Origin of the sequence: Paenibacillus sp. PCH8 (assembly GCF_002968835.1) — a bacterium.
Classification (GTDB): Bacteria; Bacillota; Bacilli; order Paenibacillales; family Paenibacillaceae; genus Paenibacillus.
The window spans coordinates 519044-566566 of sequence record NZ_PKQK01000004.1; the positions used below are offsets into that span (position 1 = coordinate 519044).

At 46.0% G+C, this 47523-nt stretch carries 37 protein-coding genes and 2 pseudogenes (1 of these 39 running past the window's edge); 30 read left to right on the forward strand and 9 right to left on the reverse strand.

From position 1 onward, the window contains the following. The 3 genes from C0Q44_RS23860 to C0Q44_RS23870 form a co-directional block, all read left to right on the forward strand. On the forward strand, nt 1–1211 hold the 3' portion of the coding sequence (locus C0Q44_RS23860) for an amino acid ABC transporter substrate-binding protein/permease (RefSeq protein WP_105409696.1). 238 nt of this gene lie to the left of the window's left edge; only the last 1211 of its 1449 coding nucleotides appear in the window; the start codon falls outside the window, past its left edge; it ends in the stop codon at nt 1209–1211. Then, complete coding sequence (locus C0Q44_RS23865) at nt 1204–1932, forward strand: amino acid ABC transporter ATP-binding protein (RefSeq protein WP_105409697.1); 729 nt, start codon at nt 1204–1206, stop codon at nt 1930–1932. Before C0Q44_RS23860 ends, C0Q44_RS23865 begins: the two co-directional genes overlap by 8 nt. A gap of 170 nt (nt 1933–2102) precedes the next feature. Continuing rightward, nucleotides 2103–2309 carry a hypothetical protein gene (locus C0Q44_RS23870; RefSeq protein ID WP_374955141.1) on the forward strand — a complete coding sequence of 69 codons (207 nt, stop codon included), beginning with the start codon at nt 2103–2105 and terminating at the stop codon, nt 2307–2309. A gap of 19 nt (nt 2310–2328) precedes the next feature. On the opposite strand, the gene C0Q44_RS23875 is transcribed toward C0Q44_RS23870, so the two are convergent. The 7 genes from C0Q44_RS23875 to C0Q44_RS23905 form a co-directional block, all read right to left on the reverse strand. Beyond that, nucleotides 2329–2907 (reverse strand): class I SAM-dependent methyltransferase, encoded by a 579-nt coding sequence (locus tag C0Q44_RS23875; RefSeq protein WP_105409699.1) that lies wholly within the window; start codon nt 2905–2907, stop codon nt 2329–2331. Nucleotides 2908–2929: 22 nt separating this feature from the next. Further along, nucleotides 2930–3982, reverse strand: coding sequence for a sensor histidine kinase (locus tag C0Q44_RS23880; RefSeq protein WP_374955144.1), 1053 nt, complete (start codon nt 3980–3982; stop codon nt 2930–2932). Between the two features lie 55 nt (nt 3983–4037). After that, nucleotides 4038–4718, reverse strand: coding sequence for a response regulator transcription factor (locus C0Q44_RS23885; protein ID WP_105409701.1), 681 nt, complete (start codon nt 4716–4718; stop codon nt 4038–4040). Nucleotides 4719–4771: 53 nt separating this feature from the next. Further along, on the reverse strand, nt 4772–5359 hold the full coding sequence (locus C0Q44_RS23890) for a class I SAM-dependent methyltransferase (RefSeq protein ID WP_181151151.1): 588 nt from the start codon (nt 5357–5359) through the stop codon (nt 4772–4774). Further along, nucleotides 5341–5850: a DedA family protein gene (locus tag C0Q44_RS23895; RefSeq protein ID WP_105409703.1), complete on the reverse strand. Its 510-nt coding sequence runs from the start codon at nt 5848–5850 to the stop codon at nt 5341–5343. The genes C0Q44_RS23890 and C0Q44_RS23895 overlap by 19 nt, the downstream gene beginning before the upstream one ends. A 417-nt stretch (nt 5851–6267) precedes the next feature. Then, nucleotides 6268–7548 carry a glycoside hydrolase family 27 protein gene (locus C0Q44_RS23900; RefSeq protein WP_105409704.1) on the reverse strand — a complete coding sequence of 427 codons (1281 nt, stop codon included), beginning with the start codon at nt 7546–7548 and terminating at the stop codon, nt 6268–6270. A 110-nt stretch (nt 7549–7658) separates the two neighbouring features. Further along, on the reverse strand, nt 7659–8540 hold the full coding sequence (locus tag C0Q44_RS23905) for an AraC family transcriptional regulator (protein WP_105409705.1): 882 nt from the start codon (nt 8538–8540) through the stop codon (nt 7659–7661). Nucleotides 8541–8749: 209 nt separating this feature from the next. On the opposite strand from C0Q44_RS23905, the gene C0Q44_RS23910 reads away from it, so the two are divergent. From C0Q44_RS23910 to C0Q44_RS23955, 10 genes are all read left to right on the forward strand, one after another. Further along, on the forward strand, nt 8750–9514 hold the full coding sequence (locus C0Q44_RS23910; RefSeq protein ID WP_105409706.1) for an alpha/beta fold hydrolase: 765 nt from the start codon (nt 8750–8752) through the stop codon (nt 9512–9514). Nucleotides 9515–9943: 429 nt separating this feature from the next. Further along, nucleotides 9944–11512 (forward strand): response regulator transcription factor, encoded by a 1569-nt coding sequence (locus C0Q44_RS23915; RefSeq protein WP_105409707.1) that lies wholly within the window; start codon nt 9944–9946, stop codon nt 11510–11512. Continuing rightward, a complete protein-coding gene (locus tag C0Q44_RS23920; protein ID WP_105409708.1) occupies nt 11509–13248 on the forward strand; it encodes a sensor histidine kinase in 1740 nt (579 codons plus the stop codon). Before C0Q44_RS23915 ends, C0Q44_RS23920 begins: the two co-directional genes overlap by 4 nt. 119 nt (nt 13249–13367) lie before the next feature. Next, nucleotides 13368–15044: an ABC transporter substrate-binding protein gene (locus C0Q44_RS23925; RefSeq protein WP_105409709.1), complete on the forward strand. Its 1677-nt coding sequence runs from the start codon at nt 13368–13370 to the stop codon at nt 15042–15044. 15 nt (nt 15045–15059) lie between these two features. Then, entirely contained in the window at nt 15060–16031 is a 972-nt protein-coding gene (locus tag C0Q44_RS23930) for an ABC transporter permease (RefSeq protein ID WP_105409710.1), read from the forward strand. Between the two features lie 15 nt (nt 16032–16046). After that, a complete protein-coding gene (locus C0Q44_RS23935) occupies nt 16047–16967 on the forward strand; it encodes a carbohydrate ABC transporter permease (RefSeq protein WP_105409711.1) in 921 nt (306 codons plus the stop codon). A gap of 438 nt (nt 16968–17405) precedes the next feature. Next, complete coding sequence (locus C0Q44_RS31590) at nt 17406–18689, forward strand: carbohydrate-binding protein (RefSeq protein WP_374955145.1); 1284 nt, start codon at nt 17406–17408, stop codon at nt 18687–18689. Between the two features lie 179 nt (nt 18690–18868). Then, entirely contained in the window at nt 18869–19303 is a 435-nt protein-coding gene (locus tag C0Q44_RS23945) for a ribonuclease domain-containing protein (protein ID WP_105409712.1), read from the forward strand. A 13-nt stretch (nt 19304–19316) separates the two neighbouring features. Further along, complete coding sequence (locus tag C0Q44_RS23950) at nt 19317–19592, forward strand: barstar family protein (protein ID WP_105409713.1); 276 nt, start codon at nt 19317–19319, stop codon at nt 19590–19592. Between the two features lie 291 nt (nt 19593–19883). Continuing rightward, entirely contained in the window at nt 19884–21581 is a 1698-nt protein-coding gene (locus tag C0Q44_RS23955) for an ABC transporter substrate-binding protein (protein ID WP_105409714.1), read from the forward strand. Between the two features lie 82 nt (nt 21582–21663). Here C0Q44_RS23955 and C0Q44_RS23960 read toward each other — a convergent pair whose 3' ends face one another. Further along, nucleotides 21664–22524, reverse strand: coding sequence for an AraC family transcriptional regulator (locus tag C0Q44_RS23960; protein WP_105409715.1), 861 nt, complete (start codon nt 22522–22524; stop codon nt 21664–21666). Nucleotides 22525–22719: 195 nt separating this feature from the next. Between C0Q44_RS23960 and C0Q44_RS23965 the strand changes: the two genes are divergently transcribed. From C0Q44_RS23965 to C0Q44_RS23985, 5 genes are all read left to right on the forward strand, one after another. Continuing rightward, entirely contained in the window at nt 22720–24228 is a 1509-nt protein-coding gene (locus C0Q44_RS23965; protein WP_105409716.1) for a glycoside hydrolase family 43 protein, read from the forward strand. 20 nt (nt 24229–24248) lie between these two features. After that, entirely contained in the window at nt 24249–25799 is a 1551-nt protein-coding gene (locus tag C0Q44_RS23970; RefSeq protein WP_105409717.1) for a glycoside hydrolase family 43 protein, read from the forward strand. Nucleotides 25800–25927: 128 nt separating this feature from the next. Next, a complete protein-coding gene (locus C0Q44_RS23975; RefSeq protein WP_181151152.1) occupies nt 25928–27607 on the forward strand; it encodes an extracellular solute-binding protein in 1680 nt (559 codons plus the stop codon). A 54-nt stretch (nt 27608–27661) separates the two neighbouring features. Further along, entirely contained in the window at nt 27662–29431 is a 1770-nt protein-coding gene (locus C0Q44_RS23980) for a sensor histidine kinase (protein ID WP_308737461.1), read from the forward strand. Next, nucleotides 29416–31041, forward strand: coding sequence for a response regulator (locus C0Q44_RS23985; protein WP_105409719.1), 1626 nt, complete (start codon nt 29416–29418; stop codon nt 31039–31041). The genes C0Q44_RS23980 and C0Q44_RS23985 overlap by 16 nt, the downstream gene beginning before the upstream one ends. A gap of 121 nt (nt 31042–31162) precedes the next feature. On the opposite strand, the gene C0Q44_RS23990 is transcribed toward C0Q44_RS23985, so the two are convergent. After that, nucleotides 31163–31930: a response regulator transcription factor gene (locus C0Q44_RS23990; protein WP_105409720.1), complete on the reverse strand. Its 768-nt coding sequence runs from the start codon at nt 31928–31930 to the stop codon at nt 31163–31165. Between the two features lie 273 nt (nt 31931–32203). Here C0Q44_RS23990 and C0Q44_RS23995 point away from each other — a divergent pair, with 273 nt between their 5' ends. From C0Q44_RS23995 to C0Q44_RS24045, 12 genes and pseudogenes are all read left to right on the forward strand, one after another. Continuing rightward, the gene (locus tag C0Q44_RS23995; RefSeq protein WP_105409721.1) at nt 32204–33559 is read left to right on the forward strand and encodes an extracellular solute-binding protein; all 1356 of its coding nucleotides are present in this window, start codon (nt 32204–32206) and stop codon (nt 33557–33559) included. Nucleotides 33560–33674: 115 nt separating this feature from the next. After that, entirely contained in the window at nt 33675–36566 is a 2892-nt protein-coding gene (locus C0Q44_RS24000; protein WP_105409722.1) for an extracellular solute-binding protein, read from the forward strand. 58 nt (nt 36567–36624) lie between these two features. Beyond that, complete coding sequence (locus tag C0Q44_RS24005; protein WP_374955146.1) at nt 36625–37542, forward strand: carbohydrate ABC transporter permease; 918 nt, start codon at nt 36625–36627, stop codon at nt 37540–37542. Between the two features lie 2 nt (nt 37543–37544). After that, nucleotides 37545–38420, forward strand: coding sequence for a carbohydrate ABC transporter permease (locus C0Q44_RS24010; RefSeq protein ID WP_105409724.1), 876 nt, complete (start codon nt 37545–37547; stop codon nt 38418–38420). Between the two features lie 15 nt (nt 38421–38435). Then, entirely contained in the window at nt 38436–39326 is an 891-nt protein-coding gene (locus C0Q44_RS31595) for an NHL repeat-containing protein (RefSeq protein WP_308737462.1), read from the forward strand. After that, nucleotides 39293–39898, forward strand: a complete 606-nt coding sequence (locus C0Q44_RS31600; protein ID WP_308737463.1) for a hypothetical protein — start codon at nt 39293–39295, stop codon at nt 39896–39898. The genes C0Q44_RS31595 and C0Q44_RS31600 overlap by 34 nt, the downstream gene beginning before the upstream one ends. After that, nucleotides 39882–40517 carry a Yip1 family protein gene (locus C0Q44_RS24020; protein WP_105409725.1) on the forward strand — a complete coding sequence of 212 codons (636 nt, stop codon included), beginning with the start codon at nt 39882–39884 and terminating at the stop codon, nt 40515–40517. The genes C0Q44_RS31600 and C0Q44_RS24020 overlap by 17 nt, the downstream gene beginning before the upstream one ends. A gap of 17 nt (nt 40518–40534) precedes the next feature. Then, nucleotides 40535–43102 carry a DUF5696 domain-containing protein gene (locus C0Q44_RS24025; protein WP_105409726.1) on the forward strand — a complete coding sequence of 856 codons (2568 nt, stop codon included), beginning with the start codon at nt 40535–40537 and terminating at the stop codon, nt 43100–43102. Nucleotides 43103–43155: 53 nt separating this feature from the next. After that, nucleotides 43156–44000 (forward strand): annotated as a pseudogene (locus C0Q44_RS24030) (carbohydrate ABC transporter permease). Nucleotides 44001–44017: 17 nt separating this feature from the next. Continuing rightward, a complete protein-coding gene (locus C0Q44_RS24035; protein WP_105409727.1) occupies nt 44018–44962 on the forward strand; it encodes a carbohydrate ABC transporter permease in 945 nt (314 codons plus the stop codon). Nucleotides 44963–45142: 180 nt separating this feature from the next. Further along, nucleotides 45143–46831 (forward strand): RICIN domain-containing protein, encoded by a 1689-nt coding sequence (locus tag C0Q44_RS24040; RefSeq protein WP_258166529.1) that lies wholly within the window; start codon nt 45143–45145, stop codon nt 46829–46831. A 249-nt stretch (nt 46832–47080) separates the two neighbouring features. After that, nucleotides 47081–47523 (forward strand): annotated as a pseudogene (locus C0Q44_RS24045) (helix-turn-helix domain-containing protein); the annotation flags it as partial.

The following is a 47523-nucleotide window of genomic DNA, read 5'->3' on the forward strand; positions in this document are numbered from 1 at the left end:
AAGCGCTGGGATTCAATGCAGCTGTTCAGGCACTGGAGGCCAATCAGGTCGATGGTGTAATCGCAGGGATGAGTATCACAGATGAAAGAAAAGCAAAATTTGATTTTTCAGATACTTATTTTGAGTCGGGCGTTGTTATGGGTGTTAGTGCCAACAATGACACGATCAAAAGTTACGAAGATCTCCGAGGCAAAAAAGTCGCGGTGAAAACAGGAACAGAAGGGTTCAGCTTTGCAGAGTCCGTAGCTTCGAAGTATGGCTTCACAATCGTTCCGTTTGATGATTCTTCCCAAATGTATGACGATGTGAAAACCGGTAATTCCGTAGCCTGTTTCGAAGATTATCCTGTGCTGGCTTATGGAGTTAAACAAAATAACGGTTTGAAAATTGTTACTGCTAAAGAAGACGGGGCTCCCTACGGATTTGCAGTAAGCAAGGGTAAAAATCAAGAGCTTCTGGAAATGTTTAATACCGGTCTGGCGAATATCAAGGCTAATGGTGAATACAAACGCATTACTGAGGTATATCTTGGGGAGAATGCTCCAACTGCGGCCAACATGGGTCGCTGGGAGTTAATACAGAACTCTCTTCCTGCACTGTTCAAAGGTCTGGGAAACACGCTCTTATACACGATTGTTTCTCTATTCTTCGCGTTTATCATTGGTTTGATATTCGGCTTCATGAAGGTAGGACATAACCGATTCCTGCGTGGTGTTGCCACCGTATTTGTGGACATATTCCGCGGAATTCCTTTGATTGTTCTGGCATTCTTTATCTATTTCGGGATACCGCAGGCTATGGGCTTCACGATGCCGCTGTTCCTGGCAGCCATTCTGACATTAAGTCTGAATGCAGGTGCATATGTCACTGAAATTATTCGTGGTGGGATTCAATCCATTGATCGTGGTCAGATGGAAGCTGCTCGTTCACTGGGTCTTCCTTATCGGAAAGCGATGATGAAGATTGTCATCCCACAGGCTATACGGATTATGATCCCTTCCTTTATTAATCAGATGGTTATCACACTGAAAGATACGTCGATCTTGTCCGTCATTGGCCTTGTGGAGTTGACGCAATCGGGTAAAATTGTCATCGCGAGAACGTTCTCCTCTTTTGACATTTGGTTGACCGTTGCTGTCATGTACCTTATTGTCATTATCACATTGACCAAAATTGCTGACTATCTGGAGGTGAAGGTTCGTCGTGGCTAAAATTAAAGTTGAAGGATTGAAGAAAAGTTTCGGCACGAATCAGGTGTTAAAGGGAATTGATGTGGCCGTCAATGAAGGAGAAGTTGTCTGTGTCATTGGACCTTCCGGTTCAGGCAAAAGTACGTTCCTGCGTTGCATCAACCAATTAGAGGAGCTTACCGCTGGTCGAGTTATCGTGGATGACCAAGATTTGAATAACAGCGCAACCAATATTAACAAAGCGCGTGAAAATATTGGCATGGTGTTCCAACATTTTAACTTATTCCCCCATTTTAATGTGCTAAAAAACATCATGTTTGCACCTAGAGAGCTTGGGATATTAAATGCCCAACAGGCACGTGATACAGCACTCCAGTTACTTGAGCGCGTGGGTCTGTCAGACAAAGCCGATAGCTTCCCGGCACAACTCTCAGGTGGACAGAAGCAGCGGGTAGCTATCGCTCGTGCACTTGCCATGAATCCGGACGTTATGTTATTCGATGAACCTACTTCGGCGCTTGACCCTGAGATGGTCGGAGAAGTGCTTGGTGTCATGAAAGACCTCGCGGCCGAAGGCATGACGATGATGATCGTTACCCATGAAATGGGCTTTGCCCGTGAAGTAGCTGATCGTGTGATCTTCATGGATGGTGGTTATATCGTCGAGGAAGGTACTCCCGCAGAGATCTTTGGAAATCCGAAGAATGAGCGGACGATTAGTTTCTTGGAAAAGGTACTTTAGAAGGTACCCTGGTATTGATCTGCAAAAGTCTTGTCTGTAGGCGAATACGTTGTACCTATTGAAAGCCGCTATTCCGCGGCTTTTTTTGTTACAAAAAAAGACTCGCGTCAAGTTATAATGAAATTCCCTGGAATACTTGCAAAAGAGAGGTTGGTGGTCTAGTGGAAGCCGTGTCACTTGAAGAACAACGGGAATGTATCAAAGCCTTTCAATCAAGCATTCGCAAATCGGAAAATGCCTTAGCTAATATGATATTTCCTTCCCTTGAGAGCATGTATGTTAAGTCCGCAGCAGGTAGCCCTCAACGTACGCTTTTAGCAAGAAGGATTAAGGCATTCCAACTGGCTATTCAAGCCATGGAAGATCATTCGATTTAACGATCTCACCTTTCAGCCTTCAGCTTCCTGCATCTGTATCTTCTTTTTTGCGACAATGGTACACAAAGACCGGAGGCATATTGAAGGGTATAAACTCAATGTTCTCGATAATCAATTGCTCAGCCAGTTTTTTCTTCATATGAAGAGAGTGCTGGTATAAGATCAACAAGCCTTCAGGTTTGAGAGCCTTCGTCATCTGAGAAAGGATATGACCTCGCATTTCTCTTGAAAAATTGAAAAAGGGTAAACCACAAATAATGCAATCCAGTTGATCGATGTGTTCTTGATTCATTTTTTTCAACAAAGAGGAAGCGTTGGAATGGAAGTTGAAGTCAGGAAAGTCCTGCTTCAGATGATATCGCATCTTTGGGTCTCGTTCGAACAAAAGCACAGTTGCAGAAGCAGGTAAGTTTTGTTTAATGAGGCGTGTGATGGAACCGGTGCCTGGCCCAAGCTCTGCCATGGCTCCGACGTCATTCCAACGAACAGACTGAACAATTTTACTTGCCAGATATTTAGAACTGGGCAGGATACTTCCTACTCGTTTGGGGTTTTTAAGAAATCCTCGCAGGAACAGAAGAGGTTCAGATATTTTCATGGATGATTCCTCCAGCATCGTACTAATGTTTACTGTTGATATGTGCAGGTAAGCTTAACTGAAACGTAAATACATTATCGGTATGATGAAGTGTTAACGTTCCTTGATGTAACTCCGCAATATTCCTTGCAATGGACAGCCCCAAACCGGAACCGGATTGAATACCTTCGCTACTCCTTGAATAATCCACTTTATAGAATCGATCAAACAGTTTGTCCTTTTGCTCAAGGGTGAGCGGTGTTCCTATATTTTCGACTTCAACCCTAATCTGTTCATGACGAATATTCATTCGAATGTAGATCGTTCCCGGTTTGAGGGAATACTTCAGGGCATTCATGAGAAGGTTATCGATGGCCCGAGCAATCTTATCACTGTCCACACAGGCCATGATTGGAGCATCGCCGATCTCTTTCTCGATATGAATACCATTCTCCTGAGCTAAAGGTTCAAATTCGAACAGCAACTGATCCAACAGTTGATATAGGTTAACCTTATTCAGATTCAATTGGGTATCCACAGAGGTTAGACGTGTGTATTCAAACAGATCATCGAGCAACTTTTTCAGATGTGTTGCTTTGTTATAGGTGTTCTGAACGAATCGGTCATACTCCGCTTTGTCTTGAAAGGAGTCTGTTCTTAGAAGCTCAATATAACCGATTATACTGGTGAGCGGTGTGCGCAAGTCATGGGAGATGCCCGTAATCATATCCATCTTGGATTTCTCCATTTCACGTTCCTTCACAATCAGTTGTTGTAATTGTTCGGTCATATGATTGATATTGGAGGCGACTCGCCCCAATTCATCTTGACGATTAACAGATACCCGATAATCCAGATTGCCTTCGGATATGAGTTGAAGTCCTTGCTCCAATGAAACGGGATCTCTACCAATCTTTCGTGTAGAAACCAAAAAGGTAAACGTAAAGATCAAGATAAATATCGGGGTCAGAATATAAGGGAAAATGTTGAGAAGCCCGTTCCATTCCAGCCCATCGCTGATTTTTGCAACAATCGTAATCAGGATATTATTAATCATTACAGATGCAACAATGGAAATGACAAAACTGATCACCATTCGATTGAGGATATGAATCTGAATTTTTTTGGTTTGCTTGAATTGCGGTAACGGATTATTCAATTTTATAACCCACTCCCCATACCGTTTTGATATACTGAGGTTCCCTTGGATTCAATTCCAGCTTTTCTCGTAAATTACGAATATGGACCATTACCGTATTGTCGGAATACCCATAAGGTTCTTTCCATACGGTTTCATATATTTTCTCTGAACTGAACACTTGTCCCGGATAACTGGAAAGGAGTACCAAAATAGAGAATTCCAGAGGCGTTAAGGCAATATCATTGTCTTTTAGCTTTACGGAATGTTTATTTGTATCGATAAGCAGATCCTTAATAAGGATAAGCGAATTGAATTCCGCTTTTCCTATCAAGGATTGACGTCGTAATTGAGCTTTCACGCGAGCAAGTAATTCCAGTGGATTAAACGGCTTGGTCATATAATCATCCGCCCCGGTGGTCAAGCCAGTAATTTTATCAATGTCCTCCTCCTTGGCAGATAGCATAATAATGGAAGTGGACGATACTTCTCTTATTTTTAAACATGTCTTGATTCCATCCATTATGGGCATCATAACATCCAGAATAACAAGTTGAACCGATGTTTTCTGCATGATATGTAGTGCTTCTTCACCATTGGCTGCTTCAATAACGTGATATCCTTCATTTCGCAAATAGACATGTATGACATCACGGATATCCGGTTCATCATCAACAACGAGTACGGTATGCATGGATTAAAGCTCCTTTTCTATAGTAGGTTAACCATCCGTGTAAACAATGTTGATCATGTTTGAATTGTTTCCTTTTTGCGACAGACGTAAACGAATGCAGGAGGGATGTTGAAAGGCACCAACTGTATCTTTTCAATTATAAAACGCTCGGAAAGAATCTTTTTCATCTGTAATGAATATTGAAAGGCAATGAACAATCCTCCAGGCTTGAGCGCCTTATATACTTGGTCTACTAAGGTATCTCTCAATGCAGGTTCGAAATTAAAAAAGGGGAGACCACTAAAAATACAGTCCAGTTGCTGAATTTTTTCCTGTTTCATGCATTCCACCAAGTGAGCTCCATCAGGATAACAAGAGAAGTTCGGGTATGTTGTCCGTAGATTAGTTCTCATCGTCTCATCCATCTCAAATAGTAATACTTTGGTCGAACCCTGTACTTGCTTGTGGATATAACGGGTGATGGGACCTGTACCCGATCCAAGCTCAGCAACGGCTTTAACCTCCAGCCAATTGACTTGGTTCACCATGTTGTTGGCCAGAAAACGGGAACTGGGTATAATACTCCCTACGTATTTGGGACTGCGAAGAAAGCTTTTCAGAAATAAGATATACTCATTAGATTTCAATGTGGGTTCCTCCATTGGGTAAGTGCAGATAAAATGGGACTACCGAAGTAAATGCCTGCTGTAAAATAGGTTATGGTCCACAACAAGGCACTGGAATAGGAAACAAGAGCAAATTTTCGATAAGATATGCCACTGAGTCCAATGACCAATGGGAGAACATACCGCACGAGTGGAATGAACAGTCCGATACACATCGCCCAATTACCTCGTTTACTTAGCATGAGTTCAGCCTTGATGAAGTGTTTGTTATGTTGAAATTTGTGTTTTAACCTGGGTCCAAATATTTTACCTGCAAAGTATGCCAGGGTAATGGCTGTTAGTAGCCCTGATAGAATACAGAAGTATGTGGTCCATGAATGGATAACACCCGTGTGGCTCAGAATGGCACCGCTGATGATCGTAATCTCATTCGGGATGGGGATTCCGAAGGGCCCCAGCGAGAAGGCAAAATAAAAAATCAGATAACCATACTGATGAAGTAGCTCCAAGATCGTATTACTGATCATTGTTCTACCTCCTCTCTAGTTGATATAGACATCATAATGAAAAAAACTGAGGAATTAATGAGGGTAATTCTGAAGAAAATCTAAAGAATACATAAGCAAAGAACGAGTATGCATATCTAGAATCAAGAAAGTCGGATATCCATTGGAACCGTAGAATATAACCAACGTATTCGTTGTTTGAAGGGGACCACGGGGTAAGCTACTTACGTCTATACCGAATGGAGAATGATCATGGGAGATATAACGGTTCTGGCTTTGCAGGGATTACGTGATCGAGGTGGATTACAAAAGGGGCAACGTTTGCTTATTAATGGAGCGGGAGTATACATTAAGTGAAGCGGCTGTTGCTAATATAAGAATGCTTGAAATAAGAAAAAGGTCTGTCATGAATGACAGACCTTATTATCATATATTCATCTAGGAGAACCGGTAGAGACGTACGCCATGTGTAGGAACAGTGGTGCATAATAATCTCTCTGTGAGCACGGCAACTTCTCCGCTCCACAATTCGGTGCCTTTCGTAATACCCGACAGGCCGATCTCCTCAATAATTAGATCCACTTGAAGTGGGGATTCACCGATGTTGAATACAGCAACATACGAAGAGCCATCTGCATGTCCTGCTGTCCATACGATTAGATCCCCTTCATGTAATGCTTCTTTGGCTCCGTAGCTCTCGCGGTGCATACGCAGAACCTCACGGTTGGTTAGCAGGGACAGCGTCCACTCATCGTTATCTCTCAGTTCACCACCAAAGATAAGCGGAGAACGGAAGATACTCCAGAGTGACATCATCGTCAGTTGCTCATCTGGCGTGAACCGGGTCCAGCGATCTGCTCCGCCACCATCCACAGAACGGATACCGATGTGTCCCAAAGGAAGCATGTCACAGTCAGGCCAGCAGCCTGCCTTGGGAATGCCCTCCCACGTCCGGCAGCGATCGAACATATCCAGCAGCAGTGGCCACCGGTCCCAAAAGTCATCGGTCACACGCCACATGTTGGCATGTTCAGCGAAATATTCCGAGTACTCCACCGGAGCCGGTCCTGGCGACAGACTGAGAACCATGGGCCGTCCCGAGCGCTCGATCGCTTTGGAGATCATCTCAATCTCAGGCTGATGAGTGTCGTAGAGCCTGGAAGCTGCAATATCGTCCACCTTTACCAGATCAACACTCCAGGAGGCATACAGTTCAAACAGCGAATCATAATAAGCCTGTGCTCCTTCTTTGGAGCTATCAACCCCGTACATATCCGTATTCCATGGACAGATGGAGTTGGTATGAGCAATATCGCGTGCGGTCGCAGTTGTACCCAGGATCGGAGTAGCCGCATGGGCAGCTTGACGCGGAATACCGCGCATGATATGAATGCCAAATTGCAGTCCAAGGCTATGAACGTAGTCGGCGAGTGGCTTAAAACCTCGCCCATCCGCAGCAGAGGGAAACCGGTTCTCGGCAGGCATCAAACGTGAATATTCATCCATAATCAGTGGAACGAAGGCATGGTATTGTGAAGAGTTAGCAGAAGGTTCGTACCACTGAATATCGACCGTGATGAAGCTCCAGCCGAAGTCTTTCAGATGTTCTGCCATATACTCCGCATTGCCACGGATTTCGTCTTCGGTGACGGCTGCGCCGTAACAATCCCAACTGTTCCAGCCAAGTGGTGGTGTTGGTGCTGTAAGGGTATGATTCATGAAAATGCTCCTTTATGAATTGAAATTATTGCTCTGGTTAAACCCATCATAATAAAGGAGATTATTAATATCTACAGTAATGTTGATCGTGTGATAGCAATATATTGCGGTTAGTCAAAGAACAGTCTGCGATAGGCGAGACTCTCGCCGCCGCTGCGGAATTCACCGGGTGTGAGCCCAGTTAAGCCACGGAAGGCTTTGATAAAATAACTTCCGCTGGAATAGCCGACTTGTTCGGCAATCAATTCAATACTAAGCGAGGTTCCGCGCAGCAACTCCATCGCCTTTTCCGTTCGTACGCGGGTTAGATACGCACCTGGAGTCAAGCCTGTGCTGGATGAGAAGCGACGTATGAAGTGATATTTGGAAAGAGACACATGCTCCGCAAGATGATCCATACTGATCATTCTGGAGTAGTTGTTTTCTATGTATTCGACTGCCTGCTGTATGTTCCCGGACCAGTTTTCCCGGTTGTGCAGCGTGGTCTTCTGTAATCTCGTCAGTTCTGTCACGAACTGGTAGACGCTAGATGACGCGATCAGAGGGTCGGTGATTCTCCCAGCTGCCGCATCGGTCACGATCATCCGTAATAATCGGATGGGTGTACAATCAGCGGGTAGTTGGGGGACTTCTCCTGCTTCACGAAGAAATTTTCGCCAATGGGGCAAAATAAGTGCAGGCCGAAACAGCAGGAACAGGAACTCCCAGGGTTCTTTCGATTCTGGGTAGTAGTAATAGCGATGCGGACCTGGAATCTCGGCCAAAAATGCTTGTCCTGCGGTGACATGGTGAATTCGGTTATTCGACTCAAATACACCCTCGCCGGAAAGCGTGTACTGGAATAACAGGAGAGGACCATCCGTACGTTCCAGTCCATCCCAGCGGTAAGAAGGTTCCGTTATTGAATCACATCCGGCTGCAAATAGTACACACAATTGGAGCTCCTTGTCTTCAGCGAAGCGAAAACCATAGGTGCCTCTGGGAATATTCATATAAGGTCTCCTCTGATACAGAATCAGTATGTTTGGGTTCCACGAAGGAAACAGGTATCAGCTTTGCTTCGTATCCATACTCCATGAATATTTTATGACAAATAGAGATAGTAAGCAAAAGCATCTTGTAATTATACTTACCGGTAAGTATAATTTATGAGAAATGAATTAAAGGCTGATATTAGCCTCATGACAGGGTGGTTTTAGGATTGAGAACAGCACAACGTACAAACAAAGGGAAAAAGATTATACTGTGGACATTGTTGTCCATCGTTGTCATCGTGGTCGGAATTTTCGTGTATCTCCAATCGGTCACGTACAGTCCTTCTGAACGAGCGGAAGCGGCGCTGAAAAGTGATGATCAGATCACTATAACCACAATTAAAGGTGGTTATCAGTTCGAACCCAAGGGTACAGAGGTAGCGGAGCCCAATATTATTTTTTATCCGGGCGGTCTGGTGGAACCTGCAAGCTATTCACCCCTTGCCAGAAGATTGGCAGAGCAGGGACATCGGGTATATATCGCGGACATGCCATTAAATTTGGCCATTTTCGGTCCAAACAAGGCGGATCTGTTTATCGAGGAACATCCTGATGAAGCTTTTGTTATTGGCGGTCACTCGTTAGGTGGATCATTTGCTTCAAGGTATGCTGCCCAGCACAGCGAGAAGCTGGAAGGAATCTTTTTCCTGGCTTCCTATGCCGATAAAGGAGGGAGCTTGAAGGACACGGACTTGTCCATACTACAAATCACAAGCACAGATGACGGCGTACTTAACAGAGAAGACTGGGAGACCGCCAAGGAAAACCTGCCCGAAGACACGACCTATGTCAGTATAGAAGGTGGAAATCATGGTCAGTATGGCTCATACGGTACGCAAAAAGGTGATAATCAGCCTGCCATTACCGAGGAAAAACAGCTCGAAGAGGTAGGTGTAGCTCTGGATCACTGGATTAGTGCATTAAACAAGTGAATCCAGATCGAAATGATCTTGAAGTATGATGAGAAGTAATTATAATTCCTTATGAACATTTTGAGCGAAACGTCCCAGACAATAATCGGGGTGGATTCGCTCTTTTTGTTACGCAAAAAAGCAGAATGGATTACAAGCTGGATTGACTCCGAATAAATCTTATAAATTCTGCCTAATAAACAGAATGGATTGTACTTTGGCGCAATAAATTTGGCGATTCATGCAATGAAATTGCAAACAGCAACCTTTAGAATGGAAGAAATCTGGTACATTTAATCCAATATATACAAGTGATTTCTAATGGAGCTTCTGTAGCAGCGTTGTAGCTTGGCTTTTTTCATAGTAACGTAACGCAAGAGCCATACCGGATTCCGTTGAGGGAAAATATGACCGGGAGTTTGTTTTTTGTTTGGGGAAGGGGAGGAATGAATGTTAAAGGTATTGCTGGTGGATGACGAGATGTTTGTTCGAAAAGGGATGTATGAGCTGATTGACTGGCAGGCTCTTGGCATGGAGATTGCCGGAGAAGCAGAGAATGGGCTTGAAGCGCTCAAACAGGTGGAATATCTTCAACCCGACGTAATCATTACGGATATCCGTATGCCCATTCTGGATGGGCTGGAGCTGATCCAAGCTGTAGCGAATTTACCGAATCTGGAGCCGGTGTTCATCATCATTAGCGGTTATCATGACTTCAAGTATGCACAGCAGGCTATCCGGTACGGGGTTCATGACTATATCCTGAAGCCCATTGATGACGAAGAAATGACAGCTACGTTACAGAAGTCGGCTCAGATGATTTGTAATAAAAGAAAACATATCCTCTTGGCAGAGGAACAGGTCTGCAACATCATGCTGGAAGACATGATCAAAGGCCAGGTACAAAAGGAAGATGAGCATCGGTATGCGGAGGTATTCGGGATCAATCGTCATTCGGGTCTGCTGATAGGTCTGATAGAACTTCACACGGGCTTGGAGTTAAGAAAAGTGACTCTCCATCGAGTTCGTGAATTGCTTCACACACTAGAGGATGATGACTTCAATATATTTGTTATAGAAGAGCAGCGTGGCAGATTCGCCATGATGCTTCTATGGAAAGAACAGCCCACCAATCGTAATGTGGAAGACAAGATTCAACGTATGGATAGGGTGCTGAGTGAACAGTTGAATGTAGATTTTGGCCTTTATCCAGGTACACTTGTGAGTGATATGGCGAATATTCCGCGGTCTCTTACGGAGGCAGAAGAAGCAGCCAGGCACAAATATGCAGAACATGGAAGAGTTGTGAAGTACGCAGAGGTTAAGGACAAACCTCTGTATGTGTTCAATGTGAATCAGGAGGACGTTGATCCCGTAATTCTAAGTCTGGAGGAAAGGGACCATACTGCTTGCCATACGATGGTGGATGACATGTTCAAGCTGTTTCAAGTTCGCCGCTTCTCCCCTCAGGCTGTCACAGGCTCTCTACTACGTTGCATAACGGGAATAATGGCTGTAGTTCATGAGATGGGTGGTACAGATTCAGGTTTACAACGCTTAAAGGCACTGGCAGAGCAAAGTCATGAGAGGTGGAATCTGCGACTGTTGAAGCAAGCTTTTTGGGTTGCGCTGGAGGAAGCGGAAGAATACATAGCCGAGCTGCGGTTGGAGCAGTCCAAAGGAGATATCACCAAGATCAAACGATATATTGATACACATTATACGGAGAATATCAGTCTCAAAAGCATCGCTGCACTTTTCTATATGAATCCAGTCTATCTTGGTCGTCTGTTTCGCAAAAGCTACAGCCAATATTTCAATGAATATCTGCTGAACCTTCGCATTCAGGAGGCGAAGAAATTACTTCGTCAAACCGATTTGAGAATGTATGAAATTGCTGCCCGTGTAGGATTCCAGAATGCAGATTATTTCGTAACGCAGTTTGAGAAGATCGTTAAGATGTCACCTACCGCCTATCGTAATTTCCTGAAAGAAAATGGACAACGAGGTGTCCTATGACCCGGTGGAATCCGAACTATATGAAGCTTAGGGATAAGCTGTTGCTCATGTACATCTTGTCCGTGTTCATTCCGATTGTAGTTACGAATGTAGTATTCTATCAAGTCACAACAGCTAATATCCGCAGTCAGAAAACCCGTGATGCCGGCATCGCTCTGAACAATCTGAAGAATGACCTCCGAGTAACCATTGATCAGGGCGTTGGATTGTCCTATTCGTTATACGCTGACCCTGTCTTTAACGACACGTTGTCCCGTTCGTTTGGCAGCCATTTTGAGTATATTCAGGCCTACAATTCATACTTGAAAGGTGAATTTTCTGGACAGCTGAGCCAGGGAATTCGCTTGTATCAAGTGTACACCGATAATCCGACTATTTTGACCTCCGGGTACATTGAACGGTTGACCGACGCGGTTCGCAAGGCTAATTGGTATAAACAATTTCAGGCTTACTCTGTCCCTTATCCGGTGTTGATTGCAACGGATCAGATGTTAAGTCTCGTACAGCGACTCGACAATCAGGATACTGGCGGTGCAGAACAATTGCTGAAAATTGACTTGAATATGGATGTGATCAAGGAGCATTTTCGCAATAGCGGATTTGACGGGAACGTATATCTGGTAGATCCGAAGGGGATTATTCGTTTCTCCAATGATCCGAACATAGGGAGTTCCCGCATGGGGGAGCGTTACAGCGAGATTCAATTTCCAGAAAAAACACTTCCATTTGAACGTACGTATGCGGGCATTAACTATCTGGAAGATTGGTCATTGCAAGGTGTTATGGATGAGGAGATTGTGCTTCAGGAGGTTCGGAAATCACGCTCCTTCGTCGTCTGGCTTGCCTGCATCAATTTTGTGTTTCCTTCCATTATTATCGCAGCCATGTCCAGATCGATTCATGTCAGGTTGGTTCGGATCTTGAAACATATGAAAAAAGTAAAAACGCAGAACTTTCAGACGATTCCTCCTGAGGATGCAAGAGATGAGATCGGTCAGCTTACGATGGAATTCAACCGAATGACCGAGACGATCCATAACCTGATCCATGAGGTATATCTGGCGGACATTCAGAAGAAAGACTTGGAGTTAAAACAGCAGCAGGCTCAGCTTCATGCGCTTCATAGCCAGATCAATCCGCATTTTCTGTTCAACACCCTTGAATCCGTGCGCATGCGAAGCCTGATCAAAGGGGAAAAGGAGACAGCCAAAATGGTGCACCACATGTCCAAAATGTTCCGCAAGTCGATTAGCTGGAATCAGCATGAGGTGACGGTGAAGGAAGAGTTGGAACTGATCGACAGTTTCTTGCAAATTCAGAAATACCGCTTCGGTGAAAAACTCCAATATCGTATTGAAGCAGACCCTGCGGTACTGTTGTATCGAATTCCCAAGATGGTTATCCTTCCGTTTGTTGAAAATGCAAGCATTCACGGGGTTGAGTCAACGCCGGGTGAGGGCTTGATTCAACTTCTCGTTAACGCAGAGCAGAATCAACTCCATATTCGTCTGGAGGATAACGGAATAGGCATGTCATCCTCCAGACTGGAGGAATTGCTGAGCTACCTGGATCAGAGTACGGATATGGGAGAACATGTCGGCATGAAAAATGCGTATAGTCGCTTGAAACTTTGTTATGGTGACCGTTTCTCGTTTTCTATCCAGACATGGGAGGGAGAGGGGACACACATCCAGATCAAGCTACCGCTACAGGAAGAGGCCATTCATGATCTATGAAAGGCTCAATATACTTTTCAAAGTATAAAGTACATTTTCATGGGTAACTATGAAAGCGTTATCTTGATATATTGAGAATGCTTATAGACAAAAAGCTTATTTTAAGGGGGAATGCACAAATGTTAAAACCGCTATTGAAAACGACAGGGTTAGCCGTATTGTTAACAGCCCTGCTGGCCGGATGCAGCTCGAACAACTCATCACCGGCGCCTTCAGCAACAAGTGATGATGATAACAGTCCGGTCACGTTCTCGTATTACATGTTCTCTTCAGGCAAGAAGGATACCCTGGCAAGTGAAACCACGATTGGAAAGGCTTTGCAAGAACAGACGGGTGTGGATTGGAAAATGGAATATCTGGTTGGCGACAGTGCGACCAAAGCCGGTGTAATGATTGCCAGCGGGGATTACCCGGATGTAATCAGTTCGAGTGGTGAGATGTCCAAGCTTCTGGATGCCGGAGCCTACATACCGCTGGATGATCTGATTGAGAAATACGGCCCAAATATTAAAAGGGTATATGGGCCCTACTTCGATAAAATGAAAAATGCGGAAGACGGGAAAATCTACGCATTGCCTTATACAGCCAATCAAGGTGAATATTCCGGCAGCCCGAACGTGGGCGGAGGAGCCTTCTGGATTCAGCGTTCCGTACTCAAGGAGTTTAACTATCCCAAATTATCCACATTGGATGAATACTTCAGTCTGATCGAGGACTACAAGAAGAAATATCCAACCGTTGATGGGGCAGAAACGATCGGTTTTGTATCCCTCGCGGGCGTAGCCAACAACTTTTTCACCCTGCAGAATCCTGCCATGCATCTTGCCGGATATCCGAATGACGGAAGCGTTATGGTGGATATGAAGACTCATGAGGCAAAAGTCGTCGCAGGAACGGATGCACAGAAACGATGGATTCAAAAACTGAACGAAATTAATGCCAAAGGTATGCTTGATCCCGAATCCTTTACGATGAATAAGGATCAGTATCTGGCCAAATTGACCTCGGGCCGTGTTCTCGGTTACTTCAATTACGCATGGCAGGTTGGGGATGCATCGAAGAATCTGCTCGCGGCAGGCATAGATGAGAAACGGTACTCACCTCTTCCCATTGTGTTTGATAAAAGCATCAAAGATCAGTACATCGATCCACCTGGCTTCGTGAACAATTATGCAACGGGCATAACGGTAAATGCCAAAGATCCGGTGCGGATTATCAAGTATTTTGACAATCTGCTGAAAGAAGAGAATCAAATTCTGGTGCAATGGGGCATCAAGGATGAAACGTACAGCGTCGATGAGAAGGGTCGGTACTATTATGCCAATGAGGATCAACGTAAAGTGCATGATGATCTGGAACTGGGGCGTAAATTCGGATTCACCTACTTCGGTAATGACTGGCCGCGTTACGGCGGCGAATCCACTTTGACAGACGGAAACGCATTTAGTCCAGGGAACCAGCCTGAAGTGGCTGCAGCGTCTTACACCGAAGGGGATAAAAAGTTCCTCGAATCCTATGGCGTAGATACATTTAGTGATTTATTTAACAAACCGGAAGATCGTCCATGGTTCCCGGCCTGGTCAATCGCACTGGAACAGGGATCACCTGAGCATATATTCACTACCAAATCTGATGATTTGCAGCGTAAATATTTGCCGGAGATGATACTGGGTACACCAGCGAACTTTGACAATCTGTGGAATGCTTACTTGGCTGAATTGAACAAATTGGACAAAGCGGGTTATGAGAAAACCATCACCGAGGTTGTTCAGAATCGTGTTTCAGGAAAATGGTAAAGGAGTAGGTTCAACATGGAGAAACCGAATGTATCCCTTCAATCCATGCCTCCGGCATCCGGTCCGAAGGGAACCAGAGCCCATTCTTTTTTTAAACGGCTTGTGCAGCAACGAACCTTGGCATGGATGTGCCTTCCCTTTGTCGTCTGGGCATTTATCTTCAAATATCTTCCGCTATGGGGATGGACGATGGCTTTTCAGAACTTCAAACCGGCGAGATCCTTTGCGGATCAACAATGGGTAGGGTGGCATCATTTTCGTATCCTCTTTGAAGATAATACGTTCTACCGGGTGCTGCGAAATACACTTGCCATGAGTTCCATCAAACTAGTGCTTGGATTTGTTACAGCGATCACACTCGCACTTCTCTTGAATGAACTGAAGAACGTGATATTCAAACGTTTTGTGCAAACGGTCAGCTACCTGCCTCACTTTATTTCCTGGGTTGTTGCTTCCAGCATTGTATTGACCGTGCTGTCGCCAGACGGAATTATCAATCTGTTACTCATGAAGCTTCAGCTGATCGACAGTCCGGTGTTATGGATGGGGAAAGGGGAGTATTTCTGGGGTATTCTGGGGGCTACCGAGGTATGGAAGGATGTAGGCTGGAACACCATTATCTATCTGGCAGCGATTACGGCCATTGATCCTGCGCAATATGAAGCCGCCGAGATCGACGGAGCCAGTCGTTTCAAACGGATGTTATATATCACACTGCCAGGCTTGAAACCGGTTATCGTTATTTTGCTGATCATGAATATGGGAAGCATTCTGGAATCGGGATTCGAACCACAATATCTACTGGGAAACGGAATGAACATGGACTATTCCGAGAACCTGGATATCTTTGTACTGAAGTATGGCTTGGGAATGGGGAACTTCTCCTTAGGTACAGCGGCAGGCATATTCAAAACCGTGGTCAGCTTCATCTTCCTCTTCACCGCCAACTACATCGCGAAAAAAATGGGAGAAAGCAGATTATTCTAAGAGGAGGCCTGGGCCATGCAAAAAGCAAAATCACCCCGGTTGCGGAACAGTAGTACCGGGGACAGGGCGTTTGATATATTCAATATCATCTTTATGACCTGTCTGATGATTGTAACGATCTATCCTTTTGTCAATATGATTGCCGTTTCCCTGAATAATGCCAATGATGCCATTCGCGGTGGCATCTATCTATGGCCTCGGGTGTGGACACTGGATAATTACAAATACATATTCGGTGAATCCGATATCTATCACGCGACGTTGATCTCGGCGCTCCGTACAATCATCGGCACGGTTGTGTCCGTTTTCTGTACAGCTATGCTTGCCTATACGGTTAGTCGTCAGGAGTTTGTGCTTCGCAAGTTCGTTACGATGTTCTTTGTATTTACGATGTATTTCAGTGGGGGACTAATTCCAGGGTATCTGTTAATTCGGGATCTCGGCCTGATCGGCTCCTTCTGGGTATATATCATTCCGGGTGTAATCGGTGTCTTTAATATGATCGTCATCCGATCCTTTATTGAAGGTCTTCCTGAAGGCATTCTTGAGTCAGCCCGTATCGATGGAGCAGGGGAGTTCACGACATTTATCCGCGTGGTCCTGCCGCTAACGATTCCCGCAATGGCTACCGTATCGCTCTTTGTAGCCGTGGGACAATGGAACTCCTGGTTCGATGTATTCCTTTACAACTCATCGAACAAAGAACTCAGTACGCTGCAATATGAACTGATGAAGATTCTGCAAACCTCGACGACAGCGGCAACTTCATCGGCAAGTGATGTGTACCAGTCTGCCGAGAACAGTGGGACAGCAGTTACGCCAACCTCAATTCGAGCAACCATGACCATCATAGCCAGCGTTCCGATCCTAATCGTATATCCGTTCTTGCAGAAATACTTCGTGCAGGGTATGACGATTGGAGGTGTTAAGGGATAAGAACGGACAGATAGTATTCAAAATCATGAAAATCCGGGAGATGATACATACGTGAATTCGTTGATGAAAAAATCAATCTGCACGGTACTGGCCGCTGTGACGGCACTACCCTTATTTTTGGTACCTGCATCTTCTAAAGTAATGGCGGCAAGCGATGCCGTAATTAATGTGTCTTCGCAAAAACAAGTGATCCGTGGTTTTGGCGGCATGACACACTCAGGCTGGATTGGTGACCTGACTGCTGCTGAAAGAGAAACGGCTTTTGGCAATGGAGCTAACCAGCTCGGCTTCTCCGTATTGCGGATTCCCATCGACGAGAACCAAAACAACTGGCAGCGGGAAGTCGCAACAGCCAAAAAAGCGATTGAACATGGAGCGATCGTATTCGCTTCCCCATGGAATCCGCCGAGTGAGATGACGGAAATCGTTACCCTTGGCATGAGTACGGGTGGAGGTTCGACGTACGAAGCGGAATCCAATACAACATTAATTGGCACAACGGTAGAGAATTCACAGGCGGGTTATACCGGAACTGGTTATATCAGCTTTCAAAATGCGAGTGGATCATCCGTTCAATGGAATACCATATTGATTGGCAGTACAGGTACCAAAAACATAAAAATCCGTTATTCACTTCCGTCTGGGACGAGTAATCTGGATGTGTATGTGAATGGTACCAAAGCACTCAGTGGCATTCCATTTGAAGCTACAGGTAGCGGGAACACATGGAAGGAAAAGTCGATTCAGGTGCCTATGGTCAATGGAACAAGCACATTAAAGCTGGTTACCACGGGAACGGGAGGACCCCGCATCGACAACATCAACGCAACTCCATATGTACAGGTTACACAAGCCAAGCGGCTCAAACACGACATGTATGATGATTACGCACAATATTTAAATGAATTCGATGCTTACATGAAGGGTCAAGGCGTGGATCTCTATGCCATTTCCGTGCAAAATGAGCCGGATTATGCCCATGACTGGACATGGTGGACTCCAGAGGAGATGCTGCGTTTCATGAAGGAAAATGCAGGAGCCATTAATAACAGGGTCATTGCTCCCGAATCCTTCTCCTATGTGAAACAAATGTCAGACCCAATTTTGAATGATCCAGAGGCTCTTGCCAATCTCGATATTCTGGGAGCCCATACGTATGGCACGCAATATAGCGACTTTCCATATCCATTGTTCGAACAACAAGGAGCAGGTAAAGAGCTGTGGATGACAGAGGTATATTATCCAAACAGCGAGACTAACTCCGCAGATCGCTGGCCGGAAGCACTGGGTGTCGCGGAGCATATGTATAACGCCATGGTCGAAGGTAACTTCCAGACTTATGTGTGGTGGTACATCCGCAGACATTATGGACCCATCAAGGATGATGGAACAATTAGCAAACGCGGGTACAGCATGGCCCACTATTCCAAATTTATTCGTCCTGGCGATGTTAGGGTAGAAGCAACCAAAAATCCGGCGACGGGGGTGTTTATCTCGGCATACAAAGGTGATAACAAAGTTGTTGTTGTCGCGATCAACAAAAACACATCAGCGGTGAATCAGCCATTTACGGTGCAAAATGGAACAGCTTCCGCAGTATCCTCATGGATTACGGATAGCACTCGTAATTTGGCGGCAGGAACGCCTGTACAGACATCCGGCAACGGATTCACGGCCGAGCTTCCCGCCCAGAGCGTAACGACATTCGTTATTCAACCGTAACATTGAAATTTAATAAGATTGCTTCGGAATAAGCTGCCTGCGGGCAGCTTATTTATTTTTTGATGTTATGGTGTGATTGATTTATGAATGAGATTTCGTTAACATTAGAGTCATTGTCATTTCTTCGGGTGTCCCCTAATTCATTCATGACAGCAAGTTTGCCAAAAGGAGAACAGATTATGATGTTTAAAAAATGGATTTATCCCTTGGTTATCATCCTAGCCGCATTATTGTTCACGGGCTGTACGTCGCAGACGATACTCGATACCGACACGGCACAAGTCTCAGAGAAGACGGGATTCGATGAGGTCGCCAAGTATATTTCGGAGCACAATGAACTCCCGCCTAACTTCATTACCAAGAAAGAGGCCAGAGAATTGGGCTGGGTAGCCAGTGAAGGGAATCTGCAGGAAGTGGCTCCAGGCAAAAGCATCGGCGGCGACGTATTCAGGAACCGGGAAGGTCTATTGCCCGGCAAAAAAGGACGAATATGGTACGAGGCCGACATCCATTATTCAGGTGGAAGACGTGGAAGTGACCGAATTCTGTATTCCAATGACGGTTTGATCTACCAAACGACCGATCATTACCAGTCATTCGAACAGTTGAAATAAACGGAGGCTTATGATGAGAATCATTCAGATTGAAGGAGAACACCTTCATGGCAAAAAAGAACTGCATCGGGTCTTGCAAGACAAGCTTGAGTTAGGCAACCATTATGGAGCGAACCTGGATGCATTATGGGATTGTTTAACTGGAGCTGTTGCCATGCCGCTTACGATTCAGTGGACTGATTTTGAGAAAAGCAAAGCGTCTCTGGGAGATTATGCGGACCAGGTTATCGAATTGATGCGAGAAGTTGAAGAAGAGGTAGAAGGATTCACGTTGGATTTGAAGAACTGAATTTCTTCAATTGAGATCATGAAGCGATGGGCAACCATCGCTTTTTTCAATATTTCTGACCAGTGCTCATGTCTATATCGTGCTATATGGATGGCCTAATATTCAAGGTTGAGGTTCCAGTAGTTCTCTATACTTTACATTTGAATAGGGAATAGATGGGGAAAGTTAACCCATTCCGGCGCTTTGATATGAAAGCGCATACTCTATTAAAGAAGGCTATTGTACTGTACTGGATTAAATTAGATTGGATTGGTTTAAAACCACTAACACGATACAGGGGGCAGAGAAATAATGAGAAGCGTTACGAAAGTGCTTGGAGCATGTCTGGTTACAAGTATTGTCCTGGTTTCCGCCGGTTGCGGAAATTCTACAGAGAGTTCTGAACCGAATAGCAGTGACACAACCAGCCCGATTACCTTCACCTTCTTCGGAGCAGATGCAAGTCCCAACTGGAATAAAATGCAGGATGCAGTAGGTCAAAAAATGACGGAAGAAACCGGTGTGACCCTGAACGCAGAATTCGATATTTCTAGTGGTGGCGGAAATGATCGTATTTCCTTGATGGCCGCCAGCGGCGATTACCCGGATTTGATTTTTCCAAAAGGGAACCTGACCCGACTCGTCGATGCCGGTGCCATGGTTGATTTAACGGATCTGATTGAAGAACACGCACCTCATCTGAAAAAAATATATGGAGAGCAGTTTAACCGTTTAAAATATAGTAACGAAGACCCATCCATCTATTGGATTCCGACGAATGGTGCGATCGATCAGGTCAGCTTTGACGCTACGAATGGAGCAGCTATTCAGCATCGCGTAGTTAAGGAACTTGGATATCCTGAGATCCAAACCATAAACGATTTCGAAAATGTGCTGCGTGACTTTTACAAGAAACATCCCACAACAGATGATGGTCAGCCAACGATCCCGCTAACACTCAGTGCTGATGGTTGGCGGCGCATGATCACCGTGACCGACCCCGCTGTCATGTCTACGGGTGGCCCCGGAGATGGCGAGTATTTCATCAATCCTGACACATATGAAGCTGTACTGCATTACAAGCGGCCTGAGGAAAAGGAATATTTCCGTTGGTTGAACAAGATGTTCAATGAAGGTTTGCTGGATAAAGACAGCTTTGTTCAAAAGGACGACCAGTACAAGTCCAAAATCGCCAGCGGTCGCGTGTTATCGTTGCTTGATCCAAGCTGGGGGTTCAGTGATGCAGAAAATGCATTAAAAAGTGCAGGCAAGGATGACATGACCTATGGATTCTATCCGGTGACACTGGACGACACCTTTCAGCGCAAAGATTTCCAGAGCATTGGCTTTGACGGCTATGGCATCGGTATTACAGTAGATTGCGAAGACCCTGTTCGCGCCATTAAATTCCTGGACTGGATGTCGTCCGAAGAAGGACAAGTCTTGAGAAACTGGGGAATTGAAGGCGAGCAATACAACGTGAAAGACGGAGTTCGTGCCATCCCGGCAGATGTACAAGAACGTAAAAACAAAGATAATAGTACATTCACCAAAGAAACCGGGGTAGGCCTGTACAATATTTTTGGTGCCCATTATGGAGATGGCGTCAAAGATTCAACGGACAACTATTATACAACCAATTATCCTGAACAGATTCAGCTAAGTTATTCGGATGAGGAAAAAGAAGCTCTGAAAGGGTATGGCATTACCACTTGGAAGGATCTGTTCCCTTCGGAAGAAGAGTTTCCGGTGAAAGAGTGGGGTGCAGCTTACAATATGCCGATTCCTTCGGATAGCGGAGATTATAACGTTGTGTATCAGAAAACGCAGGATATTATACAGAAGCGGATTGCTGAAGCAATTTCATCCTCTCCGAGTGCCTTTGACGGCATCTATGACAATATGATTGCTGAACTAGATCGTGCGGGTGCGGTAGCCATGGAACAGCAGTACACCGAGTGGATTAAAGACCGCGTTCGATTGTGGACGGGAAAAGAGATCAATGAATAGCGAGCAGCTAAGAAAACATCGAGCCATACCTTGGCCCGGTGTTTTCTGCTTGCATTCCATTACCTTTGGTATAGAATCCAACTCAGAGTAGGGATGCATCACGTCGTTGTTTAATATATCTGCCCGGGGAGAGGCCGACCATTTTGGTGAAACTTCGAATAAAGTTGGCATAGTCACTGAAACCCGACTGAAAACACGCATCTGTAATGCTCATTCCGTCAGACAGGTGCAATTTGGCTCGTTCAATGCGACGGCCCAAAATGTAGGAACGGATGGTCAACCCGGTATGCTTTTTGAATTGGCGACTGATATACGTGCTGTTCATATAGAACTCTTCAGCAAGTTTGCGAAGCGTGATGTCTTGATTGATATGTGCTTCGATGTACTCCATTGTTTTGCACACCAATTCAGGCATGATGTCATTGGGAACAAACGAATTGTTGTGAAACCAGACATTAATCATGACCAGCAATTGCGCGACTGCTGCATTGATTTTGATATCCGTGCCATAAGCATCCGAGGAGCGCAGTCCTTCTATTTCGTTGGTCCACTGCAGCATGAGGTCCAAACGTTCATCATTAAGGTGAATGATGTTACCTGTTCCTTTGGGACGATAATCGAAACATGCAGACAGATTGGTTGAAGGCGTAGATAAGTGATACATATAGGTCTTTTTGAGATTAATTGTTATTCGTTCATATTCCGTTTCATCCAATATAAAGACGCGATGCATTTCCTCCGGTGAGATCATAAGCAAATCTCCCCGTTGCATAGGGTAACACCGGTTTTCTATGTAAAAGTGCACATCGCCGCGGAGAAAAAGATAAATCTCATATGCATTGTGTCGATGATAGATCGTTTCCAGCTTATACTTCGTTACGTGATGCAGATATAAGAGTTCGGGCTGGATGGGATCATAGAAATATTCAGAGGATCCACTCATGAAGTACCTCCTGTCATTTCACGCAATAAATAGAGCGGGTTACGCAATGAAATTGTACTCAGCTTACCTTAAAATGTAATCATCCTATCATGATGTCTTTTGTATTGCAAGCGCTTTCTCGTTTATGAATAGATGCATGGGGATATCCAAGTGTATAAGAAACAACCAACAACGATTATAGGGGGAGTTCTTTCGATGAATCGCAATTCTTTATCACATACTGGTGCGCAAAAGGAAGGAATCGGCCAGTCGGCCAGTCTGGAGAGTATTACTAAGGAGATTGGCAAACTTCGTCCAAACGGAAATCCTCTGATGGCGCATAAATTCGGAGCCGATCCATATGCGTTGGTATATAACAATCGCGTATACCTGTACATGACCAGCGATACGTTGGAATATGATTCAGACGGTACACCTCTGAAAAACAGCTATAAATCAATCAACCGGATCACGGTTATTTCTTCAGATGATCTAATGAACTGGACTGATCATGGTGAGATCAGGGTTGCCGGACCTCAGGGTGTAGCAACATGGGCCACACAGTCCTGGGCACCGGCAGCTGCTCATCAGATCATCGATGGCAAAGACTGTTTCTTTCTTTATTTCGCCAACAATGCTAGTGGGATCGGCGTTTTATCCGCTTCAACACCTGTTGGCCCATGGATAGATCCTGTAGGTAAAGCTCTCGTGACAAGAGAGACTCCGGGTGTGGAGGATGTAACCTGGTTATTCGATCCGGCCGTTTTTGTGGATGACGATCATCAGGCATATCTTTATTTTGGAGGCGGTATTCCTCAAGGGAAAGCAGAGAGACCCGATACAGCAAGAGTTATGCGCCTGGGAGAAGATATGATCAGCTTGGTCGGCAAAGCCAAAGTCATTCCGGCACCATATATGTTCGAGAGCTCGGGGATACATAAATATAACCATATATATTATTATACGTATTGCTCCAATTTTCACGAGGGTAATCGGCCAGAAGACAGTCCTCCAGCTGGAGAAATCGCCTACATGACCAGCGTGCAACCTAAGGGGCCATGGACATATCAGGGAACGATTCTTCAGAATCCGGGACACTTTTTTGGCATCGGCGGCAATAACCACCACGCTATATTTCAACTGGCGGATCAGTGGTACATTGCCTATCATGCGCAGACATTATGCCAGGCCATGAATATCCCTGAAGGTTACCGCTCCACACATCTGAATCGAATCGAATATGATGCCACTGGTGCGATCAAGAAGGTACACGCAGACTATCAAGGTGTGGATCAGATCCAATTCTTTGATCCCTATCAACAGATAGCAGGTTCAACCATTGCATGGAGTAGCCGCGTAACTGTGGAGCAAGTCCTTCGTTCGGATGAAACATCCGAATCAGATATGGATATTGTTGCCGCTGAGCTGCAAGGTGGAAGTTGGATTGCTATTTCAAACGTTGATTTTGACAGTGAGGGACCAACAAGTTTCAGAGCCGCCATTCTGAGTAAAGGAACAGAAGGTACGTTGGAACTACGTCTGGATCGTGCAGACGGGCCATCCATTGGAGTCATGAGCATTCCCTCTACGACCGGATCACTTCACTGGCTGGAACTAATAACGAAAATTACAGGTGTGCGAGGTGTTCATAACCTGTATATTATGCTTACAGGCTCAGCAGATACCCCAAGTATCCTTTTAAGAGAATGGGCATTCAATAGATAAAAATGAGGTGTAATTAAAGCATGTATGCAAATCCAATCATTTGGGCTGATTACCCGGATCTTGATGTAATCCGCGTGAAGGACACGTATTATATGGTCAGTACAACCATGCATATGATGCCGGGATGCGTCATCCTGCGTTCATATGACCTGATTCAATGGGAAGTAGCTACACATGTATACGACAGACTGGACGATACACCAGCCCAGCGATTGGAAGATGGCCAACAGGTATACGGTAAAGGGATGTGGGCCGCATCACTCAGGTATCATCAAGGGATGTTCTATGTTGTTTTTGTTGCGAATGATACTCGTAAAACATACTTGTACACATCCACCTCCATCACGGGAGTATGGAACAAGCAAGAGGTAGAAGGTTTCTACCATGATTGCTCCTTATTTTTTGACGATGATGACCGGATATATCTCATTCACGGGAATACCGAGATCTATCTGACCGAATTAAGCCCCGATCTCTCCGGGCCCAAGCCTGGAGGAGTACAGCGTCTAATCGTAAAAGACGAGCAGCCTTACCACCTCGGTTACGAAGGTGCACATTTCTATAAGATCAATGGGAAGTATTACGTCTTTCTGATTCACATCTCGAAAGCTTCTGGACGGAGAACACAGGCATTTTACATGGCTGACTCTCTGGAAGGACACTTTGTTGGCGGAGAAGTATTTAATGATGATATGGGGTACTTCAACGCGGGTGTTGCTCAGGGCGGAATCGTAGATACACCCGAGGGTGACTGGTATGCAATGTTATTTCAGGATCATGGAGCTATTGGTCGCATCCCTGTACTGGTACCGCTACATTTCGAACATGATGTACCGGTATTTGCAAGTGAAGCGCCCAAACTAATCGATATATCGAGCAGCAGACCAGGCTACCGTTATAACCCGTTGGTAGATAGCGATCGTTTCGACTATATAGCCGGAGATGAGGGAAGAATACGGCTGCGTGATATATGGCAATGGAATCACACCCCTCATGACGAACTCTGGTCCGTGACGGAGAAACCAGGAGTATATCGCGTACGTACCGGTCAGATCAGCCCAAATCTGACGTTTGCTGTGAATACACTAACCCAACGTGCGATGGGGCCCACTTGCGAGGCAACGGTCATGCTTGACGGCAGCGATCTGAATGATGGGGATTTTGCGGGGTTGTGCTTTTTGATCGGTACCTACGGTATGATCGCCCTTACAAGGAATCAAGGCCAGTTTCACTTGGTCATGCAGGCTAGAAAAAGTGAGGACTCCAGTATATTCGGCAATCTGATTGATCAGGAGCCTGCTACTGAGTATGCACGTATTCCTGTATCAGGCCCTGTGGTTACGCTGAAAGCATTTGGTGATTTTGTAGACAATCAAGATGAGTGCTCTTTCGCCTATCTCGATGGGAGTGAATGGAGAAACATCGGTATTCATCACCAAATGATATACAAACTGGATCATTTTATGGGTTGCCGGATAGGGTTGTTTATATATTCAACTCTTGCAATTGGAGGAACGGCTGACTTTTCGGATTTCAAATATAGCGTAATCAACACTCAAGATAATCATTGACATCATGAAGCCGCCAAACGGCGGCTTTTTCCGTTCTCAATACAGATAAGTTGTTGTACAATGATAGAGATTCAAAATGGTAGAGTATAGAGATATGTTCATTCCTATGGAATTGGGGGCATGTCGTCGTGGACAAAAGATGGCTGGACAAAACAAGATGGACCGTTATTCTGTTCCTTGCAGTGTGCATACCGGCAGGCTATACCGCAGGAAATTCTGAACAACAAAACCCGCAGTTACACGGGCAACAAGTTCAACTTCCCGCTATGGCTGGGAAGTACTCGCCTCCCATTGATGTCTCTTTTGTCAGGGAGACCGGGGACGATTTACAGCGAATGATTAGTGAGTTGCCTGGTGAGACGATGCTGGATAACCGCTGGACTCGCTTGTACGAGGAAGAATTAGGCATTCGAATTCGTTATGACTGGATTGCCAACGGGGACGTATATAGTCAGAAGCTGGGAGTATCCCTTGCAGCGGGACGTTTTCCGGATGTGGTCAAAGTGAATCCATATCAACTCAGACAATTAAGCAACGCTGGATTGATTGAAGATCTAACGGAAGAGTACCAAGTGTATGCTTCTCCACTTACGAAGAGAATATTGGAAGCGGAAGGCAGAGGATCATTCGACGCAGCAACTATAGACGGTAAGCTTATGGCCATTCCCGAATCCTCTTCCTCTATTGAGACGGCGCAGTATCTGTGGATCAGAACGGATTGGTTGAAACGTCTGGGCTTGCAGCCACCTGAAACGATGGAAGATGTTCTTCAGATTTCGAAAGCGTTTACAGAGGGAGATCCAGACGGAAACGGGGTACAGGATACCTTCGGACTTGCACTAACGAATCACTTGTGGGACCCCGTCATGGGAGGTGCAGGATTCATGTCTGGCTACGGTGCCACCCCGAATATATGGGTTAAAGATGCAGAAGGCAACCTCACGTATGGCGGCATACAACCTGAAGTTCGCGAGGCGCTGCAACAATTGCAAACCATGTATCTTGAAGGCCAACTTGATCCGGATTTTGGCTACAAAAATGGAAGCAAGGAGTTCCGCCTGGTTCAGGATGGCAAGATAGGAATGCTTTACGGCGAACAGTGGGCTTCTTTTATGATTCAAAGTACCCGTGAAACAGATTCTGAAGTGGAATGGCAGGCATATCCGCTTGTTGCCGAATCAGGCAAGAGTCTGTTCGTGCCACTTCGTTCCAACACAGGGCAGTACTTCGCTGTAAGAAAAGGATTCTCTAATCCAGAAGTCGTCTTGAAACTCATGAATCTGCATCTGGATACCAACTGGGGTGAGCACGCACAGTACGAAACATTCTACAATGACGATTCCCGAGCGGTGTGGATGCTATCCCCGGTTACTCCCTTTCCTGGTAACAAAAATATAGATGCATATAAACAAATTCGGGATGCCAGGAGCACAGGAGATTTCTCGGGTTTGCAGAATGAAGCTCTTGCCATTCACAAACGAATTGTGGCTTATGAAACGAAAGGTGTGGATAGCGGCTGGGGTTGGAAACAGACCTACGGGCCTTCGGGTGCGTTTAGCATCGCAGATTCTTATGAAAAGAAAGGTCAACTTCTCTATGATCAGTTCACGGGCGGAATTACAGATACGATGGTTGATCGTCAGATCATCCTTCGGGATCTTCAGCTTGAAGCCTATATGAACATTATTCTCGGCAGGCCTATTGAGGAATTTGATCGTTTTGTAGAGAACTGGCGCAAGTTGGGCGGAGATCAGATCACAGCGGAAGTTAACGCGTGGTTTAGAACCCATATGCCAAGGGAGCACTAGGCGTGCTCAACACCGTGCTCATACGATGAAGTAATCCAGGCTTTGGCATTGGAGGTGGATGCATTGATTAAGATCCCAGCTAAATCATGGTTTAACAGCATATTTGCACGATTAATCTTCACCTATCTAGTCTTTGTACTGCCTCTTATCCTTCTTGGTGTATATCTGTATCATTGGAGTTATGACAATGCGAGCCAGGAAATATCCTTATCAACCGAAAGACGATTGGACCAATACGCAGTCGAATTGAACAGGGAAATTGAATGGATGGAGCTGCAACAGTTTGATATTGCCGAGGATCGAAAACTGAATCGTCTGGCCGTCCTTTGGGACATGATGGATCAGGTTGAGCGACGTGATACATTGAATTACTTGTCTGAACGGCTTGCTTCATTCAAGAACAGTACCGCATACATCAGGAACGTTCATGTACATATCCCTACAGTGAACAAAAGCATATCCGCAACGCAAGGCATCGATAACTTCGATGAGTCTGCATATGAATATTTCAGTTCAGGCATACAGGGAAAAGGTACACGCTTCACCGTGAAAGAGGAAACAATGAACCTGAGTGCCGTCCGGCTGACAGGCAAGCGGGGAGAACCTCCGTTATTTGTGGTACAGGTTGAGCTGGATACTGAGCATTTTCGCAATGAGCTAACACGGCTTAATTTGTATCCAGAGAGCTCCACTTTTCTTATTGAGAACCAAACGGGGCAAGCCATCACAGATAATCAACCACGAGAAGCCATTCTCTCCAATTATCGTCAATACAGTGTCAAAGGGACGCATGACGACGGGTTTCGGATGAAGGTTGAGGGGACCTTGTATCATGTTAGCGAGTCCCATATGGATTCCTTGGGCTTATCTTTAGCAACCTATTTGCCAGAAAAAATTGTAACCAGACCGCTTAGCAAGTTCTATCATTGGGCCTGGCTATTTGCAATCACATCCTTTATTGCGATCACGGCTTATCTCTACTCAAGCTACAGGCTGATCCACATCCCTTTACTCCTTTTGGTGAAAAGATTCAAAAAAATGGAGGGAGGTGTGCTGGATATCCCGATCGTGCACCATCGACAGGATGAGTTCGGCTTCCTCTACACCCGTTTTAATCAAATGATTGAAAATCTTCAATCGCTGATAGATCGGGATTTCAAGCAAACAATGATGATGCAGCGGGCGGAGTTGAAACAGCTCCAATCCCAGATCAACCCTCACTTCCTGTACAATAGTTTCTTTATTCTGAATTCACTTGCCAGAACAGGGGAAACAGAACGCATAGAGCAATTCACGAACATGCTCGGTGAATATTTCAGATTCATCACCCGGAATGAAACAGATCATGTCAAATTAAAAGAGGAAGTTGACCACTCACGAATCTATACAGAAATTCAACAGTTGCGATTCTCCAGACGAATTAAGGTTGATTTCGGGTCACTGCCCGTTGGAATGGAACGTATCCAGGTGCCTAGACTGATCATTCAACCAATCATTGAGAACGCTTATGAACACAGCCTGGAAAAGAATACAGCCTCGGGTCTTCTGGTCATACGGTTTCACCTGGAAGCTCCTTATGCCGAGATCACGGTGGAGGATAATGGGAGCGATTTGCATGAAAGAGATATCCATCTCCTTCAAGAGCGTCTGCATAACGATGCAGGTACCGAAGAAATGACGGGATTAATGAATATTCACCGACGTCTGGTCTTGACGTATGGAGAGAAAAGTGGTCTTTTCCTGTCCAGAAGTGAGTTACAAGGATTAAAAGTAACAATTCGGATCCAGTGTAAGGAAGGGGAAATGGAATGTATCGACTATTGATTGTGGATGACGAAGAGATCATAACGGACAGTCTCTATGAAACGTTCGCCAGGCATATGCCCGACCGGCTTGACGTATGCAAGGCCTATTCTGCACAGGAAGCTCTGAACTGGATGCGACGGTCAAGAATCGATATTGTACTAACCGACATCCGAATGCCGGGGATGAGCGGCCTGGAGCTGACAGAGCAGATTCAGGCCAGTTGGCCGAATTGTCGCGTCATTTTCCTGACAGGACACAGCGATTTTGATTATGCCTATCGCGCCTTTCAGATGACCAATGTGCGTTACTTGCTCAAAACGGAAGGGTATGACAAGGTGATGGCTATTATCGAAGATGTGATGGAGGAGATTCGGCAGAGTCACAGCATGCTTGAATTGCTGGAACAATCCCGTGAAGTCAATTCCCGGCTTGCGGTGATCCAGCAAGAGGAATATATGCGGAAGCTTCTTCAAGACTGCACATCCGTTGTATCTTCTCCCCTTGAAACACAAGATGAATTGGCCAAACGCGGCATAGGATTGCAAGCGGACTTACCGGTTTATCTGATCCTGGGTCGGTTCAACACTTCGCCTGGAACAGGTTCGGAGCTTACGCGAGTCCAGGAATCTGTTCGCATTATTGGCTCTACTCTGATGCATGAGCGTACGATGTATGCCAGTGTAACCGACCATTACGGTGATACAGTCTGGCTGGTTCAACCGAAACAGGAGGAAGAGAAGGAGGGCGATAAGCTTGTTCGCTTTCTTGAGGGTACACTGGAACTTGTGCAGGAAGCCTGTATGGTTTCACTTGGTGTATCTATTGCGTTTACATTAAGTGGTCGGAGCAGCGATTGGTCCGAGATCTCCAGACAATATGAGCGTTTGAGATTGCTGCAGTGGATGAAAATCGGTGACGGAGTATCTATGGTGCTCACGGATCATCACGATGAGCTTTCGACAGGGGTACTGAAAGAATCCGGGCGAATCTCAAGCCGGATCGAGATCATGTCCGGATATTTGGAGACGGGACGAATCCAGCCATTCTATGACATATTTGAGGAGCTTGCAAGCGAGCTGTTGCAACAGGATATTACGATGGAACGCGCAATGGAGACATACTACAATCTGGCATTGCTATTGCATTCGACCATCAATCGCTGGGGACTACAACAGCAAATCCCGGATCAACGAAACTTGCTTCATTTGGGAGAGCACGCATGCATGAAGGATGCCGTGCAGTTTCTATATCATGCAGCCGATGAATTAGTCCGCTTCAAAAGATCAAATGAACAGGAACGCGCCAACGTGGTGATTCATTCTTTGTGCAGTTACGTCAAAGAGAACCTGGAGAAAGATCTCTCGCTGGTGAGATTGGCTGAACTTCATCACTTTAATCCATCCTATCTATCCCGGTTCTTCAAACAGGAGATGGGAATCAACTTGTCGGAGTTTATTGACGATTACCGGATCAGGAGAGCGAAGGAGTTGCTTCAGAATACGGATCTGATGATACGCGAGGTTGCGCTACAAGTCGGTTATGAGGCTGCACATTCGTTTACCCGGCTCTTCAAGAAACTAACGGGCATGACGCCCCAGGAGTACCGGGAATCTGTCTTGGTACGTTAAATATGAACCATTCAAACATGATGGACAAAGTAAACCATACAAAAACCGCAGGGATAACATTCCCTGCGGTTTTTGTGTCAGATATACAATGGAATGAACAAAAAGATGCAATGTTCCATCCCTAAGCGGTGTTTATTTTTTGTCTTCTATATGCATTCGGACTTGAGCCGGCATACGCTTTGAACTTTTTATAGAACCAATCAATATCCTTATAACCTACCTCAACAGCAATCTCATATATCCGCAGATTCGTAGAGGACAGGAGCTGCTGGGCCTTTTCCATACGTTGCTGGAGCATGTAATCATTGAAAGACATCTTCTCTTCCAGCTTGAACTTCTGTCCAAGGTACGCACAGTTAAAATGAAGCATGTCGGAGATCTTCTTCAGCGTGATTTCATCACTTAGATGATCTCTTACATAAGCTTTGACAATACGAATAACATGACTGGAATGCATGGGCTTACCATTCATTTGAACGGGTGTTTTGAAGAACGACGACGTCTTGTGTGCCGGGTCGGTTTCAAGCTGGGATCTGAGTCCATGCAGACTGTTAAGTAAAGAAGAGGGACTTACAGGATACGGGAGATAATCATTCACCTGATAAGTTAGCGCTTTGCGTACGAGCCTGAAGTGATCTCTTCCACCCATCAACAGGATCGGAATCTGACTTTTTTTCCGAATATCGTTGCATAACCAGAGACCTGCGGTATCGAACCTCTCTGTATGTACCATAACAAGGGAAAAGTCTCGTTCAGACAATGCGGTCAATGCTTCGGACGATGAGAACACACAATTTGCGATAGTATATTGAGCTTTGCTCCGTAGCAACAGCTGTTGTAATTCTCCGCACAAACGACGGCTGAAATCCACAAGTAAAATATCATACATGAAGCAATACCTCACCTTCTCCTGAATTGTAATCCACTAGATCAACTGAAATATGGCTTAATTTCATTATGGTAACAAAAGAAAGCGCATACAATGTGCATATTTTTGCAGAGAGTCCATTTCTTTACCAATTGAAACCTAGAATGCACTCCGCTCGTTGAAATACACGGAAATCTATAGTTAGTCAGGGTAAACACCTGTATTCCGGCAGGTTGATGACGCTTTCAATTGAACGATACACTTTGAGAGCAAACGACAATCAGGGGGAAGACGATGAGAAAAAAAACGTTCATGCTACTCAGTTTGGTTTTATCTGTCATGTTGTTCATCACTGCTTGTAGTTCAGCACCAACTGCTCAGCCTGAACCAGAGACCAAGGTGCCACAAGAGGAACAAACGACAACTGAAACCGAGCCTAAGAACGAAGCATCCACACCGGAGATGGACTTTGACATGGGTGGTAGAACAATTAAAGTAGTAGCCTGGTGGGATATGCAAATATCCGATAATAACCCGGATAACATTCAACGCATCGAGAATCTGGAAGCACTGAAGAAAAAGCATAACTTCAAAATCGAATATGTTTCCATCGATTTCGGTGAATATCAGGAAAAAGTCGTGGCATCACTGATGGCGGGTGAACCGCTTGGCGACTTCGTAAGACTGGGTAAAAACTACGCTATTCCGGCACTGACCAAGCAAGATCTGTTATGGCCAGTCGATGAATATACCAAGAACGATAAGGTGTTCAATCAGAAAACAACGAAAGAATATATGCAATATGAAGGCAAAGGCTATGGATTTACCGAGGATCAATCTTCGTTCATCAATGGCATCTTCTACAATCGTACGCTAATGCAAGAGCTTGGCTTGAAGCCACTTCAAGATTATGTCGATGCTGATGAGTGGAACTGGGATACATTCATGAGTGTTGCCAAACAGGCGAATAAGGACCGTAACAACGATGGCAAGCTCGATACATGGGGATTGGCTCAAACGGGGCTTCTTGAACCCATTCTGTACTCCAACGAGGCTTCTCTAACGAAAGAGGATAAGCAGAACCTGGAAGATCCTCAAACCAAAGAGGCACTGAATTTCCTCTCCAAATTGGCCACGGAGAAAGTGGGCAGAGCTACAGAAGGTGGAGATTGGACGGAGCCGGCCACATTCTTCCGTCAAGGCAATACCTTGATGTATTCGGGTGCCATGTATGAAATTGAAGGCATTAAGACGGATATGAAAGATTACGACATTGGTTTCGTGCCATTCCCGAAAGGACCGAGCGCTTCGGCCTATCATTCTGGCGAATCGCGTTACCAAGCTATAACCATCCCGAAAGCTGTGGAGAATCCAGAACAATTGATGTATATCTGGGAGAAAATCAATGAAATCGATTCGGTCTATGATTATCCTGAACAATCGACATTGGAAACACATCTGACCGAGGAAGCCGACATCAACAATGCCAGAACGGTCGCTGAGGGGATGTTAGTACTCGACCATAATACATTCCCATCCTTGCCATTCTGGGATTTTGACGGTGAACTGAAAGAGGGAATATCGGTGTCAACGCTGATCGAGAAATACAAGGCACCTTTCCAGGCAGCGATTGACGAGGTATACAAATAAACAACGTTTAAGGATCACGGGCAGAACGCATCAGCCAGATGCGGTCTGTCCGGGTTAGTTATACACATAAACGCAGTTGTCGCAATGCTTAAAGGGAAAGGGGATACATTTGAACATGCGGTCACGGAAGAAAAAGGGGCTTATCCTGGTGCTCACCTTGGCCTTAGTCCTCTCCATTTGGACCATTTATCCATCGCGAGATCGTGGTCTGGCAACGGTACACGCACTTGAGGATTTTGAAGCTGTAGCGAATACTGATGATTCACGCAGTTATGAACATTACATCTCTACTCACGCCGATACTGCTAAACCGGATCAAATCGTTCGCATTGAGGGAGAGTCTTATGTTCAGACGGATGGTGAGGGTTTCGAAGTGGTTGATGGATACGCCGGATTAGACGGGAGTGCTGTCATTACACCGGAATCCGGAATGATTCGTTGGGACGTTCCCATACAGGACAGTGGACTGTACCAGATTCGCATTCACTATTATCCCGTCGCAGGCAAAAGTTCTGGTATTGAACGGAAATTGGAATTAAACGGAGAGGTTCCCTTCAGGGGAGCTGACGTTCTTTTGTTCGACAGGGTATGGGGCAACCGTGAAGATAACGTTCAGAGGGACGATCGCGGCAACGATCTCAGACCTAGACAAGTGGAACAGCCCGATTGGCAACTTTCTTCCTTCAAGGACAGCGCGGGTTACTTCGAGGAACCATTTCAGTTCTTTTTCGAAAAGGGCAACCAGAAGTTATCACTCACCTCCCTGAGAGAAAGCATGGCCATCGATTATATCGAGTTGTATCAGGAGGAGAACATTCCGTCCTACGCCGAACTGGAGAAGACTTATGAATCGCTCGGTTTGAAACCCGTTAACCCCGTCATGTTGAAGATTCAAGGAGAACATGCCGTAAGCAAGTCATCGCCGACACTCGCTCCCATCTCGGATCGATCCAGTCCTTCACTTGAACCCTACGATGTATCCAAAATTCGTATGAACGCGATTGGGGGCATCAACTGGAAACTGCCTGGCGAATGGATCGAGTGGGAAGTAGATGTACCGGAGGATGGATTGTATCAGATCGCACTAAAAGCAAAACAGGATCAACTTCGCGGAGTCTATGCCACGCGCAGCTTGACGATTGATGGTAAAGCTCCGTTCAAAGAAATGAAACGCCTTCGTTTCAACTATAGCCCGGAATGGCAAACGCGAGTATTGGGGGAAGAGGACCCCTACTTGTTCCATTTGAAGAAAGGAACTCACCGCTTACGAATGACGGTCACGCTCGGGGATATCGCGCCATTGCTGCGAACGGTGGAATCCAGCGTACTGGATCTGAATGAGATGTACCGTAAAATTTTGATGATTACTTCTAACAAGCCCGATCAGCTAAGGGACTACCAGTTGGAACGACGGATTCCCGAGATGACGGAAATGTTTGAAGAACAGGCGGACATCCTTCGCTCCGTAGCAGACTATCTGGAAAAGGCAACGGGAGAGCAAAGCGATAAGGTCGCCGTGCTTCATGCGATGGTCGTGCAGCTTGAGGATATGGCAGCACGACCGGAGACGGTACCTAAACGACTGGATACGTTCAAAATAAACGTAGGTGGTCTGGGAACCTGGATTCTATCTGTGCGTGAACAGCCCATTGCAGTGGATTATCTGCTGGTCTCCCCGCCTGATCAGAATCTGCCAAAAGCTGAAGCGACGTTGCTACAGCAAGTGAAGCATGAGCTGGGTGCGTACGTTGCTTCCTATACCGAAGATTATGACAGTATCGGGAACGTTGAACAGAAGAAGGATTCCATCACTGTATGGATCACGACCGGACGAGATCAAGCTCAGGTTCTGAAAGGTCTGATTGATGAATCTTTTACCCCGGATACAGATGTCTCTGTCCAGTTGCGCCTCGTTCCGCCTAACATTCTGTTGCCTGCGACGCTTGCTGGAGAAGGCCCGGACGTTGCCATGCAGATGGGTGAAGATATTCCTGTCAATTATGCGATGAGGCATGCCGCGGCCGATCTGAGTAAGTTCCCGGATTTCGATGAGATTTCCGGCCGATTCCGTGAAAGCGGATTGACGCCGTATCGTTACAATGATGGAGTCTATGCTCTGCCGGAACAGCAGCATTTTCCCATGCTGTTTTACCGCAAAGATATTCTGAGTGAGCTCGGTCTGGAGCCTCCCCAAACGTGGCAGGACGTCTATAACGCCATTGCGGTGCTGCAAAAGCACAATATGGAGTTCTATCTGCCGATTGAGGATTCGCTGAACAATGCCAATATGGTCCCGAATGCGACCTATGCGATGCTTCTGTATCAGAATGATGGGGAATTTTATTCGGATAACCAGCAGAAAAGCTCACTGGATTCGGAAATCTCGATGGAAGCCTTCAAAAGGTGGACTCAATTTTATACCAATTACAAATTTCCACTCAAAGCTGATTTTCCGAACCGATTCCGTACAGGAGAAATGCCCATTGGCATTGCCGACTATACCACATACAACATGTTGACGGTGATGGCGCCTGAAATTCGCAACCTGTGGGATTTTACGATTGTTCCGGGGACGCAGCTTCAGGATGGTTCCGTGAGACATGAAGTCGCAAGCGCGACCAGCGCGGTCATGATGCTGGAGAATGCCAAGAACCAAGAGGCTTCATGGAAATTCATGAAATGGTGGACCAGCAAGCAGACCCAGATTGAATTCGGGAGAGAGATGGAAGGTCTTATGGGGGCTGCCGCTCGTTATCCTACAGCCAATATGGAGGCTTTGGAGCAATTGCCTTGGCCGGTTAAGGATTATCAAAATTTGGAGAAACAATGGGAATGGGTGCAAGGCATTCCACAAGTTCCCGGAGGATATTTTACAGGTCGTCATCTCGACAATGCCTTCCGCAAGGTCGTTAATGCGAATGAAAATCCGCGTGAAGCCCTATCGGATTATGTGCTCTATATCGATGATGAGATTGAACTGAAACGCAAAGAATTTAATCTGAAATAGAGGGAAGGGAGGGTAACGGTTGCAGCCCAAAACAGCCAAGACATCCGCCGCTCCGCCCATCCATGCGCGGCAGGTCAGCTGGTGGACCCTTTTGAAAAGGGATCTGTACCTGAGCAGGCACTATTACGTATTGATGGCACCGTTTATGCTGATCTTTTTCATGTTCACCGTCATACCAGTCGCCATTTCACTTGGACTAAGCTTTTTCCATTTTAATATGTTGGAACTACCTCGTTTTATCGGTTGGCAAAATTATTCACGGCTTTTTCTGAATGACGATGTTTTTCTGATCGCTTTGAAAAACACGCTACTCTTCGCCGTAATTACAGGACCTCTCAGTTATGTTGCCTGCTTTTTATTTGCCTGGATCATTAATGAGCTCTCTCCCAAAATTCGGGCGGTCATGACACTTGTATTCTATGCTCCATCGATATCAGGCAATGTATTCTTTATCTGGCTCATCATTTTCTCAGGTGACAGCTATGGATACATGAATGGTTTTCTGATGCGTCTCGGTGTTATTTTGGAACCCATTCAATGGCTGGCTAACGAGAAGTATGTATTAGCCATTGTAATCATCGTTCAACTCTGGCTCAGTCTGGGTACGAGTTTTCTTGCTTTTATCGCAGGACTTCAGACCATCGACCGTTCGTTGGTTGAAGCAGGTACCGTGGATGGAATCAAAAACAGATGGCAGGAGCTCTGGTATATTACACTGCCTTCGATGAGACCACAGCTAATGTTTGGCGCGGTGATGCAGATTACAGCTTCGTTTGCCGTCGCCGAAATCTCGATCGCATTGGCTGGATTCCCGAGTGTTAACTATGCGGCGCACACGGTTGTAACCCACCTAATGGACTTTGGCACGATTCGCTTCGAGATGGGATACGCGTCGGCGATTGCCACCGTCTTGTTCGCGCTCATGCTCGGAACGAACATTTTCACGCAAAAAATGCTGAGAAAGATAGGTGAATGACAATGACCAGCAAGGTACGGGCCGTCTTTGGCATGTCGAGAAAACTCAATCGGTCCTTTACCGTCAGCCTGATGCTTTTTGCATTGCTGGCTCTGTTCGGATCATTCATGGTGTTGCCGCTCATCTACGCCGTGAACAATGCGTTCAAACCGCTGGATGAGTTGTTCATATTCCCACCGCGCTTCTGGGTGAACAATCCGACCACGGAAAACTTCTCGGATCTGATTAACCTTATGGGCAATTCATGGGTCCCGTTATCCCGTTATATAGCGAATACGCTGCTCATTACGCTTGTAGGCACAGCAGGGCATATTCTTCTTGCTTCGGCAGCGGCGTATCCACTTGCCAAATATCGCTTTCCCGGTTCAAAAGTGTTGTTCACTATCGTAATTCTGTCACTTATGTTCTCACCACATGTGACAGCGATTCCCAACTACATGGTTATGTCCTGGCTGGGATGGATCAACACACACGCTTCCATTATTGTGCCATCGCTCGCGTTTTCACTGGGACTTTTCCTGATGAAACAGTTCATGGAGCAAATCCCGGATGCATTGCTGGAAGCTGCAAAAATTGATGGGGCTAACGAATATCGGATATTTTGGAGCATCGTGATGCCCAATGTTAAACCGGCCTGGCTTACGCTCATGATTTTGCAGTTTCCCGCCCTCTGGGGAACAGATGGTGGCAGCTTTATTTATAGCGAAAATCTCAAAACGTTGCATTATGCGCTCAGCCAGATTATTCAAGGGGGGATTGCTCGGGCAGGGGTTGGTGCTGCGGTAGCATTACTGCTCATGATCGTACCAATTACCCTGTTCATTATCTCTCAGAGCAGTGTCATACAAACGATGGCTACTTCAGGCATGAAAGAGTAGAAGGGAGGCAGCAAAGTGCGAAAAAGCACATGGAACAAATGCGGATGGATCACCATGGGCATGGCCTGCCTCCTGTTCTTAGGTACAGAGGCAGCACCCGCTAACGCAGACGGTTCATCTGACGCATACCAGTACTCCTATTGGGCAGAAGCCGTTCCCGCTCCCGCTGCATATGAAGCGACGGGAATGATTACAGGCACGAAGCTAAAGATCGGGGCATTCAAAGAGCCCAGTGATATGCATGTCACAGCCGATGAGCATGTGTTCGTCCTGGATTCAGGCAATGGCCGTATTGTGGAGATGGATCGTGAACTGAAGCTGATTCGTGAGATTGATTCATTTGAGCGGGATGGCAAAAAGGAGCAATTCAAAAATCCACAGGGACTGTATGTAACGAATAATGGGCATATACTCATTGCGGATTCAGATAATCATCGGGTTGTGCATTTGGATGAACAGGGCCAATTGGTCAAAATTGTGGAACAGCCCCAATCGGATCTGTTAAAACCGGATTTTCAGTTCAAACCGCTGCGGATTGTCATGGATAAAGGAGAACGAATCTATGTCATGGCGGAAGGTGTATTTGATGGATTCATGGAATTCAACGTGGATGGTACCTTCTCTTCATTCATTGGGGCGAACAGGGTACAGGTGGACCCGGTAGAGTATCTCTGGAAACGTTTCGCAACCCGACAGCAACGCAGTCAGATGGTCATGTTTACCCCGACGGAGTTCACCAATCTGGACATAGACGAAGAAGGGTTTATCTATGCAACCAGCGGAGACCGGGGCAAGGAACCCATCAAGAAGCTCAATGCCCAAGGAACAGACATCCTTCGAAGAGAAGGGTATCAACCACCTCAGGGGACCTGGTGTACAGCAATGAGCTTGGACCTTCCCGGCTGATTGATGTGGATGTAGGCGAAAGTGATATGTACTCCGTGCTGGATTCCAAGATGGGACGAATCTTTACGTATAACGGTGACGGTTACTTGCTCCACATCTTTGGTGGCATTGGAAATCGACTCGGTCAATTCAATACCCCGGTTGCACTGGAGCGCGCGGGAGACCGGATGCTAGTGCTGGACAAAGCGCTCGGTGAGATCACTGTATTTCAGACGACAGAGTATGGCCGTACACTGCACGAAGCGGTTCATAGTTATTTTAATGGGAATGAAGATCAAGCCTCGGTACTTTTCTCCAAAGCTGCCGACATGAATGCGAATCTGGAGTATGCCTATGCAGGGATTGGCAAAGCATTGCTACGTCAAAAGGAATACGCAGAATCTGCCCAATACTTCAAGCGAAGCATGGAGCGTGAAGGTTACTCCAAGGCATTCCTCTTGTTCCGCAAAGACCTGCTACGAGAGCATTTCTCGTGGATGATGTCTGGATTGGTACTGGTTGCAGCTACGATTGTAACTGTCATCATCGTTCGCAGGCAGAAAAGGAGGACTACGAATGCAGGCGTCAAGTAAACAACTGTACCAATATCCGCTACACCTCATTTTTCATCCGTTTGACGGGTATTGGGAGCTGAAATATGAGCGGAATCAGAGAACAACGCTGCTGATTGCATGTATGATTCTGGGGCTGCTGGTTGTCACCAAAATTCTTCACGCCCAATACAGCAGTTTCCTGATTAATTTCAACAATCCGAATCGCTTGAACAGCCTGCTGGAAATGATGTATGTCATCATTCCCGTGTTGTTCTGGTGTATAGCCAACTGGTCGTTGACCACGCTTATGGACGGCGAAGGCAAGTTTTCGGAGATTTTTATGTCCACATGTTTTGCCCTGGTTCCGTTGTTTCTGATTCAGTTTCCATGGATCTGGCTGAGTCTTGTCATCTCCGTTCAGGAAACCGCCTTTTATTATTTCTTTAACGCTCTTGCCATTGGCTGGACGTTGTATCTGTTATTCGTTGGCAACATGACGGTACATCAATATTCTCCGGCCAAAACAGTGCTTACGATGCTGCTTACGCTTGTTGCCATGGCATTCATGGCATTTCTATGCCTGTTGTTCTTCAGTCTGGTACAACAGATCGTGTCCTTTGCAGTGACTATCTATCAGGAATTAGTGCTTCGGGGCTAAGGAAGGAGGAATGTGCAATGAATGCCGTAGCCAAAAAAATAACCGGAATATTGCTCATTAGCAGTCTGCTCATTAGCGGTTGTCAGTTCTCATCCACACCAACGACCCAAGTTTCTGCTACTGCTATGGAGCAAACTGGAGTTCCCTCCCTGCCTCCCGGAGAAAAACTGACAGCTTCCTTTAGAGATGAGCGTCTTCCAGACATGATCGGGGTCGCCCGAAACGAAGCGTTGCAGTTGTTCATCCATGAAGATACGGCCGAGATTGCAGTTCTACACAGGGATAGTGGTCAGATTTGGCGCAGCAATCCGGAGAATCGCGCGCAAGACGGGATCGCTGCTGGAATCAATAAAGACCTCCTGTCATCGCAAACCAAGCTTAGCTTCTTCAACAGTCTGGGGCAGAGCAGTACAGTGAATTCGTATACCGACAGCGTAGGGCATAGGCAGGTAAGTTACGAACCACTGCCAAACGGTGTTCGGGTGAACTATCAGTTCGGGAACAATGAGAGCTCCATTGAAGACCTGCCTGTGAAAATCAGCAAGGAACGCTTTGAGCAAAAGCTGTTGGCCCAGCTCGACAAGACCGGTCAGCGGGCTTTGAAGATCGGTTATGCAGAGGACAAAGACGAAGGTGTCTATGTCCGAATCGACAAAGCGATGCAGGGGCTTCAGTTATCCAGGGCTTTGAAAGCTTTGGAAACAGCCGGTTATACATCGGAAGACCTTGAACTGGATCATGCAGAGCATGGGATTGAACAAGAGAGAAGTGGCCCCAGGCTGTTCATGCTCACGATGGAATATGAGCTGGAAGGGGAAGACTTGCTTGTGCGAGTCCCGGCATCCGGCATCCATTTCCCGGAACAATACCCGGTCAACAGCATATCCGTACTGGATTATTTCGGGGCCGGAAGTACGAGTGACCAAGGCTCCATGCTGGTACCGGACGGTTCGGGAGCACTAATCCATTTTAATAACGGTAAGCTCCAGTACCCAGGCTATCAGCAAGATATTTATGGGCCAGATCTGACGATGAAGTTGCGGGAGGTAAATTCGAGTGAAGCTAAAGCAAGGCTACCGGTATTTGGCCTGATTCGGGAGGGCGGTGCTTTCCTGGGGATCATCGAAGAAGGAGCGGCAGCTGCTGTTGTGAATGCGGATGTTAGCGGTAAACTGAACAGCTATAACAACGTATATCCAAGCTTCTACGTCGTGAACAAGAGCGATGTCACACTCCAGGCAAGTGACATGGTTCGAACACTTCCTAAATTCCAGAAGAAGCCGACCTCCTCAGATTTTGTTGTACGTTATGCATTTGTTGGGGCAGATAAGGCTTCCTACTCCGGCTTGGCGGGTCTATACCGGAATTATCTGGTCAGTACGGGAGGTCTTCCCGAAATGCAAGCAAGTGAGGGGGAACCAGACATCCCATTTTACCTCAAACTGGTCGGCGGTATGACAACCAAAAAGCATATGCTCGGTATACCCTACGATTCCACTCAGGCCTTAACCACCTTTGAGGAAGCGCAGCAGATCCTGACCATGCTCAAGGAGAAGCAGGTATCGAATATTCAGGTCCGCTATGCCGGATGGTTCAACGGAGGCCTGAAGCATAAACTGCCGGATTCCATCAAGGTGGATGGGGTATTGGGTGGGAAGAAAGGTATGCGGGAATTCAGTGATTATGCTCGTGAAGCGGGGATCGGTTTCTATCCGGATGTCGCTGTGCTGAACGTGCATTCCAAAAGTGGATTCAGACCAACCAAAGAGGCTTCCCGGACGCTAACACAGGAACCGGCGGCTCTATATCCGATGGACCCGGCAAGACAACGACGTGACCGGGATCGATTACCATCGTATGTTCTTTCTCCCAACGTGCTTGATCATGTGACGGAAGAAATGTTAGAGGAACTCAAGCCATTCCAAACGGATGGGTTGTCCCTCAGGGATCTGGCAGAACAGCTGAACAGCGATATGAATCCGAAGAAGCTTCTGGATCGGACGGAGGCAGTACAGCACGTCACCAGAACATTGGAGCGGATCAAGCAACAGGCAACATCCGTTGTTGCCGAGGGAGGGAATGCGTATGCACTCCCCTATGTGACATCTTTGACGGATGCACCGATGAGCAGCAGCCAATTCAAGCTTGAAGATGAAGAGATTCCCTTCTTCCAGTTAGTTATACACGGTAGCATCAGCTACACCGGTTCTCCCTACAATCTCACGACGTATACGAATGCGAGACAGTATGTGTTGAAACTGATTGAATATGGAGCGAGCCCTTATTTCACCTGGTTTAATGCACCGAACCATGTCGTGAAAGAAACAGATTATGATAACCTTTACGCTGCGAATTATGAGCAGTGGATTGACCTGGCTGCGGAGATGTACAACGAGGTCAATGAGGCGAACCAGTCGTTTGCCGGGCAACCTATGATATCTCATGATCAACTGGCGGAAGGTGTATTCCGAACAACGTATGCCAATGGCAGATTTGTTCTCGTCAATTACAACGATACTTCCGTACATGTTGAGAATCATACCGTGGAAGCCCAAAGTTATGTGACAGGTGGTGAGCAGCTCTGAAAACGTTCCTGAAATTGAAATGGGGAAGTCGTACGTATGCTCAGCAGAAAGCCATGTGGGGAATCATCTATGTGCTTCCCTGGCTTGTCGGGTTCGTGCTGTTCTTCTTTGTTCCATTGCTGGCTTCCCTGCGATACAGTCTGAGCTCCATTCAGGCCAATGCAGAGGGGATCTCGATACAATTCACTGGTGTAGCCAATTATATTCAGGCGCTTACCGTGAATACAAGTTTCAACCGGGCATTAATCGAATCTATTACGGATGTCATTGTGAACGTGCCGCTTATCGTCATATTCAGCCTGTTCCTTGCCGTTATTCTGAACCAGCAGTTCAGAGGCCGTGCAGTGGCGAGATCCATCTTTTTCCTGCCAGTCATTCTGGCATCAGGAGTTATTATGTCGCTGGAGAGCACGAGTCTGATTGATGCTGTGAACCAGAACAGCACCGGCGGAAGTGCACTCGGCACATTTGAACTGGAGAATCTGATGCTGGATGCCGGAGTCAGCGAGTGGATTGTGACGTATTTAAGCAGTGCTGTGGATCGGATCTATCAGATTGTCAGTCAGTCCGGGGTGCAGATCCTGATCTTTCTGGCAGGCATCCAGACCATCTCGCCTCAACTGTATGAGGCATCCAAAATGGAAGGTGCTACAGGGTACGAGTCTTTTTGGAAAATTACGTTCCCGATGGTCAGCCCCTTATTTTCGTCAACATGATTTATACGGTCATCGATTCTTTTGCCAATAATGCCATGACCGAGCTTATCCGGGATACCGGATTCGTCAAATTCGATTTTGGTTTAAGTTCCGCCATGGCCTGGGTCTATTTTCTCGCCATCGCTATCATTCTTGTGATTGTATCCATTATTTTCTCCAAACGTGTCTTTTACCAAGATTAGAAAGGAGGGCGTCCAGCGTGACGACATCACGATTATTATCGTTGGAACACTGGAAAGGCTGGTTGTGGTCCCTCGTAAGATTCATACTGATTACTGGCCTTTCCTTTGTTATCCTGTTTCCGATATTCCAGAAAGTATCGACATCCATCAAGGACAAGGGTGATCTGTATTCGGCGGTCGTGGTATGGATTCCTCAGAACTTCTCGATCGACAATTTCAAGCAGGCCATCCATGTCATGGATTACTGGACAACGCTGTTCAATACATTTGCGTTGTCTGCAACGACGACCCTACTGACAACAGTGTCTTGTGCTCTTGCGGGATATGGTTTCGCCAGGCTGAAATTCAAGGGAAGTAACTGGTTGTTCGCAGGTGTCATCCTGACCATACTTGTTCCGCCAACGACTATTCTCATTCCGGTGTACCTGAACCTCAAAAGTTTTGATCTGATGGGGCTCATCACACTGATCGCTGGCAAGCCTGTGAATCTGCTGAACACCTATTGGCCGTTTATTCTTACCGCAATTACGGCCAATTCGCTGAAGGCAGGATTGTATATTTTCATCTTCCGCCAGTTCTTCAGGGGTATACCCAAGGAAGTGGAGGAGGCGGCATACGTGGATGGCGCAGGTATCAGCAGAACCTTTGCACGAATCATGTTGCCGAACGCGATACCTTCCATGGTTACCGTTATGCTATTTTCCTTCGTCTGGCAGTGGAATGACAGTTTCTACACGACAACCTATCTGACATCCAGCAAAGTGATGTCCACCCAGTTGTCTTCACTCCCCTATAATCTGGCCCAACAAGTCAGTGATGGGGCTTCCAAGGCAGATCCATTTTATTTAAGCATGATTCAGGATACAGGCATTTTACTTGCCATTCTGCCCTTGATCATCATCTACCTGTTTGTGCAGCGTTACTTCGTGGAGAGTGTGGAACGTACAGGGATTGTCGGATAAAACAACCGGAGTCAAGACAAATTCAAACGGAAGGAGAGGGTCTTCATGCAAGAGAGAATGCGGTTCTTGGTTTGGAACGGTTTACGGAAACGTGCACCTACAGCGGTTGAGTTTGTAAACTCACCATTTGCAGGTTCATTGTAAGCCAAACCATGTTCAGGAGGAATTATATTGAAAAAGATGATAAGATCATGCAAAATCATGCTCATTATTGCGTTGCTAATCACCATAGCTCCATGGGGAGAGAATCGTGCCGAAGCATGGGTCGGTATGCCGATGGACAAGCTTCACGTCAATGGTAAAAATCTGGTTAACAGTAACAACCAGCCTGTTGTGATGAGCGGATGGCATCAGCCTTCAGGTGCTTACTGGACATACCAGAATAGCAATTATTATCTGAATCTTCATGGTAACAATCGCCATGCTGCCACATTAGCTTATCTGAAGGACATTACGGATACGTTCACAAGTACAAGTCCCAAATACGGAAGCAGCCACGGCTGGAATATGAATCAGATCCGTCTGTTCATTGACCGTGAGGACATGGGTGACGTAGCAGCAGGTACTTACAATTTTGCGGGTCTACAAACAGTAACGCAGAATGTCATTATCCCTTATATCCAATACGCCAAAACCAAAGGTGTATATGTCACGCTTGGCCTTGACTTCACACTGAAGGATGACCAGGGGACCACCGCAGCCAATCTGCAAAAGTTCAATCAAATATGGGGTTATCTCGCTGAACGTCCAGAAATCAAAAGTGCAGACAACGTACATTTTGAGCTGATCAATGAGCCGATTAAATCGTACGCCAACGGACACTGGGGTGGCTATAATGGCGAGAACGACTTCGTGGATCACTGGAACGATCTGCGCAATTTCCAGAATTCCATTATTTCTACCATCCGTAGCAAAGGTGCAGACAATGTCATCTGGGCCGCTGGACTTGGATACAACCAGTTCTATAGTCTGACTGCAAGCCATCCTTTGACAGACCCACTGAACAATTACGGTTATGCTGTTCACTGGTACCCAGGGTATGGTGCGTATGACAACTTTTCGATCCTTCAGGATCAGTGGAATACAAATGTAAAGGCTGCGGCCGATAAATATCCAATCAATATCACAGAAGTAACATGGTTCAAAAAGAAAGCTGGCGATTCCGCTTACTGGGATCTGTTCAACGGTAGCAATGAAGGCTTTGGTAGCAATACCAAAACCATTTTTAATGCATCAGGCAATGTCAGTATTGCAGCACATATGAACGGTTTTATTCTGGGTGAAGGACAACGAAGCTCCTTTGCCGATCCTACGGCAGGCCTGAAGTGGGATGGAGATGCTTCACGTAGCGCGATGGGACGGTTCCTCTTCAACTGGTACTATGAACGTGCACAGTCTTATCCGAACGGCGGCACGCCATCAAGCGGATTAATCTCGGGAACAACCTACAAGATTGTAGCCAGACATTCTGGCAAGGTTATTGATATCCCCGGAGGTCAAAATGAGAACAATTTGCAGCTTCAGCAATGGAGCGATTTGGGAGGCAATCCTCAAAAGTGGGTGTTGAATCAGCTTGCTGGTGGGAATTACACCTTGACAAGTGTGAATTCGCCAGATAAAGTAATCGACATTCGAAACGGCACGAATAATAATGGTGAAGTGGTTCAGTTGATGAGCAATTTGAATACTTCCGCGCAGCACTTCAAAGTCAACGACCTGGGCAATGGATATTGGAGTATTATCAACGTTAGCAGCAACAAGGCTATCGAGGTAACAGCTTCATCTACAGCAGACGGTGCAAAATTGCAGCAGAACGATTTCACGAATGCAACGAATCAGCAATGGAAATTCATTGCGGTCAATAACTAAGCTAACGCTTAACAGCAAGGACCTTCTCAAGCCAATATGGCTAGTGGAGGTCCTTATTTGCGTTCACAAGAGACTACAAATGTGAATACATCGCATGCGCTTTTATTATATATTGTGTATTGTGGTTAGATTGTACGTAGATGTACCATAAGGAAGAAGATGTACCTTCACCAAGAATATATACAGAGTGTATCATTAAACGGCTGAGTTGCACGTAATCTTGTAAACGCTTACTAATAGGAGGTACATATGCAGAAGCAATGGTCCAAATTTTCACCAGTGTTTCGGAGATTTTTGATTTCGTATCTCATTGTTCTGATGATTCCTCAAATTGCCGGGTATGCCTCCTATAGAACATCCATTGAAGCCGCAAGGACAAGTTCCATTGAGAACAGTTTGAAATCGCTCAATCTCGGCAAGGAAATTATCGAACGAAATCTGATTCAGGTTGAAGTCTTCACGAGACAATTAGCCGTTAACCAGGATCTGTACCGGTTGATTGCAGATCCTAAACCGATGGACATCAACAATGTATATGGTGTGGGTCGTATGCAACGCAGCCTGTCCATATACAGCACCACTAACGAATATCTATCCCATTTCTTCATTTACATTCCGAATTACAATGTCATCATCACACCAACAACCGTGTATTACCGACCGGAGCATTATTACGCCGCTAATTCGTTAGA

Excerpts from the sequence above, each read along its gene's own strand:
- C0Q44_RS23875 (WP_105409699.1), bottom strand. The coding sequence starts at position 2,907 with ATGAAAATATCTGAACCTCTTCTGTTCCTGCGAGGATTTCTTAAAAAC.
- C0Q44_RS23880 (WP_374955144.1), bottom strand. The coding sequence starts at position 3,982 with ATGGTGATCAGTTTTGTCATTTCCATTGTTGCATCTGTAATGATTAAT.
- C0Q44_RS23885 (WP_105409701.1), bottom strand. The coding sequence starts at position 4,718 with ATGCATACCGTACTCGTTGTTGATGATGAACCGGATATCCGTGATGTC.
- C0Q44_RS23890 (WP_181151151.1), bottom strand. The coding sequence starts at position 5,359 with ATGGAGGAACCCACATTGAAATCTAATGAGTATATCTTATTTCTGAAA.
- C0Q44_RS23895 (WP_105409703.1), bottom strand. The coding sequence starts at position 5,850 with ATGATCAGTAATACGATCTTGGAGCTACTTCATCAGTATGGTTATCTG.
- C0Q44_RS23900 (WP_105409704.1), bottom strand. The coding sequence starts at position 7,548 with ATGAATCATACCCTTACAGCACCAACACCACCACTTGGCTGGAACAGT.
- C0Q44_RS23905 (WP_105409705.1), bottom strand. The coding sequence starts at position 8,540 with ATGAATATTCCCAGAGGCACCTATGGTTTTCGCTTCGCTGAAGACAAG.
- C0Q44_RS23915 (WP_105409707.1), top strand. The coding sequence starts at position 9,944 with ATGTTAAAGGTATTGCTGGTGGATGACGAGATGTTTGTTCGAAAAGGG.
- C0Q44_RS23920 (WP_105409708.1), top strand. The coding sequence starts at position 11,509 with ATGACCCGGTGGAATCCGAACTATATGAAGCTTAGGGATAAGCTGTTG.
- C0Q44_RS23925 (WP_105409709.1), top strand. The coding sequence starts at position 13,368 with ATGTTAAAACCGCTATTGAAAACGACAGGGTTAGCCGTATTGTTAACA.
- C0Q44_RS23930 (WP_105409710.1), top strand. The coding sequence starts at position 15,060 with ATGGAGAAACCGAATGTATCCCTTCAATCCATGCCTCCGGCATCCGGT.
- C0Q44_RS23935 (WP_105409711.1), top strand. The coding sequence starts at position 16,047 with ATGCAAAAAGCAAAATCACCCCGGTTGCGGAACAGTAGTACCGGGGAC.
- C0Q44_RS31590 (WP_374955145.1), top strand. The coding sequence starts at position 17,406 with ATGAGTACGGGTGGAGGTTCGACGTACGAAGCGGAATCCAATACAACA.
- C0Q44_RS23945 (WP_105409712.1), top strand. The coding sequence starts at position 18,869 with ATGATGTTTAAAAAATGGATTTATCCCTTGGTTATCATCCTAGCCGCA.
- C0Q44_RS23950 (WP_105409713.1), top strand. The coding sequence starts at position 19,317 with ATGAGAATCATTCAGATTGAAGGAGAACACCTTCATGGCAAAAAAGAA.
- C0Q44_RS23955 (WP_105409714.1), top strand. The coding sequence starts at position 19,884 with ATGAGAAGCGTTACGAAAGTGCTTGGAGCATGTCTGGTTACAAGTATT.
- C0Q44_RS23960 (WP_105409715.1), bottom strand. The coding sequence starts at position 22,524 with ATGAGTGGATCCTCTGAATATTTCTATGATCCCATCCAGCCCGAACTC.
- C0Q44_RS23965 (WP_105409716.1), top strand. The coding sequence starts at position 22,720 with ATGAATCGCAATTCTTTATCACATACTGGTGCGCAAAAGGAAGGAATC.
- C0Q44_RS23970 (WP_105409717.1), top strand. The coding sequence starts at position 24,249 with ATGTATGCAAATCCAATCATTTGGGCTGATTACCCGGATCTTGATGTA.
- C0Q44_RS23985 (WP_105409719.1), top strand. The coding sequence starts at position 29,416 with ATGTATCGACTATTGATTGTGGATGACGAAGAGATCATAACGGACAGT.
- C0Q44_RS23990 (WP_105409720.1), bottom strand. The coding sequence starts at position 31,930 with ATGTATGATATTTTACTTGTGGATTTCAGCCGTCGTTTGTGCGGAGAA.
- C0Q44_RS23995 (WP_105409721.1), top strand. The coding sequence starts at position 32,204 with ATGAGAAAAAAAACGTTCATGCTACTCAGTTTGGTTTTATCTGTCATG.
- C0Q44_RS24000 (WP_105409722.1), top strand. The coding sequence starts at position 33,675 with ATGCGGTCACGGAAGAAAAAGGGGCTTATCCTGGTGCTCACCTTGGCC.
- C0Q44_RS24010 (WP_105409724.1), top strand. The coding sequence starts at position 37,545 with ATGACCAGCAAGGTACGGGCCGTCTTTGGCATGTCGAGAAAACTCAAT.
- C0Q44_RS24020 (WP_105409725.1), top strand. The coding sequence starts at position 39,882 with ATGCAGGCGTCAAGTAAACAACTGTACCAATATCCGCTACACCTCATT.
- C0Q44_RS24025 (WP_105409726.1), top strand. The coding sequence starts at position 40,535 with ATGAATGCCGTAGCCAAAAAAATAACCGGAATATTGCTCATTAGCAGT.
- C0Q44_RS24040 (WP_258166529.1), top strand. The coding sequence starts at position 45,143 with ATGATAAGATCATGCAAAATCATGCTCATTATTGCGTTGCTAATCACC.